This is a genomic window from Robertmurraya mesotrionivorans (assembly GCF_050971805.1).
Lineage (GTDB): Bacteria > Bacillota > Bacilli > Bacillales > Cytobacillaceae > Robertmurraya_A.
In genome coordinates this window covers 173,014-228,521 of the sequence record NZ_JBPCCH010000006.1, presented here as the reverse complement: position 1 = coordinate 228,521, position 55,508 = coordinate 173,014, and the positions used below count along the sequence as shown (strand labels likewise).

The window sequence follows — 55,508 nt, the reverse complement described above, 5'->3', positions numbered from 1 at the left end:
TTAAATTTCGCAGCCGCTTGATCAATGGACGCTCCTAAGTCTATGTAATTTAGTACGTCCATTTTAAACTCAACTGAATAATTTGTATATGTTTCTTTAAAAGCAGCTAACCCATGTTCATTAACCCTAGCGATCCATCTGTGTAATACTGATTTACTGACATTGTACCTCTGAGCGATATCTCTAATGGACTCCGCGCCCTCGAGGTAAGCATTTACAGCACCCATAATTTTTTCTAATGAGCTTTTTTTCATAATAAAAACTACACCTCCAATTGTTAGTATTTTTGTCTAACAATTGGGGTGCAGTTCAAACCTGTCCCTTAGTCTCTTTCTCGCTCCTGATCGCCAAAGCTTAACGGCTGATAGTGAGACGTTTTCAATTGTGGCAATTTCTTTAACTGTAAAGCCGTGAATGACGGTGTACATCAGCCATTTTTTCTCTTTTTCTGTTAATCCCTCACAATCAAGGTCTTCCCCTTCGAAAGGGAGTTGACATGATAAGTCAGGGATTAAAGCCCAGCTTTCATCATCTATGGGAACATAATGATCCTCGTGTTTGTTTCTCTTCGTCATCTCCGTCTGGAGGTTACCTTTTATATAGGAATAAGCATATGAGGAAAAGGCCCCTCGTTCTGGATCGTACCGTTCAGCTGCTTGCCAAAGAGCAATTAACCCTGTTTGAAAGAATTCTTCCCTGTTTTTATAGATCCCTAGTGTTAGAATAATTTTGTGAATCATAGGCTCATATTGTTGTGCAATTTCATTGAAATGTTCCACTTGCTTTCCCTTTCAGGAAGCGCGCTACCAATTGTATTCCCGGGTAACCTCACAATACCTGTTAGGGAGTTAATCGTTCCAATTGTGAAAAGTGGAGTTGCTTAGTAAAAAGATTGATGAAATATCTGATTTCTGAGGGGAAATTAAGATAAATGGATTAAATGAGACTGGAATCTAAAAAACAATGAAACATGGGGATAGGTCCTTGGTCCCTCTATTCTGGGACAAGGATCCCTGTCCCTAAAAAAGTCTTGTCAAGTGGTTAATTTATCCAATAATAGTCTTGTAACCATAAATCGTACGATAATGGCAAAACCATTGAAAGATGGTGATGCAAAACTACAGGGGCTAAGATCATGGTAAATGATTATGCTTGCCAGTTTCCGAATACGGACTCTTACGATTTATAGTAAATCTAAAGGAGAGTTTTATGGGATTAAAAAGTTGGATAATAAAGATAAAAATGAATTGGCACACTGCAAGACTATATTATTATTTGTGTTTAGCAGACTGCTGTTTGGAAACGGATATCCAGGGGAATCTAGAGGAGAAGATCATGTATCATAGAGACAAATTAAATGTTTAAGGATATAGCAACAAAGTAAAGGGTGTTTAATTTCTCGAAATTTTCATTTGGTTTAATATTTGATTCAAAATTTTTAGAAAAAGGTGGGATAAAGGCTAGGTTCTTTTATCCCACTTACATTTTTAACTTATTTTAAGATCAATGTCTGAGGTATCAACATTGTCTCCAAACCAATCTTTTAGTTTTTCTTTTTCTTTGCTTTTAATATTTTAATTAATATACATTGCTACTTGGAAAAGAGCAATCCCAAGAGCACTAAGGTCATCGGTATAACCAAGTCCAACGACTACATCCGAAGGGTTATAGGGAAAGGTTCCATGTTCCGAGATAAGTATGCTTGTTCAAGTTAACTCTGTTAAGCGTCAATTTTTACACTAATGAGGATAAATGTCATATTAAGTCTGATAATGAAGAAAAGATATTAAAGGGGTTTATAGAAATTTAGCTAAAATATATGTAAGAAAGATTATCAATATTGAGGTGAGTTGTATGAGGTGGGTAATTCAACATGGAATATACATGTTTACTGTGTCAATAGCAATTTTCATTTGGTGCTTAAATTATTACCCTGGTGATCACTTCACCTTAGCAATCTCGTGGATTATCACTTATTGTATATGGATAGGGCAATGTATGGTCTATATAGTACTAGGCATTCTTGATTTTAATGTATAAGAAGAATAGTAAAGTTTACTGTTCTTCTTAACTCAATCTCAAAAATTACGAATCCAATTGTGTAATGGATTGCATCTACTTTCTCCTAAAAATCCCCTCAATTGGCTTTTTCTAAAATTCTCCCTATCCATTAGAACAATAAAATACAAATAATTTTGCACATAATGATACTTGTTTTTAGAGAAAAGAATTCCGTTTCTTGAAGCTTCGATTCTTATTTTAGTACCTTTTTTGGTGATTTTGATGATAAACGGAAAATCCACAGTGGACTTATCATATGATAACAAGATGAAAACTTGAATTTTAACAATTGCACTATATAAAATTTGATTTGATAATTCCTCTAACTTCCTCAAATTTACATATCCTCAATCTCTTGAAATATCAATAATATAAAATATTCTTAAGAAAAAAGTAAAAATTAGCGAATAATGTAAAAAAAAAGATGATTTAATAGTCTTTTACTATAAAATTCTATTTAACATTTGATAAATATTTGATATAATTTCTAGGGTCAGAGATGGTAAGTAAGTCCCATTTCTAAAAAGATGATTTAAATTAACTTCTAATCACTTCAAATAATATAAGCGAGGTTGAAAAATGAAGGCTATGTCAATAGAGCAAAAGACACATGAAGGTGAAATTAAAATTGGAAAATTTCAAGAGAATTTTTCTTATAATATATCAAAACGTTTAATTGATTTTTTATTCTCCTCTTTTGGTATTTTACTATTTTTACCTTTATTTCTTTTAATAGGTCTATTAATCAAATTAGAAGACCCAAAAGGTCCTGTTCTTTTTAAGCAGGTAAGAGTTGGGAAAAATGGTGAAGAGTTTTATATGTATAAGTTTAGAAGCATGGTTACTGATGCAGAAAAACAATTAGAGAATTTACTGAAGTATAATGAAGTAAATGGTTTGATGTTTAAAATGAAAGATGATCCACGTGTGACTAAAGTAGGGAAGTTTTTGCGTAAAACAAGTCTTGATGAATTTCCACAACTTTTTAACGTATTAAAAGGACAAATGAGTTTAGTAGGTCCAAGGCCAGCGTTACCAAGGGAAGTTAAAGAATATAATAGTTATCATAAACAAAGATTACTAGTGGTTCCTGGATGTACAGGACTATGGCAAGTAACAGCGAGAAATACTGTTGGGTTTGAGGAAATGGTAAACCTTGATATTGAGTATATTCAAAAACGGACTGTTTTCTATGATCTAAAGCTTATTTTTAGTACATTTAATGTTCTCTTAAGTAAGACTGGATATTAATAGTAGTTAAATAATAACGGGCACTTTTTTAGCAAGTTTGAAAAAGTGCCCTTATTTATTTTACAATTTTGTTTAAACTAAATATAACACCAAGAAAGAGTGGTATAGTTGATGAAAAACATATTTATTATCGGTAGCAAAGGTATCCCTTCTAGGTATGGAGGATTTGAAACATTTGTTGAAAAACTTACTGAATATAAAAAATCAAAAAACATACAGTATCATGTTGCGTGTTTATCTGAAAGTAAGGAGAAGGAAACTATACATAATGATGCTAGATGTTTTAATGTTAATACTTCTATCTCTGGTCCGGCTAAAGCAATTGAATATGATGTGCGATCTTTAAATGAAGTATATAGTTACATAGTAGCCAATAAGGTTGAAAACCCGATTGTATATATATTAGCGTGTAGAATTGGTCCCTTTATGCAATATTTTAAGCGGAAATTTGATAAAATAAACGTTCCTGTTTATGTAAATCCAGATGGTCACGAATGGAAAAGAGCGAAGTGGAGCTTACCAGTACGTAAATATTGGAAGTTGTCAGAAAGACTAATGATAAAAAGTACCGACATGGCTATTTGTGATTCTAAAGCGATAGAGGACTATATCCAGAAAGAATATAGTAGCTATCATCCTAAGACAGCTTTTATTGCCTATGGTGCCGATGTTAAAATCCCACCAAAAGAGAGTATCTTAAAGCTTAATGAGTGGCTGAAAAAGTGGGGACTTGAAAAACAGGATTACTATTTAATTGTAGGGCGTTTCGTACCAGAAAATAATTATGACTTAATGATAAGAGAATTTGTGAAGTCAAATACAACGAAAAAATTAGTCATTGTAACAAACCTTGAAAAGAATAAATTCTATGAGGAACTCAAAGAAAAGACAAACTTTGATAAAGATGAGAGAGTTAAATTTGTAGGTACAATTTACGATGAAGAACTTCTTTTTCAAGTACGTACCAATGCTTTTGCATATTTGCATGGACATGAAGTTGGAGGGACGAATCCTTCTCTATTGGAGGCATTATCTACTACCTCTTTAAATTTATTATTAGATGTTCAATTTAATAAAGAAGTGGGCGTTGACGCATCTTTATATTTTAGTAAGAAACCAAATAACCTTGTTAATCTTATAAATAAACTTGATGGCTATACAACCCAGATGATTGAAGAAATGGGAATAAAGGCTAAGCAACGGATAAAAGAGGCTTACACTTGGGATATTATTGTAAATAGTTATGAGAAACTGTTCGAAGGGAAACATGAAAAATGAAAATCATGCATTATACGTTAGGCCTTCCTCCTTTTCGAAGTGGTGGACTTACTAGATATGCAAAAGATTTAATGGAAGAACAAGCAAAGAATCATGAAGTGCTTCATTTGTTTCCAGGGAAGGTTGACCTTATTAATAAAAAGGTCAGAATTAAAAAGTCTAGCAAATATAATAATGGTATAAAGCATTTTGAGTTAGTTAACTCACATCCCCTTCCATTATTTAGAGGGGTTAAGGAGCCGGAGCACTTTATTGGACAGGGGCCATTACATGTTTTTGTCGATTTTCTATCTGGTATTAGGCCAGATGTTCTTCATGTTCATACGTTAATGGGTATACACCAAGAGTTCTTAATTGCTGCTAAGGAACAGGGGATAAGGATTGTATTCACAACACATGATTACTATGGGATTTGTCCCACTATAAACCTATACAAAGACAAAGAGAACCTGAACTGCAATGATTTTGAGAATGGAAAGGGTTGTCAGACTTGTTCCTCTAACTCTTTAAGTACTAAAGCATTGTTAATAACTCAAACCTCCTTTTATCCAGCTCTTAAAAAGGTAAAGAAATATTTACCTATTAATGGAATGAAACAATCAAATAAAGACAATGAGCATGAAGTTGAAGTTTCTGGAGAAGGAGACAGTTACAAATATGTTACATTAAGAGAGTATTATCTAGAAATGTTAGGATTGGTAGATTACTTTCATTTCAATAGTAGTCAAACTGAAGAGGTATATCGCACCTATTTACCTTATATTGCCGGTGAAGTTTTAAGTATAACTCATAAAGATATTAAAAAGGTTAAAACAAAAAAGGTAAAAGGGAAGAAAATTCGTTTAGGTTATTTAGGTCCTATGAAGGAATATAAAGGGTTTATGCTTCTAATGAACTCTTTTTCGAATTTACCAGCAAATAAGTTTGAACTTCATTTATACGGAGATGAAAGTAGTGGGCTTAATCAAAACAATGTGTTCTTACATGGTAAATACTCAGGGGATGAATTAGAGAAAATCTTTACCGAATTGGATGTTGTGATTGTTCCAAGTATATGGAGAGAAACTTTTGGTTTTGTTACTCTTGAAGCTTTGAGTTATGGGACACCCGTAATTGTATCAGAAAATGTGGGTAGTAAAGATTTAGTGTCTGAAAAATTCGGATGGAAATTTAGTGTAAGTGAAAGAGATGAACTATCAGATATATTATTGACACTGGATGTAGATGATCTTTATCAAAAACATTTGAATATAAATAATGAATTTAAGATACCTACCATAAAGTTACATTCAGATTTGTTAATCGGAAAATTTTATGGGAATAGCAAAGTAGAAAAAAGTTAATAAGGAGAACCATATGATAGACATTATCGTACCAGTATATAATGGTTATGAAGAAACAAAAGAGTGTATTGATTCTCTCTTACAATGCCAAAATAATATTCCTCATGGATTTATTATTATTAACGATAAAAGTCCAAATCCTAAGATAACAGAATTACTGAATCAAATTGAGGACGACCGTGTGAGGGTTATTACTAATGAACATAACCTTGGTTTTGTAAAAACAGTAAACAAGGGGATGAGAAGCACCAATAATGATGTAATCCTACTTAATTCGGATACTATCGTTACAAACTACTGGATAGATAAATTATATAATGCTGCTCAATCTGATAAAAAAGTTGGATCTGTAACAGCATTAACTAATAACGGAACGATTGCATCAGTTCCATATTTTAATCAGGATAATAAACTGCCAGACGGCTACACAGTTGAACAATTTTCAAATCTAATTGAAAAAGTATCTGAAAGACTATACCCCACTATACCAACAGCTGTCGGCCATGCTATGTATATTAAAAGGGAAGTAATAGATACGGTAGGTTTTTTTGATGAAGAGACATTCGGTATGGGATATGGAGAGGAAAATGACTTTTCCTGCAGATTAATTAAAAAAGGCTTTAGAAATATTCTCGCTGATGATACCTTTATATACCATTTCGGGAGTACATCCTTCAAAAAAGAAAAAGCAGTTTTGCTTGAAAGAAATAAAAAGAAGCTTTATCGAAAACACTGGTGGTATCCATTTAATGTTAAATTCTTTCTCTACTTTGATCGAAAGGTAAAGCGAGTTTGCGAAAGAATTCAGATAGAAATAAAAGATAGCACAGAAAAATTTGGAGTAGGAGAATAATGAATAAGTTAAATAATATAGACAAGTTCTTTATCATTGCTTTATTAGTTGCTGTATTTTTTCTAAGGTATGTAAAGTTAATGTTTGTACTATGGTACATTCCAGAATTAATCGTGTTGGGATACGTGTGTTATCAGTTGGTTTATAAAAAGAGATTTCTAACAAGATTCAATAATCTAGACAGATACATAAAAATTTGGGCAATATTCTCATTAGGGTTTTTATCATTCATTATTGGGTTAAATATTTATAAATTTGGGATTGGAGTAGTATTTTTTGAAAATATATTAATGACTTTTATGCCTTCTATCATGTTGGTATACTTTATCTATTTAGCTACGTTATATTCTTATGAAATACTGTATGAAGTTGGAGAGAAAATCCTACGTTTTTTGAATATTTATTTTTGGATAAATACCCCTATAATCATTTTGCAATTTTTCACAGGAACATTTATGATGAAAAGATTTCTTTCATGGGGAAATTATGATTTTGACCATATGACAGGTTTAATAGGTCCCTTTGGAACAGGCATATTAAACGTTTTTTGGGTCGTTCTTCTAATAGGAAACCTCTTTTTCTATTTTATGACAAAAAGGAAATCATGGCTTGCATCCTTTATTATTCAAATCCCCGTCATGTTTGTTCTATCCTATTTTAATGAAAATAAGTCAATTATTCCGACAGTTATTCTATTTTTGTTCATTTTTATAGGTTTTTCAATCCTAATCAGAGGCTTTACCATGAAAGTGGCGTTAAGATTCGGTTTGATAATCTCTATAGGATTAATAGGATGTATAATCCTGTACTTTACAGTAGGTAGTTTTAATGAGTTGGTCGATAAAATGGCTCTGTTGGCTTACCAGTTATATTATGGGATTGCGGATCCACACAATGAAAGAGCTTATTTGAATTATCTAGCATTTAATAATTATGATGCTAGACATTTAGGAGCTGGAATCAATACTGTTGAATTTAATAATCAAGACATTCATCCAAATTTGGGGATAAACAGTATGTCTCTATTATTAATTCACGGAGGAAAATGGTACTTATTAGCTGTAATCAATTTTTACACGACTTTGGCAGTATTAGCAGTTAAGAAAAACTTTGATAGAAATACAGTAATTGTTTACTTTGTTTTCTTAATTATTTTTTCGTTTTTAACTATAATCACACAACCATTTAGAGAACATTATATAGTTGCTATCCTTGCTTTCCTGTCCTTATTTGTATTTCTCTTTTATAAACATCAAATGAAAGAAAATAAGCAAATAAATACTGGAGTTCATTAATGTGTTGCCAAAGGGGTGAAAGAGCATGCCGAAAGTATCAGTAATTATTCCGAGCTATAACTCTGAACGTACTATAGTAAGAACGGTTTCATCATGTTTAAATCAAACATACTCTGATTTAGAAGTTATAGTTATAGATGATGGATCAACAGATAGTACGGGTGAAATTCTTAAACAGATAAAAGATGAAAGATTAAAGTATTTTTACTTTGAGAATAGTGGTAGGTCTGAGGCAAGGAATAAAGGTATTCATCGTGCAAAAGGGGATTACATTCAGTTCTTAGATTCAGACGATACCCTGCATAGTGAGAAGATTGAAAAGGGGTTATCTATTTTAGAGCATGATAATACGTTTGATGCCGTTCAATGTGGAACAGGTTATATAAAGGATAATCAACTAGTTAATGAGTTTAAGGCTATCCCTAGGGATAATGTGAATAATGTCTTGTTAAGAGAAAATATCTTTCCCATCCACTCTGTACTTTTTAGAAAGGAGTGTGCATCAAGTTTTCCAAAAGGTTTGTCTTATTGCGAGGACTGGTACTTTTGGATAAAAACTCTATGGAATAAGAAGATATTTTTTCAAGAGGAGTATATAGGTGCGAATGTTTATATTCATAGTGAAAATACAATGACCAATTATCAACAAATGTTATTAGGTGAATTGTATATCCTTCTACGAATTAAACATGAAATTAACCGTACTTCTTTAGCAAGAGATTTTAAAATCATCAAACAATATATTTATTATTCAATTGTATACAATGTGGGTATGGATATATTGGAAGACTATATAAAATCCGACTTTACATTGTTACTTTATTTAAGAAAAATAAATAACTTATCATTTATTAGAAATACATTATTAAGAATAATAAATATGAAGCAGAAGTTAAAGGAAAACAAAAGTCTTTACTAAAGGACTTTTATAGTGGAAGGTGTGAAAAGTTTGAGAGTAGCTATAGATGCCTATTTTAATAATAATCTTGGTGATGACCTCTTTCTAGATTTATTATTGAATAGGTATAAGAATGTTCAGTTTGATTTTTTGGTTAAGGACCCTGAATCCTGTCAGGCTTTTAAGGATCATCCACAAGTTCGTTTCATAAGCAGGAAAACAGTACTTCTAAATCTTGTGAGCTATGATGCATATATCTTAATTGGAGGTTCATTGTTTCAGGAGCCAGAAGATTGGAAAAGACAGTGGAAGATATTTCATATAACAGTGTCTGCTTTTAAATTATTTGGGAAAAAAACCTTTGTTTTAGGTTGTAATGTAGGGCCGATTAAGACCGAAAACTATCTTAATACTTATATACGCACGTTTCGTAAATTAACTCATATGACGGTAAGAGATGAATATTCATACAACCTGTTAAAAGATAAAGGAATAAAGCTATCTCTGCATCCGGATATTGTGCTAAGTAAACCTGTCGAACAAAATATAAATAAAAGTGAAAATATCATAGGAATTTCAGTAATAGACTGGCCAGGGACTAATAACCAACATAGTTATGTGGATACTAATGTAAAATTGATAAAGACATTAGTGGAAAATAATAAAATAGTTAGAATGTTTTCTTTTCAAGACACTAACAAAATTAGTGATTTAAAAGTAATAAATCAGATTTTACAAGGATTGGATGAAGAAATTAAATCTAATGTTGAGGTTGTTAACTATCAAGGTGATATAGACAGGTTTTTATCCCTATTTGCACAATGCTGTGCAATGGTAACAACTCGATTTCATTCGCTAATTCTTGCCATGAAGTACCAACAAAATATTATTCCAGTTATCTATAGTAAAAAGACAGTTCAGACTTTAGAATATTTAGGTCTAGATCTTAAGTATTATCAGTTAGAAGATTTGTATGTTGAAAAAATAGAGGACATAGCAAGAGTGCTTTTAGGGCAAAATCCTGAAGTAATAGAGATTGATAATCTATGTAGAAGTTCCGAAGAACATTTCTCAATACTAGACAGAGCTTTAAGAAAATGAGTGAATACTGATGAAGTTTATTAAATCTTTCTCTTTAATTTTGATCATAACCATCCTCACGCAGTTGTTAATGATGTATAGAAGCATGTTAATGGCAAAAAACTTTGGAGTTGGAGAAGTGATGGATGCATTTAACATTGCTAATATTCTTACTATTAGTAGTGTAAGTGTCATATCAGCAGCTATTACCACTGTACTCATACCTATATTGACAAAAAAAGAAAATCTAATAGAGGAAGCAGAATCTATAAATACATATATAAGTACACTTCTTGTCCTTTGTGTAATTTTTGTAAGTGGATTAATTATTATTGGAGAGCCTTTAATAAAGTTATTTACTTTAAATCATAATCAGTCTGTTCAAGTATTAACACTACAATTAACCATAATATTTGCAATATCACAGATTTTTAAGGTAATAACAGGAATATCCACTGCTTTCTTTCAGATCAGTAATGATTTTATAAGACCAAAGAATGCTGGTCTGTTAGCAATAATAATAAGTATATCTTATTTTTTTATTAGTTCAGAACCAAATATATATGGGATTGCAATTACAATTGGACTCTCATTCTTGGTAGAAATTGCGTACCTACTAATTATGCAAAGGAAAATAGAATTTAAATTTCGATTTACCTTTAAATTAAGTAATCCGACATTTAGGTTGTTAGTTAAAAACACTTTTCCAATAATTTTAAGTTCTGCGGCTTTTCAATTATCAATTGTTTTTGCGAATTTTATTGCGAGTTATTTTGGAGAAGGATATGTTTCTATATACGGGTATTCGAATCAGATTGTTAGTATTATTCATGGTCTAATCATTGTAAATATAATAATGATGTTATACCCAACCATAGCAAAAAAATTCGAAGAAAATATATTAGATGCAAAGAGGTCATTAGTACAATATATAAACCTAACAAATTTATTAGTAATTCCGATTGTATTTGGGTTTCTAGCAGTGGGGGATATTCTTATACAAGTTTTATTTGAACGGGGTAATTTTACATCGGAGAATACTAAGGAAGTTTATATAGTTAGTGCAATACTATTTCTAGCATTTCCTTTTAATACAATGCGGGATTATGTTTATAGAAGTTTTTATTCATTAAAGGATACAAAGACTCCTGCAAGAAACTCTATTATGGTAGTAGGTATTACGTTAATTCTAATAGTAGCATTAACACCCTTATTAAAATTTTATTCAGTAGCCGTCGCGCCGGTACTAACATCAGTAATATCTTTAATATTTTCAAGTATTAAGTTGAAGAAGAAAATAGGTACACTAGATGATAACGGTTCCTTATTAAAAAATAGTATTTTGGTAACTGTTAGCTCTATTATCATGAGTTTAATCCTTCTACTTGTTAAGGTATATCTATTTGATGAATATCAATTATTTCCGTTAATTAAGTTGATTATTCTTGTTGTTATTGGAGTGGCATTATATCTTCCAATGGTTTATTTTACTCAAAAAAAGTTAATACAAGATAGTGTTTTTAATAAATATAAAAGAAAGGAAGGAGAGGTATAATAGCTCTCCTTCCTTTTTCTTTTTTATATACCAAGATGTGCCTTTAATACCTGCTGTATTTCGGCTCTTTTTTCTTCGGACACATTAAAATAATAAACACCGTTTATTTTTCCGCCTTGTCCTTCTAGTTGAATTTGTTCAATGGATTTACTTGCTGATTTATACTTACTTTGGATTGTAACCATTTGAGAGAACGTTAAGCTCGTTTTAACATTGTTACCAAGTGCTTTAAAGATGTCACCGTAATTTGTTAAGGAACTTAAACTTGCACCTTCATTAATTACACCTTGAATGATTTGCCTTTGTCTAGCTTGCCTACCAAAATCCCCTTGGGGATCTTCGTATCTCATACGGGAGTATTTTAGCGCTTCTGCTCCGCTAAGAGTTAGTGTACCTTCTTTAAAATGTGTTCCTTCATAGGTAAAGTCTAGGGTGTTTTGAACAGTAACACCTCCAACAGCATCTACGATGTCTTTAAACCCTTCCATGTTAATTTGTATATAATAATCGATTGGGATATCTAGGAAATTTTCAACTGTTGCAATTGACATTTCAACGCCCCCAAAAGCAAAGGCATGATTAATTTTATCCTGTGTACCTTTTCCAACTATCTCAGTTCTCGTATCACGTGGTATGCTAACCATTTTCACTGTGTTTTGTTGAGGGTTTACGGTGAGTACAATTATCGAGTCAGAACGGCCACTGTCATTCTCTCTTTGGTCTACTCCTAAAAGTAAGACAGAGAATGGCTGAGCTTCTTCTAATGCAACATCTTCCGTTCGTTTATCAGATTTTACTCTATCAATTGGTTCATGCATTGTTTCAACTGCATTAGAGAGGGAATTATAAACGGAAAAGGCGTAAGCACCAACTGTTAGAAATAATACTATAAAAACTGAAATCAGTATTTTAACCCATTTTTTCTTTTTCTTTTTTTCTATCTTTTCAGAACGTAAACTCATATAAAGCCTCCTATGTTCAATAATATATCAAAATCTGAAATACTTCGACAAAAAATTAGCAGTACGATATAATAATATAACAAATAAATACAAAAAACGAGGTTTATTATGAAAGAATTTATACTTTTTCTTGCGAATATAGTAAATTATATCCATGACCTTATTATGGATTTAGCTCAAAATGCAGGGTTAAATTTTACCGATAAAGATCTGCATCTATGGGTCTTTGGGGTTATTGGCTTACTTTCTTTTATATTTGTTCATATAGTTTTTAAGGCCTTAGCTTCATATAGTATTACAGCAATATCTTTTATATATACCTTTACAATTATGTTAGTACTTGTATTTGCGATAGAAATTCAGCAAAAGATTACAGGTAGAGGACAGATGGAATTTGATGATGCAGTTATAAGCTTGTGGGGATTTCTTCTCTTTTTTGCTGCTTTCCTTCTATTTAAAGGAATATTCGTTGGTATTAAAAAGTTCTTTAATAAGAAATAAATAAAGCCGCAATCATAACGATTGTGGCTTTATTTTAATATTTAACGAACTATTTTACTAGTATACTCCCAGAAAACCCAGCCTGTTGAACTGGAATTTGGTAAGTAGACTTGATACCAGCCATTTTGTGTAACTGGAGTATTATTGTTCAAGACAATCTTGAGATAGGAACCATCGTTTACACTAGTTAATATGCTAGAAGTTGTAGAAGCTGAACTTCGGATATTCAATGTTCCACCACCTGAATTTACTTTAAGTAAATTCAGAATCTCAAGATAATTCCCGTATAACCAACCGTTTTGACCGTTAACATTTGCTCTATACCAAAGGAATTTATAATTTCCAGTACTATTTGTGTCAAATCTAACATCAGTGTTAAAGCCTAAAATGGGAACAATAGTATTTTGACTTACTGATCCATTATTAGTAGCTTCTGACACATAAGGTAATGACCTAAATGTTAGAGAAGAAGTAGTAACCTTAGCAATTATTCCGCTTGGGAAATTAATAATGGTATCAACTGGATATGGTTGCCCACTTGGTATTTCTCTACCATATTCCTTTGGAGCAGAAGCTGTTATTGGAAGCTCTTTTGCATTTGAGTAGTATGAGAAATCATACGGTTTAATACTTTGCATTAAGTTCGCAATACCGTTTTTCCAATTTTGGTCGGTTGCATACTTAACATTCATCCCGGTTAACGTTGGTCCATGTTCGGCATAATAGTAACTTCCAGTAGAATCTAAATAATTGGATCTTATTTGATAAGCTACTTTTAGAATACTTTCTGGGCCGTTAGGGAAATAATAACCACAAGTAAATGGACAAACATCATATGCACCGTAACCAAATAGATTGTGCTTATAATTTCTTAAATCAGAACCGCCCCAACCAGTTTCCCAGATTGCATGTGCAACTAGGTATTGAGCATTTACACCGTACTTGTTCTGGGCATCAATAAAACTTTGAGCATAGTCCTTTAAAGGACTATTAGGTGATCTACGATTAAAGAAATCAACAATTTCACTAGCTGTTATGTTAGCTGGCTTTTTTAGATTTGTTATTACATAGGGATTTCCATTCCCTATAAAAATATTTTTGGAAGTTGAGCTAATTGAGCCATTCTGTCCAGTTGCCCTAACGGTAACTGTATGCTCTCCATCAATAAATTGTTTTGTATCAAGGATATATTCATATCCTGAATTTGAAATTTGATATTCAGGGAATGCACTATATACATCAGGACGAGAAATCCCATATTGTGCATTTCCAACCAACTTTCCGTCTACTAAAATCTCAATTTTCGAGATCCCACTGCTATCTAAATACCAACCTTTTATAGTAGTAAGTCCTTTAATAGTGGAACCAGTAGTAGGAGTATCAATATACCCTTTAGGAGGTGGATTTTGAATATCAACTGACATTTGTCGGAAATTAGTTATTGACCCGTTATTTCCAGTTTCTCTGACAGAGATAGTGTGCACTCCATTAGTAAATTGCTTTGTATCCAAGGTGTATTGGAATCCAGAATTAGTATTTTTATATTCAGGATAAGCATTATATACATCTAAACGAGGTAACCCGTATTCTGCAGTTCCTGTAATTTTCCCATCTACTAGAACTTCTATTTTTGATACACCACTAATATCTAATGCCCAACCTTTGATATTAATATTTCCTTTAACGGTAGAACCGTTAATAGGAGACTCGAGGTTACCTTTAGTAGCTGCGTTTTGAATGTTAACAATTAGTTTTTGAAGTTCCTTTGTGGTACCATTTTTCCCTGTTTCTTTAACAGTAAGAGTATGTTGTCCATTGATAAACCTTGTAGTATCTAAAGAATAGGTAAATCCGGAATATGGATTTTGGTATTCAGGGTATGCCTTATGGACATCTGGACGAGCAATTCCATATTGAGCAGTTCCAACTACTTTGCCGTCAAGGAATACTTCGACTTTAGAAACACCACTGCTATCTAAAACCCAACCTTTAACATTAATTGCTCCTTTAATAGTAGAACCATTAGAGGGAGATTCAAGGTTACCTTTAGTCGAAGGGTTCTGGATATTAACCGTTAGTTTCTGAAGTTCCTTTGTGGTACCATTTTTCCCTGTTTCTTTAACAGTAAGAGTATGTTGTCCATTGATAAACCTTGTAGTATCTAAAGAATAGGTAAATCCGGAATATGGATTTTGGTATTCAGGGTATGCCTTATGGACATCAGGACGAGCAACTCCATATTGAGCAGTTCCAACTGCTTTGCCGTCAAGAAATACTTCAACTTTAGAAACACCACTACTGTCTAAAACCCAACCTTTAACGTTGATTGCCCCTTTTATAGTAGAACCATTAGAAGGAGACTCGAGGTTACCTCTTGTCAAAGGGTTCTGGATATTAACCGTTAGTTTCTGGAGTTCTTTTGTGGCTCCGTTATTCCCGGTTTCTCTAACAGTTAATGTATGAGAACCGTTAGTATATCTAGTTGTGTCTAGTGAATATATAAATCCTGAATTTGGATTTTCATATTCTGGGAACACTCTTAGAACATCCGGACGTGCTACACCATACTGAGCATTTCCTATTATTTTGCCATCAAGTAAAACTTCAACTTTAGAAACACCACTGCTATCTAAGATCCAACCAGATACGTTGATTTGCCCCTTAATAGAAGCACCGTTTATGGGAGAATCAATACGACCTTGAGTGACAAGTGTTCCGTTAACTTCTAAACTAGTAGAGTTAAAAACTACTAAAGTTAAAAGAGCAAAAATAACATATTTAATTAGTTTTATACCTTTCATATTCCCTCCTCTAAAAATTTACAATTCTCTCACAAGTTAAATAGTATCAAAATTTAATATAGTAAACAATTAATCTCGACAATTTCTACTAAAAATTGTCGAAAAGACTTATTATATGTACTTTTATGTGATGATTGAGAAAATTACATAGAAAAAAGCCCCGAAAAAATGAGATTTCGGAGCTGAAGAATTATTTATTTTCCTTAAGAAGTTTAGTCAAAAAGTCAAGAACTTCAATTCGTAATTCTGGATCCTTTAAAGCGAATTCTACTGTAGTTTGAATAAATCCAATTTTTTCTCCAACATCATAGCGCTTCCCTTGGAAATCATAAGCAAATACTTGTTGGATTTCATTTAATTTCTCAATGGCATCTGTAAGCTGGATTTCTCCACCTGCACCGACGTTGCCTTCTTCGAGTAGTGGGAATATTTCTGGTGTAAGTATGTATCTTCCCATGATTGCCAAATTTGAGGGAGCTGTACCAGCTGGTGGTTTTTCAACCAAATTACCAACTCGATATAACCGATCTTTACTCTCAATAGGATCAATTATACCATATCTAGAAGTGTCTCGATCTTCAACGTGTTGTACACCAATTACTGATGAATGAGTTTGCTCATACTGATTCATTAATTGTTTAACACAGGGTGTTTCTGCCTCAACGATATCATCGCCAAGGAGAACTGCAAAAGGCTCATCACCAATAAATTTTCTAGCACACCATACAGCATGTCCTAAACCTTTTGGTTCCTTTTGACGAATGTAATGGATATCAACCTTAGAAGGAGCTTGTACTTTCTCAAGAAGGTCAAACTTTTCTTTTTCTTGAAGATTTGCCTCTAACTCAGGTGAATAATCAAAATGGTCTTCGATTGCTCTTTTACCTTTTCCGGTTACTATGATGATGTCTTCAATTCCAGATTCAATAGCTTCTTCTATAATATATTGAATGGTAGGCCTATCAACGATAGGAAGCATCTCTTTTGGCATTGCCTTGGTTGCAGGTAGAAACCTAGTTCCTAAACCTGCAGCTGGGATTATAGCCTTACGAATTTTCTTCATCTAATCGTTCCTTTCAGTCTGAAATAATTAGTTTAAGTCTAATAAAGTTATGAGGTATAAGTGTTCTGTTAAAAGTTAACATATTTAACAATAGTACTAATTATAACAAAAAATAGATAGTAAGAAAATCACAGTATCACTTTACTAAGTAAAATTTACTTGTATTACAATAAGTGAATAAATGAATATTGTATTAGATATTTGTAACAACATTATAGTATCTTATAGATGGAATTAATAAGTTATTAGAGGTATACTGAAGATTATGGATTTCGACAGTTGTACTTAATTAGACAAAATTTTGATTGCGTTGAAAACCTAGTGAGTGAATAACTCGAATTATTAGTTAGTATTCTTAAATTTAATAGTAATTAGCCTTGAATTAGTAATTACTAAAAGGACGTGCAAGATTTTGAATGTTACCGTAATAATACCTACTTACAATCGTGCAAACCTATTACCAAAAGCAGTCGAGAGTGTACTGAACCAGACGATACAGCCGCTCGAGATATTAATTGTTGATGATCATTCTACTGATAATACAAAGGAAGTTGTTGAGTCATTTAAGAATGAAAAAATAAAGTATATCGTCAATTCCCGTGAAAAAGGAGCAAATGGTGCTAGAAATACTGGGATTGTACTTGCAAAAGGAGATTACATAGCCTTTCAGGATAGTGATGATATATGGAAACCGAAAAAGCTTGAAAAGCAGGTGCAGTATTGTACAGAACGACCAGAGGTTGATATGGTTTTTTGTAGTTTAAGCATAGAAAATTTAAATAGAATTGTTCCAAAACGGAAAGTGGAATCAAATGAAATTAAGGCACTTCTTGAGAGAGGGAATTTTATAAGTACACAAACAATTTTTATAAAAAAGGAAGTTGCCGAGAAAACCCTCTTTGATGAAAGTTTAATGCGATTTCAGGATTGGGATTTTTGCATTAGGGTTTCTAGAAATTATTTGATTCATCATCTAAATGAAGTGCTTGCTATTGCTGATGTTCAAAATGATAGTATCAGTAAGAAAATCAATCAGATAGAAGCTTTAAAACAGTTCTTTAATAAGTATCCAGAGTTAAAAGAATCAAATATGATAACTAAATCATTTGTAAATCGGATTTTATCTGCTAATGAGTCTAACAGTAAAATGCGATCAAAAGTTTATTCTTTTAAGGCATTTTCATATGAATTTTTTGATAAGGTCTTTAACAGGAGGAATCGCTTGTGAAAATAGGTGTTGTTGGCACAGGTTATGTTGGATTAGTACAAGGAGTCATCCTTGCTGAGTTTGGTCTTGATGTCATCTGTATGGATGTAATCGAAGAGAAAATTGAAATGCTAAAAAAAGGAATTGTCCCTATTTACGAACCTGGATTAAAAGAGCTAATGGATAAAAATGTGGTTTCAGGAAGGCTTGAGTTTACCACTGATATGAAGTATACAGTTGAAAACACAGACGTTATGTTTATTGCTGTTGGTACACCTCCAAAGGACGACGGTAGTGCGGATTTGAAATATGTATTACAAGTTGCAGAAAATATCGGTAATTACTTGAACGGTTATAAAGTAGTTGTAAATAAATCAACCGTTCCAGTAGGTACGGGGCAACTGGTTCGTGAAACGGTACAAAAGGTATTAAATGAAAGAAATGTAGAGTTTTCCTTTGATGTTGTATCAAACCCTGAGTTCTTAAGAGAAGGGAAAGCAGTTGGAGATTGCTTAAAACCAGATCGCGTTGTAATTGGCTGCGATAGTGAGCGTGCAATGGAAGTAATGAAGAAGGTTTACGATGTCCTATATATTAATGAAACTCCATTTGTCTTTACGGATGTTGCAACTGCAGAGATGATTAAATATGCTTCTAATGCCTTTTTGGCAGTGAAAATTTCATTTATTAATGAAATGGCGTTATTGTCGGAAAAGGTTGGAGCAAATGTTCAGGAAATCGCACGTGCCATGGGGATGGATGGTAGAATTTCTCCAAAGTTCCTTCATGCAGGTCCTGGCTACGGTGGCTCTTGTTTTCCGAAGGATACTAAGGCGATTGTTGATATTGCCAACAAGTATGGGGAAGAGCTAAAGGTTATTCAAGGCGCAATTGAAGCCAATGAGAAGCAAAAGCAGAAAATGGTTGAGAAGATTGTTACTCGTATGGGTGATATCAATGGGAAAACCATTGCCATTCTTGGTCTTTCATTTAAACCGGAAACAGATGATATGAGAGATGCTCCTAGTATCGATATTATTAATGGACTTGTAAAACAAGGTGCAAAGATTCATGCTTACTGTCCTCAAGGGATAAAAGAGGCCAAATGGCGTTTAGAGGATATTAAGGATCATATTACTTATGTCAATAATGAGTATGAAGCGGTCGAAGATGCTGATGCAACTGTATTCGTTACAGAATGGCATCAATTCCGTGGGATGTCTCTTGATAAAATGAAGGACTTGATGAAGGGTGACTACGTATTCGATCTAAGAAATATTCATGTGAAAGACAAGCGAGTAAGAGAAATGTTTAAATACGAGCCGATTGGAAGAAAGTAATATGGTTAAAATTGATATTTTATTACCTATATATAATTCTTACGAGGAAACAAAGAATTGTATTGAGAGTATTCTTCAACATACGGATTCAGAAATGTACAATCTATTCCTTCTAGATGATAAGAGTCCGGATTCTAATATTCAGGAACTGACATCGTTTTATGCTAATAAGTATTCTCATATTAAGGCCATTAGAAATGAAGTGAACTTAGGCTTCCCTGGTAACGTGAATAATGGCTTCCAGGTTAGCGAGAATGATGTGGTAGTAATCAATAGTGATACGTTGGTTACAGAAAATTGGCTGAAAAGCTTATATGAGGCAGCTACTAGTGATGATACCATAGTAGCCGTTAACCCGATGAGTAATTATGGGATTATATCTGGTCTGCCTGTAACGAATAATGAGATAAATGATTTGTTTTCTTATGAAGAACTAGTTGCTGCTTTTGAAAAAAACAAGCAATCAGGGGTTGTTGAATCTCCGCTTCTTATTGGTTTTTGTATGTATATGAAAAGAAGTGCCTTGAATGAAGTTGGCCTTTTTGATGCTGCGACCTTTAAGAGAGGCTACGGTGAGGAATCAGATTGGTGTATGAGAGCTAGACAAAGGGGCTTAAAGCTTGTAGTGGCAAAGGACACATACGTCCATCATATTGGAGGAGTTTCCTTTGGAGAAGAGAAGGAGAAGCTTAGACGTCAATCAAAAGAAATTCTGCTACAACGATACCCAGAGATTGATAAAGAACTTGAATCTTATGTTTTAAAGAATCATTTTAAGGATATTAGAAAAGGTATGCTTCGAGAGCTTTCCTACTTTAGTAAGCCGGCTAGCTTCAAAAATAAGCTAAAAATGATCAAGCACTATATAAACAATACGTTGTAACTTTTGAGTAGGAACGTTAAAAGAGGGCTTAAATACTGAATGAGTAAATTAATTACAAATTATGTTTTTACAGTTTTATATCAAGTATTGTTGATGCTAACCCCGTTTATCACAACTCCTTATGTTTCTCGAGTATTGAGAGCAGAAGGGGTTGGGGTTGATGCTTATGTTGTATCCATTGTTCAGCTTTTTATCGTATTTATTGTCCTTAGCTTACCTATGTATGGAAGTAGACAAATAGCTGTTCAAAACGATCAAAAAGGGTTATCAAAAGAATTTTGGTCTATTTTTTCATTCCAGATCGTTATTGCTATTGTAAATATTGTAGTATTCCTTTTCTTTATAGGAACCGTTTCTGAATATAAACAGCTATATTATATTCATCTTCTGACTCTTGCTGCTTACAGTATTGATATATCCTGGTATTTCATTGGTAAGGAAGAGATGAAGAAGATCGCTATACGAAATATGCTCGTTAAAGTCAGTGGGATTATTTTAATCTTTACGGTAATCAAGGATATGAATGATTTGCCTCTTTATGTTGCCATTAATGGTGGGACCTTGTTGATTGGGCAGATTATTATGTGGAGGCCACTTTTAAAAGAGTTGTCGTTTGTCAAAGTAACCTTTCAGGATATAAAATCCCATGTGACACCGGTCCTTTCACTTTTTTTACCACAATTTATGATTCAGGTATACGTACTGGTGAATCGTATTGTTTTAGGAAATATATCTGGAGAAGTAGAGGTTGGTTTTTATAACCAAGCCAATAAAGTTGTCAAAATTGCGATTGGTGTGATTGCATCTCTTGGTACTGTCCTACTTCCTAGAATGGCTTCCGAATTTTCTAAGGGTAATATGGAAGAGATAAGGAAATATACGAACTACACTATGCAATTTGTACTTATGGTGACACTCCCAATGACTCTTGGCCTAATGGCGATTGCTCCGAATTTTGTCGTTTGGTTTTTAGGTGATGAGTTTTTGGATGTATCAACCGTACTAATACTTATGAGCCCGGTTATATTCTTTGTAGGGCTTGCAAATGTGTTTGGGATTCAAATATTGGTGGCAACCAATCAGCAAAAGAAGTATTCCATTGCTATAACAGTAGGTGCAATACTAAGTTTAGTCATTAACTTCTTCTTTGTTTCGTCATTAGCAAGCCTTGCAACTACGATTGCTTTGTTAGTTGCAGAGGGTGTGGGAGCCATCATACAAATGTATTTTGCAAGGAAGTACTTTATTTTTAAAGACTTTCTCAAACTATTTATAAAATATTTATTGTTAAGTACTTTAGTCTATCTTTCAGCAAGTTTGGTTGGCTACTATGTAACTTTAGCTCCGGTTCTACTTACGCTTTTGCAGGTTGCAGTTGGAGGTCTGCTCTATTTCTTAGGGTTGGTATTAATTAAAGATAGCATGGTCTTTAAGTTTGTAGAAGCAATAAAAGGGAAAGTATTACGAGGGAGAGCTTAATAGAAAAAAGGTTCAGAGTTCCTGAACCTTTTTTTGTTAATATATATTTGAAGCCTCAACCGTGTCAGTTGGTAAACCTAAGTGAGTGCGCATTTCATCCGATAATGTTTGTCTTGTCTCATCGTCAACGCTGTAATAGTAAACATCGTTAATTGTTTCGTTTTCACCAGGAATTTCAACCTTTTCGATCTTTTCAGCTGCTTCTTTATATTGTTTTTGTATGGCGAGAATTTCATCTAATGTTAAATTTGTTTTCACATTTTTCTCTAATGCGGATAAGATATCATCGTAACTCGTTAATGTTTTTAGTGATAGTCCTTTGTCGATGACTTTTGAGATTACTTCTTTTTGTCGTTCTTGTCTACCAAAATCACCAAGAGGATCTTGCTTTCTCATTCTAGCATATTGTAGTGCTTCTTCCCCATCTAAGTGATGTTGACCTTCAGTGAGAAAAACACCATCTAATTCAAACTCATACTCGTTATATACATCGATTCCCCCGACTGCGTCCACGATGTCCTTAAAACCTTCCATATTAATCTCAACATAATAGTCTATTGGAACATTTAAGAAATGCTCAATGGAATTGATTGTCATCTCAATACCGCCAAATGCATAGGCATGGTTCATTTTACTTACTGTATTTTCTTCAGGATCATCTGGGTCAATAAGCTCAGCTCTTGTATCACGAGGAATACTGACGATTTTGGAGGACTTTAGGTCTGGGTTAATTGTCATCACTAACATAGAATCCGTACGCCCATTGTCCCCTTCACGTTCATCAACACCAACCAAAAGAATAGAAAGAGGATCTTTGTCTTTAAATAAGACCTCTTCTGATCGTTTTTCCGATACTTTTCTTTCTAGAGGGTTATTCATATTATCAACGGCATTTACTACATTTGAATACACATTATAAAGATAGAATCCACCGCCAATAATAAAAAGGGTCATTGTTAGTAATATAATACGAAGCCATCTAGGTCTTCTTTGTTTTTTTCTTTTATTTGACAATCTTGAATTCATTAGAAAATTCCTTTCTAATTTTACGTCGTTTTTTGGCTCTTTTTGTAGTAACCATAAATTAAATTATAACTTTTACCTGATATAGCTGGCAACTGAAAAAAATTAACTATATATTGTTCTCTTTAAAAATAGTTGATGTTATAATATTTTTTTGTAGGTTTAGAAAAATTAATTCTTAAATTTATCAATGGAAAGAAGTGTTACATTGATGGTAAATGCAAAAGTAGCCATAAGCATAGTAACTTATAATAGTAAGCATATATTCCAAGTTTTAGATCATGCAAAATCTGAATTTGGAGGAGACAATCAATTTCGATTTGTTATCTTTGATAATAATTCGAATGATGATTATAAAGAACAACTGACTCGTTATTCCGATTTTGCTGATATTATCTTTTATAAGGAAAATAATGGATTTGGTTTTGGTCACAACTATAATTTATTGCACTCTAATGAAGAGTATTTCCTTATTTTTAATCCTGATATCATTCTAAAAAGAGAAGATTTATTAGAAATGATTGATACGATGGATCAAGACCCATCTATCTCTTTATTAGTTCCTAAAGTATTAAATCCAGATGGGTCAGTACAGCATTTGATTAGAGATCGTGTGACTGTCTTTGATTATGCGTTACGATTCATTCCGTTTTCTTTTGTAAAGAAGATGTTTTCTGGAAGATTAGCCTCCTACGAGTGTAGAAACCTTCCGAACGACCGTTTAGTAGATATCCGTATTGGCTCCGGTTGTTTCATGCTTATTAGAGGGTCAGACTTTAAAGAAATTAACGGGTTTGACGATCGCTATTTCATGTACTTCGAGGATTACGATCTATGTCTGGAATTAGGGAAGAGAAATAAAAGAGTGGTTTATACACCTTTTTCAGAGGTCATTCATTATTATGAGAGAGGTGCACATAAGAATAAAAAGCTATTTCAGATCTTCATGGAATCTATGATGAAATTCTTTAATAAGTGGGGCTGGAAATTAATCTAGTCCTTACTCATACATAATGGGAGAGGATTTTTTATGAATCGGTTCGAAAAAATATTACTTACGGTATTCTTTGTCGAGCTCTTTGTCGGGGGTGGGGGAAGACTCATAGATTTTGGGTTCTTATCTATTCGACAAGTGCTGTTTATCTTACTCCTTGTTACTTTTTCTTTAAGAATTATTAGAGAAAAGGCCATTTTCAACAAGGAAGTAAATACATTTATCAAGTTTAATTCTGTGTCTATTGGTGTGTATTTGTTGCTTTTTTGGTTTTTCGTAAGTGCTTTGATAGGATTTCTAAATGGCCATCCTCTATCAATTATTGTTATGGACCTATTTAGAGTCATCTTTTTTGTGGCCTATTTTCCTTTAGCCTATTACATCTCAGAGACAAGATTTACAAAGGAAAAAGTCATCCAAATATTAAAATACAGTGCTCTAGCAGTGGCAATACTTACATTAGTTATAGGTTTATTAGGAAAGACGGTATTTAGTGCCAACTTTGTACCTTTTTATCGCTTTATGAACACGATCATGAATGACGATTTATTTTTCAGACCGAGTAATGGTGTTTTTTATAAGAGTCATTTATACGTGTTAATCGGCTTAATTATTTCGTTAAACGCTGTCTTAAATAAAAAATACTCGAAGCTTGATATAGCCAATATTATTCTCTGCTCAACATCTATCTTCTGGTCTGAAACAAGAGGATTTTTATTAGCGTTTATGTTAAGCGCGCTAGTGATTATTATATTAGATGTTAAGGTGGTTGTTGATCCGATAAAAGGGTTTGTTAATAAAATTCGAACGTTCTACCAGACAAAGCAAATCATTGTTAAATCATTGATCCTTCTTTTTATTGTAGTTTCTCTTCCATTCATGTATAAACATATGACTTTAGAGAGATTTGAAACTGGTGTGTCAAGCGATCCTGCTCAGACTGAACAAGAAGAGATGGAAGGTGATGGAGAAGTAAATGATGTTAGTGTAAATGCTCGTTTAGAGTTTATTGTGGACTCAAAGGAAATCTTACTTGGTAATTTCACATATTTAATAGTAGGAACAGGATATGGTATGGAAATTGCGGGAAGGGTAAATGGGATTGAGATGACCTTCCTTGACGTATTAGTTGAACAGGGAATAATCGGATTAGCTATATGGATCTATTTGAGCTTACATGTGTTCTACAATTATTATGTGGCCTATAAAAAAGGGCATAAATTAAATAGCATTGATATTTCTTTAATGGCAGCCTTTATGGGAGTGTTGATGCTCACCAATATTAATCCATTTTTGAATAACCCAATTGGGATTACGTTTTTCTTAATTATGCTAGTTTTTTCCCTAAATAAAAGGAAAGATGTTGTACGATCTCTATAATAGAGAGGGCAGATTATGAAACTTACCATTGTAGCAGTTCTTTACAAACAAAAAATAGAAGAATCAAAGACCTTTCAGACGTTAAACAAGGCATTTGTTACTCGACCAAATATGTCAGTTGAAACTGAATTAGTGATATATGATAATAGCCCTGATAGTCAAAAGTGTACGGTTGAAGAAAAGCTATGGGGGAAGGTTCAATATATTCACGACCATCGAAATCTTGGGTTAGCAACAGCTTATAATTATGCTTTTCAAGCTGCAAAAGAAAATGGTAGCAAATGGCTCTTGTTGCTTGACCATGATACGGAGCTTACTGAAGACTACGTGGATCAGATAGGTTCCAATTTAGATGTCGATCCTACTATTGCTGCAGTGGTCCCTAGGGTCTTTTCCGAAGAAACGATGATTTCACCTGTGGTAGCTGATGCACTTCGACCGTTAAAGACGGAAAAGTTACAAGCTGGTCTTCAGGAAAAGCCGACTATGGCCATTAATTCTGGATCGCTGATTCGAGTCTCTTTCATAGAGGAGAATGATGGATTTAATAAGAACTTTCCATTAGACTATCTAGACCATTGGTTGTTCCATGAAATCTACGCTAAAGGTTATAAAGTTCTTGTATTAGAAGCTTCCTTAAACCATGAATTATCCGTACTGGATTATAGTAGAGTTTCGCTTGAACGTTACCGAAGCATATTGGATACAGAAATCTACTATTTTAAAAATTATAAAAACGAATTATTACCAGCTTATAAAATTCAACTAATGAAGCGTCTGCTTAAACAAGTAGCGGTAGTGAAGAACAAGAAAATTGCAGCGTATACTTTACGGCGTATTTTTTCAATATAGAAAGGATTTTGATTATGCTTTCGGTTTGCTTAGCAACTTATAACGGAGAAGACTTTGTTGTCCGTCAGCTTCAATCGGTCCTCAAGCAACTCAATGATTCGGATCAGGTCGTAGTTGTAGATGATTGTTCAAAGGATCAAACGGTTTCTTTGATTAAAGAAACATTTGGAGACCGTGTCGAGGTTTTCGTAAATCCTAGCAACTCAGGCCCGGTTAAAAGCTTTGAAAAAGCAATATCCTTGGCAAAAGGCGACATTGTATTTCTATGTGATCAGGATGATATTTGGGAAGCAGGGAAGGTAGAAAGGGTTATGGAAGCTTTCGATGATCAAAAGGCTGATCTCGTCATCCATGATGCCTATGTCGTTGATGGGAATTTAGAAATTATCCATACTTCGTGGAATCAATATAATAAAAATAATGTAAATCAAGGAATAATGGGTAATATAATCAAAAATGCCTTTACAGGAGCCATGATGGCTTTTAGAAGTGAGCTTATACCATTGTTTCTTCCACTGCCAAAAAAGATAGAAATGCATGACCAATGGATTGCACTTACTTCTATGCTTAATAAGAAGAAAATTGTAACTATTTCAGAGCCATTAATGAAATATGTTCGTCATGGTGGAAATGTAACTGGGATGAAAAAGCGATCCTTATCTGAACAGATACAAGGGCGTCTAGTAACTGTTTCAGCAATTTTAAGATATAGACAAAACGATTAAGATTTTTTACAGTGATTGTCTTTTTTTGTTGTTTTCATTATAATTGTTGAGGAAGATTGGCGGAATTTGTCTTTTTGGGACTATTTTATTAAATTGAGGAGTTGTTTTATTTGAAAGGAATCATACTTGCTGGTGGTAGCGGTACTCGCTTATATCCATTAACGAAAGTAGTTTCTAAGCAGTTATTACCTGTCTATGATAAACCAATGATCTATTATCCACTTTCTGTATTAATGTTAGCTGGGATCAAAGATATATTAATCATTTCTACACCTGAAGATACAGCACGCTTTGAACAAATTTTAGGTGATGGATCTGACCTTGGAATGAACTTTACATACAAAATTCAGCCTGACCCAGGTGGACTAGCCCAAGCATTTATTTTAGGAGATGAGTTTATCGGAGACGATAGCGTTGCTCTTGTGCTGGGTGACAATATATTCTATGGACATGGCTTAACGGAGCAATTAAGAAGAGCTGCTTCTCGTGAATCAGGTGCAACGGTGTTTGGTTACTACGTAAATGACCCTGAGAGATTTGGTGTCGTGGAGTTTGATGAAAGTGGAAAAGCTGTTTCTATTGAAGAAAAGCCAGAAACACCAAAATCAAACTATGCTGTAACAGGATTATACTTCTATGATAACCGTGTAGTAGAAATCGCAAAGAACATTCAACCTTCTCCACGTGGAGAGCTAGAAATCACAGACGTGAACAAAGCTTACCTTGAAATGGGTGAACTGAATGTTGAGCTTCTTGGTCGTGGATATGCATGGTTAGATACTGGGACGCACGCATCTCTATTAGAGGCATCACAATTTATTGAAACTGTTGAGAAAAGACAGTCTCTAAAAATTGCTTGTCTGGAGGAGATTGCTTATAAAATGGGTTATATCACAAAAGAGAAGCTACTTGAACTTGCTGAACCATTAAAGAAGAATCAGTATGGACAGTATTTAGTTAAAATCGCTAGCCAAGGTAAGTAATCCATTAAGTGAGGGTAAAAAAATGAATGTTATTGAAACAAAACTATCTGGTGTCAAAATTTTAGAGCCGAAGGTGTTCGGTGACCACCGTGGCTATTTTATGGAGAGCTATAATAAGCATCTTTATGATGAGCTTGGTTTGAAATTTGACTTTATTCAAGACAATCAGTCATTGTCTGCTCCAGTACACACACTTCGCGGTTTACACTTTCAATTAAACCCGAAAGCGCAAACGAAATTGGTTCGCTGTGTGACAGGAGCGATTTATGATGTAGCAGTCGATATTCGTAAAGGATCTCCTACATATGGACAATGGGTAGGAGTGGTGCTTTCTGAGCATAATAAGCGACAACTACTTGTACCGAAGGGCTTTGCACATGGATTCTGTACATTAGTACCAGATTCTACAGTTGCTTATAAAGTGGATGAATATTATTCACCGGAGCATGATGGGGGAATTGCATGGGACGATCCAGCACTAGCTATAGATTGGCCTACTACCAACCCAATTTTGTCTGATAAAGATACAAAGCATCCCACTTTAGCAGAAGCAACACATCTGAACTTTGTGTTTGAGGAATAGGAGGAAGAACAAGATATGAAATTATTAGTAACTGGTGGAGCGGGCTTTATTGGAAGTAATTTTGTCCGTTACATGGTAAACAAGTATCCAGAATATACAATTGTTAACCTTGATTTATTAACATATGCAGGGAACCTAGAAAACTTAAAGGACATTGAAAGTGCTCCTAACTACAAGTTTGTTCGTGGTGATATTGCAGATCGTGACTTTGTTGACGGTCTTTTTAAAGAAGAAAAGTTTGATTATGTATTAAACTTTGCAGCTGAATCTCACGTTGACAGAAGTATTACAGATCCAGGGATTTTCGTACAAACTAATATTCAAGGGACTTTAGCTTTGTTAGATGCTGCTAAGACATATAAAGTAACAAAGTATCTTCAAGTTTCAACTGATGAAGTGTACGGAACATTAGGAGAAACAGGTTACTTTACAGAGGAAACACCGCTTGCAGCTAACAGCCCATACAGTGCTAGTAAAGCGGGAGCTGACTTACTAGTTCGTGCGTACAATGAAACATTCGGATTACCAGTGAACATCACACGTTGTTCAAATAACTATGGTCCATTCCATTTCCCTGAGAAGTTAATCCCGCTAATGATCATTAATGCTTTAAACGATAAGGAGCTTCCAATCTACGGAGATGGACTAAACATTCGTGACTGGCTACACGTAGAAGATCACTGCCAAGCGATTGACCTTGTTCTTCACAAAGGTCGTGATGGAGAAGTGTACAATGTTGGTGGAAACAATGAACGTACAAATATTGAAATTGTAAAAACAATTCTTAAGCATTTAGGTAAGCCAGAGTCATTAATGAAGTTCGTTAAAGATCGTCCTGGTCACGACCGTCGTTATGCGATCGATGCAACGAAGCTTCGTACGGAGCTAGGTTGGTCACCGAAGTATAACTTTGATACTGGTATTGAACAAACAATCAAGTGGTACCTAGAAAACCAAGAGTGGTGGGAAAACATTATCTCTGGTGACTATCAAGACTACTTCAAAGCACAGTACTCTGATCGCCTAGAGGTTGAATAATGTTAGTTTTAGTTACTGGTGTAAATGGACAACTTGGGTATGATGTAGTAAAGGAGCTCTCAGCAAAGGGTCATGAAGCTGTAGGTGTTGATCGAGCACAATTAGATATAACAGATGAAGTTTCTGTTACGTCTTATGTCCAAAACCTCAAGCCTGAAGCGATTATCCATTGTGCTGCTTACACAAATGTTGATGCTGCTGAAACCGACCAAGATGGTGCCTATAAGGTAAATGGTCTAGGTACAAAATACCTTGCTGAAGCAGCCAAAAATGTTGACGCAAATATGGTGTACGTAAGTACGGATTATGTGTTTGATGGTGCTGGAACTGAACCTTATGAAGTAGACCATCCAACAAGTCCGATTGGTGTTTATGGTGAGACAAAGCTTGCAGGAGAAAAACTCCTTCAAGAAACTTTGGATAAGCACTTTATAGTCAGAACTGCATGGGTATATGGAATCAACGGAAACAACTTTGTAAAAACGATGCTAAAGCTAGCACAGGAGCGTAAAGAGTTAGGAGTTGTATATGATCAGGTCGGCTCTCCTACTTATACGGTTGATTTAGCTAAGTTTTTGGTAGAGTTAGTAGTTTCGGAGATGTATGGGATATACCATGCTTCTAACGAGGGTGTATGCTCTTGGCATGAGTTTGCCGTTGAGATCTTTAAGCAAGCTGGATTGAATATAAAAGTGAATCCTTTGACTTCTGAGGAATTTCCTCGTCCAGCAGCCAGACCAAAATATTCAGTTTTAAGTAAAAAGAAAATAGTCGAGAATGGCTTTACTCCAATGCGTGATTGGAAGATAGCTTTAAAAGATTATCTGAAAGAATTGTCATAAATGGAAGCTTGTAGAGTATATTTGGCTCTACAGGCTTTTTTTATATGAAAACTGAAAATTTTAACTTTATTCCTTTTAGAAACTTTTTCTACATCAGTTCGTCAAATTAGGTGGAGATTAAAAATATTACGTTTTTATTAAATATATAAAGGGTAATAAAATATCATTTCATTTAGAAAGACCTGTATGATATAATTCACAAGGAATTAGTTTTTCCAATAATTACTCTGAATATTAGACAATAAAGAAAAAAAATCTACATTTTTTTTCACTAAATAGATAATGATATAAATATGGAGGGGCATACTGTGTATTTGACTCTAATTATTTGTTTCTTTGCAGCAATACTTCTCACACCGGTTGTCAAAAAGCTTGCCTTCATCATTGGAGCAACAGATCAACCTAATCAAAGAAAAGTTCATCAAAAAATCATGCCTCGCCTAGGTGGTTTGGCTATTTATATTAGTTTTCTCATTGGGGTATTTATCCTTCAGCCAAATGATTTTTACCTTATTTCAGTCTTGAACCTTGATGGTAGTATTCACTTACCAATTCTTATTGGAAGTTTGATTATCATTTTGACAGGTGCTTTTGATGATGTGAAGGAAATTTCACCACGAATAAAGTTACTTGGCCAAATTGCTGCAGCATTAGTAGTAGTGGTCGTAGGAGATTTGAGAGTAGAATTCATCAACTTACCTTTTGGTGGACAGTTGGACTTTGGTTATTTTAGTATCCCAATTACTATGTTATGGATCATAGGAATTACTAATGCGATCAACTTAATTGATGGTTTGGACGGACTTGCAGCAGGAGTTTCAACCATCGCGCTATTTACTATTGCTGGAATGGCCTATACAATGGGGAACCCATACGTAATGATCATGGCTCTAATTTTAGCAGTATCTACACTTGGATTTTTGCTTTATAATTTCCATCCTGCAAAGATTTTTATGGGAGATACGGGAGCTTTATTTTTAGGGTATATGATTGCTGTTCTATCTCTGTTAGGCTTTAAAGGAGTTACATTTGTATCTTTAATTATCCCGGTCATTATTTTAGGAGTACCAATTTCGGATACGCTTTTTGCTATTGTTAGACGATTAGTCAACAAACAGCCTTTGTCAGCACCAGATAAATCACATTTACATCACTGTTTATTAAGGCTAGGTTATTCACACAGACAAACCGTTGTTTTAATTTACGCGATGAGTGGTATCTTTGGTTTAGCAGCTTTTATCTTCTCTCAAGCAACTCTATGGGGTTCAACGGTTATTATTTTAACCATTCTCATTGCAGTTGAACTATTTGTTGAAAAGATTGGCTTAGTTGGCGAAGATTATCGACCGCTGTTAAATTTTATTAAGGGGCTTAAACCGTTAAACGTTAAAGATAAAGCCTAATATAGAAAAGACCTCTTCGGATTAATTCCAAGAGGTCTTTCTTTTTACTATTATATGAGTGTTTCTTGATATAGGGTTTCTCCAGTAGAAATTTTCCCCTGTCCATTAGTCATTTCTACCATCCACTCGTTGAATTGACCTACTTGTGCCTCTTCTACAAACACTTCAAATTCAACTGCATCCAGGTAATGTATTTCTTTGATTTCATATATGGACGCACGAAGTTCATTTTCCAGCTTACCAAGCCAAGTGTAGTCAACTTTAACGTGGACGACTTGCATGAGCTTACGCTCGACAATTCCAGTTGCATTCAAGCCCTCTGACGTTGCTTTTCCGTATGCACGGATGAGCCCGCCAGCTCCTAACTTAATTCCACCAAAGTAGCGGGTAATTACAACGACCGTATCCTTTAGCTTTCTTTTCTTTAATACCTCAAGAATCGGGACACCAGCTGTACCAGATGGCTCACCATCGTCATTTGCTTTTTGAATGAGATCATGTTCACCGATTAAATAGGCTGAGCAATTATGTGTCGCGCTCCAATGTTGCTTCTTTATTTTTTGAATGAAGTCTATCGCATCTTCCTCAGTCTCCGCTCTAGCTATATGTGCAATAAAACGAGACCTTTCTATTACGATTTCATGTTCGGCATAACCCTTTACAGTTAAATATGTGGAGAGCATTGTTTCTCCTTTCTAGGTCATTTTTTAAAAATTTTATTCTTAAGATTCATTATATGTCCAGGTAGCTTCTTGGACAAATATTAGCAATTCTGAAGCTGACATTAACCATATACGCCACTTATTGAAATATAATGGAAATAATTGAGACATTTTTATCCAAGTAAGCGTCAAAGGGTTGAACTTATTATAAGGAGTAGAGGTTATGAAAACAAATAGTGCTAGGTCCGATTTTGTAGGGTCGGAGTTAAATCATTTTGAAGAAATCATTCAAACTTACGAAAAAGCGGTTGTTCAATTTGCCTTTACTTATGTAAAAGATTGGACTGTTGCTGAGGATATTTCTCAAGAGGTGTTTTTAAAAGTATATAAAAACCTTTATAACTTTGAACGGCGTTCCCAATTAAAAACATGGATATTTAGTATTACTGCTAATCAATGTAAGGACTACCTACGGTCAGCTCGTCGTGTTAATAGATGGATCCTCGAGCTTATGAATGGATCCCATGAACAACCTCATGATTCGCCGGAAACCATCTTTCTCCAAAATGAAAAAAATAGTAGCCTTGGCGAGGAACTTCTGAGATTACCTATAAAATACAGGGAGGTCTTAGTTTTGTATTATTATGAGGATTTAGCAACAAAGGAAATTAGTGAGTTATTAAATGTGAAGGACTCAACTATACGAACTAGACTTGAACGGGGACGCAATCTTCTTAAGGAATTAATAAAGGAGTGAATAAATTTATGGAAAGAAATCATGAGCAACAAAAAATAAAGGACGCACTGAATAATGACATATTTTCAAAGCATAATTTCAAGTCAAAAAAGGATTTAATAATACAAAAAGCTTTGAATAGTGAAAGACAGAAAGTGAGATCTGTTTATTTTCATCACGTACTAACTGCAATCGCAATACTTTTATTTTCTGTTATAAGTATCTCATTTGTTTATAATCATTGGAAAAATCAAGATTCTGGCTTGGCTTCAAACGAAGATGAACAGGAGGTACCTTACGAGGTCGAAGAGGAAGCACCAACCCCAACTGAGAGTATGGATGATATGCTGAAGGGTAGAACAGGGCAAGAGTGGCGCAAATTCTTTCTAAACTTGTATTCAAAATCATTACCCATCCTGGAGTTTGAAAGATTAAATTTACAATATACACTTCAATCAAATGAAGATACACAGCAAATTGAAGTGAGAATTGATAAGGGGAATGGTTTCAAATTAAATAATACAATTAACTTACAAACGAAAGAGGTACAAGAAATAACGGATATCTATCTAAATGGCCAGGAGTATAGCAAGATCTTTCATAGCAAAAAGCAATATGAAACATTGATAACTAGTTCGATCGATGAATTAGTAGAGGAAGAACGGCTGTTGAACCATATCCCTATCTTATTTGACACAGTTTACACTTTGTTTGAATCGGAAGACATAAAATGGGCTGTTCAAGAACTCAATGAAAGTGAAAAGTGGGTAGTGCTTGAAGGGCTAAATTCACAAAAAGCTGAATGGCCTATTACAGATAGAAGTATTTTGAAGATAAACTATGAAAATGGTGTTATTCTCGAAAGAACAGACTACAGTCAGCAAAATGTTGTTTCAAAGATGATCGTAAGTGAGATAGAAGTGGATGGACAGATAAGTAAGCAAGATTTTCACTTTGATATTCCGGAAGGCTACCATGATAGGAATAAGCAAGAATTAGAAAGAGTAAACTTTGAACAAGAGTGGTTTGATCTTGCAAGAGGGAATGTTATTGGGGAATTTACGAACGTTGAAAATATTGTGTATTCAGGAGAAAAAGACTACTTAAATTTTGTCATAATCATGAAGCCGGGTTCCAATGATTCAGATGGAAAAATTGCAGGAGACTCATTTTTCAAACAGATCACTGAAATAGCTAATTCATCACAAGCGCTTCAGGCGAAAAGTCTAAGCATTTGGGATGAAGGTCAATATGATTTTTCTATAAGAGTCGATATCCCTAACAAAGCTTCACTATATAGTGTAGGTGAACCTTCTTCGATTAGTTGGACAACAAATCCACAGTAATTTTTACAATTTTATTCAAAAGATCTGCCAATAGTGCAGGTCTTTTTACATTATTTAGAAAGATTGAGAAATGGTTTTTATATTGTAAACAAACTTTAATCTATGTAATTTTTTCACATGTTATAATGATGAAGTGAAAAAATATCACAACACCTACTATATCAACATAATATTTTTAGTGGTTAGGAGTTAAAATAGTAACGAGTTTTTTGAATGGAATATAGGATAAATTGCTTATTCGGTCGAATGAATATCGTTCTTTCTAACGATTTTCTTATGTTTCGACAGTTTTTTCACCATCAATAGATAGTATATTTATCTAAATCAAGCTAAAATAATATCAAAGCCGAAAGGGAAAATGGGACCCTTGGAGGAATTATTATGTTAAAGAAAAAATTTGATATAAAGTCGCTTGATTTTATACTTGAGAAAATGATAGAGACGGTAGGAACGAGTAAGGACGAGATTTTCCGTATAGGAGAGCAGTGTCGCAAGGATTATGAATCGCTTGCTGATGAACTAAAAGATGTAAAGCGAATGGTCATTGAAGTGATTGATGATGGAGACAAGCTTGAAACTCAATCAAGGTTTGCTCGGAAAAGATTGTCGGAAGTAAGCATGCACTTCAAGGACTATACGGAGGCTGAGGTTCGTGATGCTTACGAAAAAGCTCATCAGCTCCAAATAGAACTGACAATGAAGCGGCAAATGGAGAAGCAGCTTCGTGATCGCCGTGATGATATTGAACGCCGATTACATGGTCTGACTGAAACGATTGATCGAGCAGAGCATCTAGTTTCACAAATTTCCGTCGTCATGAACTATCTCATGAGTGATCTCAAGCAAGTGGGAGAAGTATTAGAGGACGCAAAGCAGAAGCAGGAATTTGGCTTGCGTATTATAGAAGCGCAGGAAGAAGAAAGAAAAAGAGTGTCTCGAGAAATCCATGATGGGCCTGCTCAAATGATGGCAAATGTGATGATGCGCTCGGATTTAATTGAACGCGTTTTCCGTGAGCATGGGGAACAAGCAGGCATGGGTGAGATTAAAAACTTAAAAAAAATGGTGCGAAATGCGTTGTATGAGGTGCGTAGAATTATCTATGACCTTCGTCCAATGGCACTTGATGACCTGGGCTTAGTGCCTACCCTCAAAAAATACCTGCAAACGATCGAAGAGTATCATAGTGATATAAAAATTAATTTTGTTAGTATGGGGAATGAAAAAAGGTTACCAGCCAAGTTTGAGGTTGCATTATTCCGATTGGTACAAGAATCAGTCCAAAATGCCATCAAACACGCAGAAGCACATGAAATAAAAGTAAAACTCGAACTGACAAGAAATAGTATTTCAGTAGTAGTAAAAGATGACGGCAAAGGCTTTGATATGAATATGGACAAGCCAGAGTCGTTTGGAATATTAGGAATGAAAGAGAGAGTGGAGCTATTACAAGGGCAACTTTCGATCGACTCCAAAATTGGTCGAGGAACGATTGTCATTATACAAGTTCCATTAGAGAGTTAATTTATTGAATAGGCTTAGGGAGGCTGAGAGTAATGACTACAAAGATTGCGATTATTGATGACCACCAACTATTTAGAGAAGGTGTCAAAAGAATATTAGATTTTGAAAAAACGTTTGAAGTAGTTGCTGAAGGGGAAGATGGCAACCAAGCTGTTACCATTGTTGAGGAATTTCAACCAGATGTTATTATCATGGATATTAACATGCCAAATGTTAATGGCGTGGAAGCAACTCGCCAACTGATTGAAAATTTTCCTGAATCAAAAGTGATCATCCTTTCGATTCATGATGACGAAAACTACGTAACACATGCGCTCCAAACAGGTGCAAGTGGCTATCTGTTAAAGGAAATGGATGCAGATGCGTTGGTAGAAGCGGTAAAGGTAGTGGCCGATGGAGGGTCATATTTACATCCGAAAGTGACACATAATCTAGTAAGAGAATACCGTCGATTAGCTGGTGAAGGCGGTGGAGGTTATGTGGGGGCTACCGAAATTCGTCGTCCACTACACTTATTAACTCGTCGTGAATGTGAAGTTCTTCAATTGTTAACGGATGGAAAGAGTAACCGTGGAATTGGTGAAGCTTTATTTATTAGTGAAAAAACGGTTAAGAACCATGTGAGTAATATTCTTCAAAAAATGAACGTAAACGATCGTACTCAAGCAGTAGTTGAAGCCATTAAAAAGGGCTGGGTTGAGGTTCGATAAAATATAGTAGGTAGGAGAGGCATCTGTCGAGATCTATGGACAGGTGCTTCTTTTTAATTTGGAAGTGTTCCCAATTTTGACAAAGTAGTGAAAATTATTTTATTTATAGGTGTTTTTGCTTATAATACTACTCATATTAGTATAAATGGAGGTGTTTTCCATTAATACATCTTTGGGTATATTATCAGATGAGGATTTAGTCAAAGTTTATAGCAAGGCATTAAATTACAAACTAGATAATAGATTTGTCGAACTAATTTTGGAAGAATTGTATCGTAGGGGCTTAAAGGATGCGAGTTAAGATTTCCCTTATGAGCGTGTAGGTAATGCAATTTGTATAGTTTTCATATAAAATAGGCTTGAAACATATAGTAGAGAAAAACAAAGGTGGTTACTTTTATATGAAAACGGCAGTTGTAACGGATAGTACTGCGTACATCCCGAAAGACCTGCGTGACAAGCTTAATATTCATATGATTCCTTTAAGCGTGATATTTGGTACGGAGACATATCAAGAAGAAGTAGAGATTACCGCCTCTCAGTTTTTTGAAGAGGTGAAGAATCGAGAGCTTCCAACCACGTCACAGCCACCCGTTGGTGAGTTTGTTCAGCTCTTCGAACAACTATCAAAAGACTATGATGCAGTAATAAGCATCCACCTATCAAGCGGGATCAGCGGCACATTTCAAGGGGCAGTATCAGCTGGAGAAATGGTAGAGAATATTGACGTATTTGCCTTTGACTCGGAAATTAGCTGCATGGTTCAAGGGTTTTACGTATTAGAGGCGGCGCAAATGGCCAAAGAAGGTAAGGGGCCAGAGGATATCATGGCAAGACTCGAAGAAATGAAGAAAACGATGTACGCATACTTTATGGTGGATGATTTATCTCATCTTCAACGTGGTGGAAGACTATCAAGTGCACAAGCATTAATCGGAAGCTTGTTGCAGGTGAAGCCACTTCTTCATTTTGAGGATAAGAAGATTGTTCCGTTTGAAAAGATTCGTACGCGGAAAAAAGCGATGCGTCGCATGGTTGATTTGTTAGCTGAAGCATCTGCTGGTGAGGAATATCGTGCAGTTATTATTCATGCCAATCGAGAGAAGGAAGCAATGGAATGGAAGAAAGAGCTTGAAGCTGAACTTCCAAACGTAGAATTTATAATTAGTTATTTTGGACCGGTAATCGGTACGCATTTAGGCGAAGGTTCTATGGGTCTTGGCTGGGTAAAAAAATAATTTTTTGGTTACTGAACTTATATCTTTTATTATTTGGCACCATTTCAGCGATTGCTGGAATGGTGTTTGTAGTTTTCTGGCGTTTTTTGAAAATTTGATTATGAGGTGATAATTTGAATTTAGATTCTCTTCGGCATGTTCTCGCTGGAAAACAGCTTCTTCGTGAAGAGATCCCTTTTGAGTTAGTTGATTCTCCCTTTATTGTTAAAAGACCTGGAATTGAGTTTGATAAGAAAGGTCGGGCACACTGTAATCGATGTGATAATAGTGATATGGAGTTACTCGCTCAGTTTCCGTGTGCACGGTGTGGGAAGAAATGTGTGTATTGTCGTGCTTGTATCATGATGGGGCGTGTGAGTGAGTGTACGCCTTTGTATGGATGGAGTGGGGAGATGCCGGAGATAGATGCTGCTCCGCTTCATTGGCATGGTTCGTTGTCTGATGGTCAGCAGGTTGCTTCTGATCGTGTAGTGGCAGCTGTTACCGGTGATGAAGAGTTGCTTGTTTGGGCGGTGTGTGGTGCTGGTAAGACAGAGCTTCTTTTTAAAGGAATAGAAGTGGCTTTTGCTAATGGCAAGCGAGTGTGTATTGCTACCCCACGTACAGATGTTGTGTTAGAACTAACTCCAAGATTACAATCCGTGTTTCCCTCTATACAAGTTGCCTCTTTATACGGTGGTTCAGATGACCGCCATCAGTTCTCCCCTTTAACGATTACAACTACCCACCAGTTATTACGATTTTATCAAGCGTTTGATGTGATGATTGTTGATGAAGTGGATGCTTTTCCATATTTTGTGGATCCGATGCTTCAGTTTGCTGTGAAGAATGCTCGAAAGGTTGATTCGAGTTTGATTTATTTGACGGCTACTCCTAGCCAGAAGTGGCAGAGGGAATGTCGGGGCGGGAAGAGAAACTTTGTTACGATTCCTGCTCGTTTTCATAGGCATGCGTTGCCTGTTCCTGAGTTTGTTTGGTGTGGCAACTGGGAGAAGGTGGTCAAGAAAGGTCGGTTACCTTCGAGATTGCAAAAGTGGATTGAACAGCGGTTGTTAGTGGGTACACCAATGCTAGTATTTGTTCCAACTGTTGCATGGGTGGCTAAGATATTGCCATTGTTACAAGTGATTGATGACAGGATTGAGTCAGTCCATGCGAAGGATCCTGATAGAAAAGAGAAGGTACTTAGTATGAGAAAGAAGGAGATTCCGTTACTCGTAACGACAACCATTCTTGAAAGGGGAGTAACGTTTCCAGGTCTGGAAGTTGCTATTCTTGGTTCTGAAGACCGGATCTTTACAGAGTCAGCACTTGTTCAAATTGCGGGAAGGGTCGGACGAAGTGCAATGGAACCATCTGGGGATGTGACCTATTTTCATAAGGGAAAGACAGAGTCAATGTTACAAGCTAAAAAACAAATTGTTGCAATGAATAAAGAAGCTAAAGCGAAGGGACTGATTGACGGATGAGGTGTCTTTACTGTGCAGAAAGGATTATTCCGGCAATCAGTTGGAGGGATTTACTTGCTAGGGAAGAAGAGGCTTTGTTATGTGAGCAATGCACAGAGAAATTGGTACCTGTAGAGGGAGAAATTTGTGCTCGCTGTAGTAGACCTTTTGAAGGCTTAGCAGACGAATTTCAAAAAGGTGAGTTTTGTTACGACTGTGTTCGTTGGGAGGAAGACACCGAGTGGAATGGAATACTTGAACGAAATATATCACTTTATATCTATAATGAATTTCTAAAAGAGGTAATTAGCCGTTATAAGTTCCGAGGGGATTATGTACTTTCAAAGTTTTTTGGAAATGAGCTAAAAAAGGTGTTAAAAAACCTCGAGTATGAACTTCTAATGCCTATCCCACTAAGTGAAGTTCGTCTATATGAACGTGGGTTTAATCAAGCTGAGGCACTAATTGTTGAAGCTGGACTTGATCATGTGAATGCTTTGAATCGTACTCATTCGGAAAAGCAATCTAAGAAGACACGTAAAGAACGAGTCGGAATTGACAACGTGTTTATATTCAGTAATATGGACCATGTTTTGGGGAAGAAAGTGGTGCTAGTGGATGATGTTTATACGACAGGCTCAACAATTATGCATGCAGCAAGGGTGTTAAAGGAACAGGGAGCTGACTCCATTTTATCCATTACGATTGCAAGATGAAAGTTTTATGAACAATATATAAAAAATCCGCAATTGCCCAGTTTGCCTTATATATAGAAAAGGGAAAAGGTATAACAATTAAAAAACGGGGTGAGTGTAATGGTGAAAATATTTATTGACCCAGGTCATGGTGGAACGGATTCTGGAGCAGTAGGAAATGGTATTCAAGAAAAAAATATCACGCTTCAAATCGCTCAAAGGGTCAGATATATTTTAGAAAGAGAATATGCGAATGTTACAGTAAGGATGAGTAGAACAGGGGATCAAACGGTTTCCCTCAATCAGCGAACCAATTCGGCTAATGCATGGGGAGCAGATTTCTTTCTTTCTATTCATATTAATTCTGGGGGGGGGGCAGGATATGAGGATTTTATTCACAGTAATTTATCTTCAGCCTCTCGAACTGCCCAAATTCAAAGAGCAATCCATTTAGAAGTGATTACAAAAAATGATTTAGATGATCGAGGGTCTAAAAAAGCTGATTTTCATGTACTTAGAGAAAGTAACATGGATGCGATTCTTACGGAAAATGGTTTTATTGATAATCCACAAGATGCAGCAAAAATGAAGGACCCTAGTTGGATTGAGAGTGTTGCCAGGGGGCATGCACAAGGGATAGCAAATGCTTTTAGTATCCAAAAGATTCAAAGCGCCCAAAGCGCCCAAAGCGCCCAAAGCGCCCAAAGCACCCAAAGCACCCAAAGCACCCAAAGCACCCAAAGTATACAAAATAATACACAGAAAGAGGAATACAAGGTTGTTATTCCTAATACTGCATACTGGCAAGCCCGAAACCTCGTTAGAGAATTTGAGGGAAGAGGCTATAGGGCGCAAGGAGTAGCACTTAAATCATATGGACCTAATGAGCAACCAGCCGAAAATGATCCGTATTCGTTTGTATTGTTTACTGATTATGAAAATGCGAGGAATCTTGTCATTGAATTGAAAAACAGAGGATATAACCGAACTTATGGAACTAGGATAAAGTCATAAATCCTTAAAGGAAGGTTGCCTTTCCTAAAATTTTTCCAACTCGGGTTACCTTCCGAACTCCTATAGTTTATATACTGATTAATGAACATTCGACAAATAATTATCTTTACAAACCCTCAAGAAAATTCAATCAAACGTTTGATTGAATTCCCCCTACATTAACAGCCCGATGGCCTATACCCACTTCAATCAAACGACTGATTGAATACATTTACTTCCAAATAATTTTCATACCCTTCCACAATTCGACAAGCTATAATGAGTCTATCGACATATTTTTAAAAGGGGATATAGTAATGGCTCAAATAGAAACATGCCCGAGTTGTGGGGATATATATGTAAAAAATCAATTTCGAGATGTTTGTCAAAAGTGCTGGAAGGAAGAAGAACAAGCCTATGACCAAGTATCTCAATTTATGAGAAGACGCGAAAATAGAGCGGCAACCATATTACAGGTTGTAGAGGCTGTAGGGATTGAAGAAGAGCTTTTATTAAAGTTCATCCGTACTGGTCGTCTGAAGGTTACACAATTCCCTAATCTTGGATATCCATGTGATAAATGCGGGACTATTATACGTGCGGGGAAATTATGTGAGCCTTGTGCACTAGAAATAAAAAAGGACCTAGAGCAACATGAACAAGATGAAGCTTTTAAAGAAGAATTGCGTAAACAAGAAAAACAAGCCACATACTTTACAACAAATAAGACAAAAAGATAATAGGAATAAATACCTATATATTTTAGTTATTTTGATACATTTTTGATAAAAGTGTTAAATAAAGCTCCTATCTGTCCGATAATACTAGTAGAAGTTGGAACGGACTTTGAAGGAGATGGATATACATGAAAATCAACAACCTAGGACCAACAGGAATTAATCCATATAAAAAAGCAATCAACAAACTTGATAAAGTCAATAACACAACAACTGCTAAAGCAGATAAAGTTGAGATTTCTTCTGCTGCAAAAGAAATGCAGCAAAATTCTCAAGTAGATTCTGCACGTCAAAAGAAAGTTGAAGAGTTAAAGCAAAGTGTTCAAAACGGAACATACAAGCCAAACGCAACTGCAACTGCTTCTAGCATCATTAACTACTTCAAAATATAAACAAAGAGAGGAGAGGCTTGGATGTCCGCTGATCAATTAGTAACAGTCATGGAAAGACTTCTCGATTTGCATAAAAGCTTACTCGAAAAAGCCTATCAAAAGACGACGGTTATTGAAAAAGGGGACATTGATGCCCTTAACACTCTCATTAAAGAAGAGCAAAAGCTAATACCAACCATAAATAAATTCGAACAAGTAAGACAGCAGGTTGTGAGAAATTTTCTCACACCTTTTCATGTCGAGGAAGAGAACTTTACGATTTCTACTTGTTTAACTTATATAGATGATTCAGATAAGGACAAGCTTGCTGAATTGCGTGATGAACTTTTAGAAGTTGCACAGAAACTGCAAAAGCAAAATGAGTTGAACTCTCAGCTAGTAAAGCAATCACTCCAATTTGTCCAAATGTCATTAGATATGTTTTATCCAAAAACACCTGAATTCAATTATGGACCACCTAAACAGTCTGGACTGTCCACATCGAATTCCCTTTTTAATCGAAAAGCCTAAAAAATGGAGGCACACACATGCGATCAACATTTATGGGATTAGAGACTGCCCGCAGAGGGATGTTTACACAACAAAGTGCTCTTCATACTACAGGGCATAATATTGCAAATGCAAGCACACCTGGCTATACAAGGCAACGTGTGAATTTTACACAAACAGAACCATATCCAAACGTAGGGCTTAACAAACCACAATTCCCTGGTCAATTGGGTACAGGTGTGGCTACTGGGTCGGTTCAAAGAATTAGAGAAAGCTTTCTAGATGTTCAATATCGTTCGGAAAATAATAAGTTAGGGTATTGGGAAGCACGTGCAGAGTCATACACAAAGATGGAAGAAGTAATGAATGAGCCTTCTGATAGTGGATTATCAAAAACGATGGATATGTTTTGGCAGTCTCTTCAGGATCTAGCGGTAAATCCTTCAAACCCAGGGGCTCGGTCCGTTGTTAGACAGAGAGCAGTAGCTGTAGCTGAAACTTTCAATTATCTTTCAACTTCATTAAACGGCATTCGTGCAGATTTAAAAAATGAGGTTATGGTTACAGAAAAAGAGATTAACTCATTAGCAGAACAAATTAACAACATTAATAATCAAATTGCAGCTGTTGAGCCTCATGGATTATTACCTAACGATCTATATGATGAGAGAGATAGACTGGTTGATCAGCTATCAACTCTAGTAAATATAAAAGTCGACTATACTACGAATGGTGGGAATTCTTCTCCAATTGCTGAAGGTAGGGTTAATATTACTGTTGTAAATGACCAAGGGAATTCTATTGGTCAATTAGTTAATAGTACAGGTTATAATAAACTAACAGTTAGCTTTAATGGAGAAGATGATTCAGTAAAAACGATCCAACTTGGTAACGCGCAAATGGATTTTCAACAGTATGGATCAATTGGTAAGCTTAAAGCAGTAGTAGAGTCTTATGGATATGAAAAAGCACCAGGGGAAGTTTCGGGTGTATATCCTGATATGGTATCTGAGTTAGATAACATGGCTTATATGTTTGCCTATCAGTTTAATCTTCAGCATCAAGATGGATCTACTCCAAATCAAATTAACGGAGACTCTACAGATGCTACACCAGATTTCTTCTCGGATAGTAAGAATGGAACGATTGATCTTGCGAATAAGAAGGGCATGGCTTCTCGTATTCAAGTATCAGAAGAAATCATGACTAGTTTAGATAATATTGCAACGGCTAGTAAGGATAATCCAACTTTAGGTGATGCAACTAACATAAAAGCACTAGCTGATATCATTAACCAACCGTTTAAATACGGTAATGATACAGAATCAAACTTTCGAAACTACTATGAGGTATTAGTAGGGGGAATGGCTGTTAACTCTCAAGAGGCAGCTAGACTTACAGCTAATAGTGGGACATTAAAACAAGCTGTTGAAGAGCGAAGAATGTCCGTAAGTTCAGTTTCTTTGGACGAAGAAATGACAAATATGATTCAATTCCAGCATGCATATAATGCGTCTGCTAGAATGATAACTTTGCAAGATGAAATGCTCGATAAAATCATAAACGGTATGGGAACTGTTGGAAGGTAGGTGGATGAATCATGCGTGTAACACAAGGTATGTTAGCGTCAAACTCTCTTAAAAACTTAAGCAATAGCTATAAACAAATGGGGAAATACCAGGATCAACTTTCTACTGGAAAGAAGATTACGAAACCTTCAGACGATCCAGTAGTTGCAATGAAGGGTATGTTCTATCGTTCAAATCTCTCTGAAGTTGAACAATATAAGAGAAACCTTTCGGAAGCTTATCTTTGGATGGAAAACTCGGAAGCGGGTGTTGAACATGTTAATGAAGCGTTACAGCGTGTTCGTGAACTTGCTGTTCAAGGTTCTAACGGAACTCTTTCAGAAACGGATAAACAGGCAGTAGCGGAAGAGATAGATCAAATTAAAAAGGACATTATGTCTGTGGCTAATACCCAAATCGCAGGACGTTATATTTTTAATGGAACAAACACTTCTAAAGCTCCAGTTGTGGATGGAGGGACAGGTGCTCCACAAGCAACATTCAATAACAAGGAGTATTCAATTGAAGTTTCAAGAGGAGTATCCTTGCAAGCAAATATTAATCCAGAGAATGTCTTCGGGCAGAAGTTGTTTGATACTTTACAAGCGGTTCAAGAAACACTCAACGGAACTGGTACTGGGGACCTTAATGCTTTGTTAAGTGATATTGATACACAGATGGACTTGCTTTCTTCTGAGCGATCTGAACTCGGAGCGAGGTATAATCGTCTAGAAATGATTGAAGGACGTATTGATCAACAAGAGGTTATGGCTAATCGAATTCTATCTGACAATGAAGATGCTGATATTGAAAGAGTAATTACTGACTTAACAACACAAGAAAGTGTACATCGTGCAGCACTAAGTGTTGGGGCAAGAATTATCCAACCAACACTCATGGACTTTTTAAGATAATTGGTCAGAGTACGACCACAATCTAGAGCTGACCTGCTATATGTAGGGGCTCTTTTTTTATAGGGGGAAAGGGTATGAATATCCCGAAAATACGTATACAAACCACACCAGCAGTTACTGAGATGAATACGAGGCAAGGCCAGCTATCGATTGAACAGCCTTCTGGTGAATTACAAATTGAACAACCTAAGGCAGATATGAATATTAGCCGAGTTCCGGGAAAACTAACCATAGACCAAACACAAGCTAGAGAAGATGTGGACTTAAAATCATTGAAAAGAAGAATGGAAGATGCTGCTCAACAAGGTAGACAAGACATGCTGAACGGTATTGCCCGCCGAATACAAGAAGGGGCAGAGTTGATGAAAATCGAGAATGGATTTAAAGCAATTCAAACCATTGCCAAACGGAAGACAGATGGAACACAAAAGGAATTTGGACTTGGATTTATTCCTAGAGCCGGTTCTGTTAAAATAACTTACGATCCAGGAAGTGTCGATGTACAGATAACTGCAAATAAACCTAAAGTTAATTACACAATGAAAAAGCCAGTGATTGATTTTCAACCTGGTAAAGTACAAATTGATATGAAGCAATACCCATCAGTTGATATAAACTTTGAGTCTTAATAAAAATAAAAGGATGGATTGAATGGAATTTCAAACAAAGTACCAGGGAGTAGTAGAATTACAATTGGAAGATATTATTCATTTTAATAGTGGCATACCAGGATTTCCAGAGGAAGGAGAATTCATCATCTTACCATTAGAAGAAGGGACCTTCTATATTCTTCAGTCAGTGAAGACACCAAGTCTAGCCTTTGTCATGGTCAACCCATTTACTTATTTTCCTGATTATGATTTTACAGTAGAAGATCAGACTGTAGAGGCTCTTAAGATTGCTTCTCCAGACGATGTAATAGTTTATAGCATATTGACAGTACAAGACCCTTTTGAAAAAACAACTGCAAACCTACAGGCACCTATTATTATTAATTCAAAAAATAAGATGGGTAAACAAATTGTATTGAATCATGACGGTTATACCACTCGGCATAACATTATGGAGAAGAGGTGAAGGGATGCTTGTACTCACGAGAAAAGCAGGAGAATCAATTGTAATTGGTGAAGATATTGAAATTACAATCATCTCAACAAAGAATGATCAGATTAAAATAGGAATCAACGCACCAAAAACTATGGATATATTTAGAAAAGAACTCCTTGTGCAAATTACTAATGAAAATGTTCAAGCTTCTTCTATACAGGGTGATTTATTAAGTCTTATAAAAAAGAAATAAATCGTTAAAACTCCTGCAAGAGTAGGGGTTTTTATTTTTATAAAAAAAATAAAAAAGTTTTAAAAAACTATTAAACTTTTATACTAACCTCCGATAATAATAGTGTAAGGGAGAGAAAGAGAAAGGGCGGCCGACCTCGACGCTATCTCTTCCTACAAAACACTATAAAAAGAGTTCACAAGGATGTGAACTATACACTCAAGGAGGAAAAGTGAAATGAGAATTAATCACAATATCGCAGCACTTAACACATACAACAAGTTAAACTCTGCTTCTGGTGCTCAATCTAAATCAATGGAGAAATTATCTTCTGGTCTTCGTATCAACCGTGCAGGTGACGACGCAGCAGGTCTAGCAATCTCTGAAAAAATGCGTGCTCAAGTACGTGGATTAGACCAAGCTCAACGTAACGCTCAAGATGGTATCTCTTTAATCCAAACAGCTGAAGGTGCATTAAACGAAACTCACGACATCCTTCAACGTATGCGTGAACTTGCTGACCAATCTGCTAACGGAACTAACACTACTGAAGACCGTAAAGCAATCCAAGATGAAGTTAAGCAATTAAAAGAAGAAATCGATCGTATCGGTAACACAACTGAGTTCAATACTCAAAAGTTATTGAATGGTAACTTGAAGTCAGCAGCTGGAGCTTCAGTTGGACAGAATACAACAACTGGTGCTATTGTTGGTAAATTAGAAGCTGGAAAAGTAAGTGGAACACTAGCAAATGCTGCTGCAGGTGGCGGAGACTTTGTACAAGAGACTATCAAAGTTGATGGAACAGATATTAAAGTTAACTGGCAGGATCTTACTACTGAAGAAAAAGCAGTATTAAAGAATGCAACTACAGACGCAAATTCTAAAAATGCAGCTGCAGAATTAATTGTTAAGAAAATTAATGAGGCAATTGATGCTTCCGGCACTGGGGTAGCTCACGTATCGGGATACAGCGATGGAACTAATCTAGTTATTGAAAGTGGCTCAAAGGGAACTGATTCAAACGTAACTGCTGGTACAGCTGGAGTGTTATTTGCAATGACAACTACTGGTGGTACATCTACAGCAGGTACTAATAATTACAATGGAAAAGCTGTAGCAGGTGGAGCAGCTGACCTATTTGTGAATGGTACTCTACTTCAAGTTACTCTTCCAGCTGTAGCTAACAATGATACAATGTCTAGTACTGCAACTGCTTTACAAACTGCTATTAACAATGCTATTACTGCTTACAATGGTGATACTGGCAAGACATCTGGTCAAGAAGGTTTCTTAGAAGCTATTACAGTTAAAGCTACTGATGATGGAAGATTCAGCATTACAAGTGAAAGTGGAACTGTAGAATTGAAAGATAGAACTGGATCAACTATGGTATCAGATTTAGGTTTATCTGCTGCACAAACAGATGCATCAGCAAATGGTGGAATGACTTTCCAAATTGGAGCTAACAAAGGTCAAACTATCACTTTTGGTGTTAATGATATGCGTTCTGCTGCATTAGGTGTGTCAGGACTTGATGTTTCAACTGCTGCAGGTGCACAAAAAGGTCTTGAGTCCTTAGATAAAGCTATCAAATCTGTTTCATCAGAACGTGCTAAGCTTGGTGCTGTACAAAACCGCTTAGAGCACACTATCAACAACTTAGGTGCTTCTTCTGAAAACCTAACTGCTGCGGAATCTCGTATCCGTGACGTTGATTATGCTTTAGCTGCTTAATGGCAGTGACAAGCACAGTCGTCCTAGCTGGTAACGGCTAGAGATCATTATCGGGTGAATTGCTGGAAACCCCTTAGAGCTTTTCTTACCACAACGGAGTTGGAAACAACAAACGTGAGGGTGTGAAAAAAGAAAAGATTGGGCAATCAGCAGCCAAGCTCCTTTCTCGAAAGAGTGGAGAAGGTTCAACGACTAGGATAGACCATCTAAGGCGAAAGCTATGATGATGAAATCCATAGGTGAAACAATGGTCATCAGCATTGTGAATCCGAAGTGCCCGACCCCTACTAGATTGCTAGAGGGTGAAGATATAGTCTGGTCATTTATGAAAGTAAATGTTCGCACGATGGCGAAAGAAATGATGAACCAAACTAAGAATTCTATTCTTTCTCAAGCTGCTCAAGCTATGCTTGCTCAAGCTAACCAACAACCACAAGGTGTTCTTCAATTACTTCGTTAATTTTAGACATTTTAAAAGAGTCCTGGTTTACCAGGGCTCTTTTTTATACAAAAAAACTAATATGAGGTTGAGGTGATTTTACTTGAACAAAGATGAAAAAGAACAAAGGATTTTTTTAGAGGAAACGATTCAAATGACGAAAGAACATATTCAAATCTTGGACAAAATGGAGGTTCTAATGTCAGAAATGAGAGAAATCGCACAGTACATTCTTAGCAATGAGTTAAAAAAGATAGAAGTAAGAAGATTAAACAATCAATTTAATGAATTAAAAGAAGAGGTAGTAATGTTAGAAAAGAAACTACTAGTGATTGGTCATTAGTATGATTTAGTTCCTCCCTCCTTGAGAATTATGAAGATTAATATTTATAATGTCACTTATTCACAAGCCTGTTTTCTTTTGAATATTCAATAGTTTCAATTGTTCTTCTGGATCAAGAACTATTTGGTATCCTTTTACGGTATCAGATTGAATGGTTTTATTCAGAAAGTATCGATAGGTGGAATTGAACCAATCATTTAAAAATTGTTTATTATCGATCCTATTTATATTAGCTGTAATCTGTTTTGTTGGAAATTTAACTTCATATTGAGTCGGTAAATAGATAGTAGTTCTTTTAGATGAGGGAATAAATAGAGTTTTCTCATGGGTCCAGTTTTTCCTTTTCATTGAGTAATGATATGAGAACGAACCATATGTAAGAAAATAAAAATTTGAGGCTGATCATAGAGACATAGTCGATTTTGTCCATCAATGGCAAAATTCAATTGAAACTTCTTATTTAGTAAATCAATGAGCATTCTATTTTCTTTAGTGGAAAAACTATCTGTCGATAAAATGATCTTTTTAGGCTTATTGTCCTTTATTGTTAAGTGACCATCATCCTGATACCACCAACTGAGGGTTGCTGGGGTAAGTAGATATTCTAATGAATCAAACGGGATGATTTTCTTCCTATCTTGGTACCATTTGTCCTTTAATATTGTGAATAAAGGATGAGTCTTAGATTGCACATACACTGATTCTGAGTAGCCATTTACTAGCCTAGGGTCAATAACCTTTTTATTTTTTGGAGGATTCAGTGGTAAATAAGGTTTTAATGTTTCATAGCAATGTCTACACCAAAGTTGATCTGAATATGTGTGTTGAAAGCGGAATCTTGGTTGTTTCCTTTCTTCAATCGTTAAGTTACCATCACCTAGTAATTTTCCATAAAGATAAGATAGTATATTCCCGGGAGTATTCTTTGTTAGGTCTACCATCATTTTATATCTCCCTTCAATATAAGAACATGCGTTCTATACGATTATATCCTGAAAACTCCAACTTGTAAATTCCTCATCTTTCTTTCTGATAAAAACTAAAACAACTTCCTTATCGTCCGATATAATAGAAAAGAATGCTTTCAGGGGGAAAGGTATATGATAGACCGCATTCAATCGACAGGTGTATTTTCTTCACAAAATAGACCCTCTACCGTAGACAATAATGGTACTGAGGTTATACCTACTAATAAACAAGAACAAGAATCTGAGATAATCCCAAAGGGTACTCAAAGTAAGGAGCAAGTAGAGGAAGTTGTAAAAGGTTTGAACGATTTCCTTAGTCCTACACAAACTTCTTTAAAGTTTGAACTCCATGAAAAATTGAATGAATACTATGTAACATTAGTTGATGATAAAACACAGCAAGTAGTCAGAGAGATACCATCTAAGAAAATGCTAGACTTTTACGCTGCAATGACAGAATTTATTGGAATTATGGTAGATAAAAAGATTTAAATGAGGTGGTAGTATGAGTATCCGAATTGGCGGATTGGCAAGTGGTATGGATACCGATACAATGGTTGCTGATTTAATGAAAGCTCAACGTATTCCATTGGACAAACTGAAGCAAAAAAAACAGGTTCTGGAATGGCAGAGAGATGATTATCGTTCAATGAACACGCTTCTCTTAAATTTCAGATCCACATTAACAAACATGGCTCTTTCGACTACTTATCGTTCAAGGGCAACCACTTCTACAGATGAGTCAAAGATAAGTGCAACGGCATCAAGTGCTGCTTCTTTAACTTCTTATACTATTAACAAAGTCGATAAACTAGCTACAGCGGCTACAAAAGTAAATACTGGTGCAATTTCAGCTTCAGCCACTTCTAAAGTCGATATGAATAAGTCATTATCTGAATTAGGTAGCCAGTTGGGGACTTCTATTACATGGGACATAGAGAAGGGAGTTGCTGAATCCCAAACCATCACAACCTCTGCTGCAGGAACAAGCTTTGATTTAGTATTAGGCAACGGGGTAACTGTAAAGAATACTAAGTTAGATTCCTTAAACGTAAAAGTGAATGGTGTATCCTATCAAGTAGTTACGGGATTCTCAGGAGATACAAGCAAAAAGGAAGTTACTATAGGAAGTGATGGTAAACTAACCTTTAATCAGGAAATTGCTAAGGATAGTTCGATCAAGGTAGATTATATTGCTTCAAATAGATTACAGGAAGTTCAAATTTCATCTGATACGGACAATATCACGCTATCAAGTGATGCTAATCATTTAAGTAGTACGCCAACCTCTATTAAAGTTACGACTGGGGAAACTAGTGTTACCTACGATATTGTTGGGAATACGATAAATGATTCAGGTGGTAACGCTATAGGTACAATAGATAGAACTACAGGTAAAGTGACTATAACTGATTCTACGAAAACGTTTAATAGCGGCGACAAAGTCGAACTTAGTTATGTACAAGACTATAGTACCTTCTCTGTTGAAACACGTGGGCCAAATAATGAAATAAGGAAAGAAAATTTTAATATTTCTGGAACTGAATCATTGAATTCTGTAATTACAAAGGTAAATTCAGCAAATGTAGGGGTTACAATGTTCTACGATGTTAATTCTGATAGAATGACGTTGACTAGAAAAGAAACAGGTAATTTTAATACTGCAGGTGATGAGATTATTACATCTGGTCAGCTCATTAATGATGTTTTAAAATTTGGTACAGCCACAGAAACAGGTGGTACAAATGCTAAGTTCACTATTAATGGACTTGACACGGAGAGAACGTCTAACACATTTGAAGTAAGTGGAGTAACCTTTACATTAAAAAAGGAATTCACTGATTCTGCGGCTAGTATTAGTATCAATAATAATTCAACACAAATCTTTGATAATATTAAGGGTTTTGTGACTAAATACAATGAGCTAATTGAAAAAATTCAAGCAGAATTAAAAGAAGATCGATATAAATCCTATACACCTTTAACTGATACACAGAGAGAAAGTTTAACAGATAAGCAACAGGAACAGTGGGAAGAAAAGGCAAAAAGTGGGATGTTGAGAAGAGATCCAACTTTGTCTTCACTATTAACTAAAATGCGTTCAAATTTTTCATCTCCTATTTCAAATACTGGAATTAACCCTTTATATAAGCAGTTAGCTAGCATAGGAATAACAACTACTGCAAACTATCTCGAGGGTGGAAAACTAGAAATCGACGAGGCTAAATTAAAGAAAGCTATTGAAGCAGATCCTACATCAATTGAAAAACTTTTCAATGCAACAGGGACTACGGACGGAGAAAAAGGGATCATTCATCGATTGACAACTACGGTGAATGATACAATGAGTAAATTAAGAACAAAAGCAGGGAATTCATTTTCAACAAATAACCAGTTTGAAATTGGAAAGCTTATGAATGACGTAGATAAAAAGATCGAAAGGTTTGAAGATCGCTTAACAAAAGTTGAGGACCGTTATTGGGCCCAATTTACAGCAATGGAAAAAGCGATTCAACGATCAAACGAGCAGATGGCACAGTTAATGAATTTTAGTGGCAGCTCGTACTAATAAAGGAGTGCTAGAAAATGGCAGTAAATAATCCTTATCAAGCATATCAGCAAAACTCGTTAAATACAGCCTCACCTGGTGATTTAACTCTGATGCTCTACAATGGTTGCTTAAAATTTATTAATCAGGCTAAGGTCGCTATGCAATCTAAAAATATTGAAGAGAAAAATACAAATTTGATTAAAGCTCAAAAAATTATCCAAGAGTTTATGGTAACACTAAATATGGATATTCCGGTGTCGAAAGACTTAATGGCTATGTATGATTATCTAAATCGTCGTTTAATGGAAGCTAATTTAAAAAACGATGTAGCTATTCTTGATGAAGTTTATGGTTTTGTAACAGAATACCGTGATACATGGAAACAAGTCATCCAACTAAATCGTCAAAAGCAATTCGCTCAAGGTGGCCAAGCCTAGTGAATGGTTTGCAGCTGTTTTTTGATCTCACTGTTCAATTGATTAAGCTTTATCAAACTGATGGGGACCGTGATGAGCGAATACAAGAAACAGAGAGACTGTTAGCACTTCGTGATGAGGCAATGAAAAACTCTACTCCTCCTTCCACAGATGTAGAGCGAGAACTGTTACAAAAGTGCAAGCAGCTTAACGATCATTTAAATGGATTAATGAACCAAGAAAAGCTGAACATCCAAAAGGATATGAAAGACCTGAAAACGAAAAAAGAATCGACAAATAAATATGCCAATCCATATGAGAATTATAATCCAGACGGAATGTTTTACGATCGCAAGAAATAGAGACTAGGGTAATAGCTAGTCTCTTTTTGTTTCTATGCTTATGTCTGTTAACTCTATATTTATTTGAGTGGGTTTCACTTCTTAGATTCAGTTAGGAATTAAAGGGTTTTAAAATTACAGACTGTTTATTACTGTTAAAAGAAACTTATTCTTCAGGAAGAACGTATAAGAATTCAGTTGAAGCTAATTGAGGTGATTATATGTATTGGAAACTTAGGATTCCTCTATTTTTATTTGTTTTAGGGACAGTTTCTGGTCTTGCTCAAAAGTATCCAATAAATACTTCATATTTTATCAGAAGTACTCTCTTTATTGGCTTAATAGGAATTATCTTTACTATTTTTGAAAAAACAAAGTTAAATAAAAAGAAAGTTCATTTTATAATTGGTATTGGTTTAATTATCTTAGGTTTTCTGATTGATTTTCTAATGGTTTAAAGCATTAAATAAATAAAATTCAATAACGTATCCTTTGCTAAAATGTATTAAACCAATTAAGGTCACCAATTCGACACAATTTTTAAACCTTTTTCAAGTTTTAGCAGGAGTTTCCGAGGGTAAAATAGAAGTATAAATACATAGTCTTAATTACCATATTAAGACGGTGGTTATTTTTAAGGAATGCTTGGAAAAAGTGGCGTAGGACAAGCTGAACTAAGCATAACAGTAAGGTAACCAAATTTGTATAATGTGAAGGAGGAGTTCACTTATGAATTACAACGTTCGTGGTGAAAACATTGAGGTAACTCCAGCAATTAGAGAGTACGTGGAAAAGAAGATTGCCAAGTTAGAAAGATACTTTACTGAGACTCCTAATGCAAATGTTCATGTGAATTTGAAGTTGTATAATGACAAGCGATCCAAAGTAGAGGTAACGATTCCGATGGCGAATTTGGTGCTTCGTGCAGAGGAAGTTCATGATGATATGTATGCGGCGATTGATCTGATTACTGATAAGTTAGAGCGTCAAATCCGTAAGCATAAAACAAAAGTGAACCGAAAATTCCGTGAAAAAGGGAACCTAAATGAATTATTTGCTTCTCCAGTCGAAAATCAAGGTGGCGGTGTAGCAGTAGAAGAGGATGAGAGCGATTTAGAGCTTGTTCGTCAAAAGAGCTTTGACTTAAAGCCGATGGACAGCGAAGAAGCGATCCTTCAAATGAACCTACTAGGTCACAGCTTCTACGTGTTTACTAATGCTGAAACAAACCGTACAAATGTTGTTTACAAGCGTAAAGATGGCCGTTATGGCTTGATTGAAGCTCAATAATAATGAAAATGCCTACTCGTTTAGATCGAGTAGGCATTTTTTATGGTCATGATATTATTTTGTTGCAACTTTCATCGAGTTTCTTGCAAGTTTGACTCAGTTTCCTTGCAACTTCGAACGGTTTTGTTGTTACTTTTCGGATTCGACATACATTTCGGGAGAATCCGACAAAAATCATCTACAACCGAAACTTCGCCAATTCCTTCTTCATCTCCACCGTCAGTTCCTGCAACTGCTCCATCTTCTCATTCACCTGCTCAAACGCCTGAAGCTGAGCATCCGTAGAAGCACTAATCTCTTCTGTCCCGGCAGCCGTTTCCTCTGTAACGGCCGAAATATTCTCAATCGCACTAATAACATAAGCACTCATGCTGCTAGAGGTTTTCATCCCTTCAACCAACGCATCTAACTGTTCGTTGATTGCCATAACATTCATAGAAATCACTTCAAATGAAGATTCTGTTTCCTTCATAGAAGATTGCTGTTGATTGGATAAATCATACCCAAGCTCCGTTGCTTCCACAATTGTAGCAATGCCTTTTTTCATATGACTAACCATCGTTGTGATATGTTCGGTTGCCTTGGTGGAGTCGTCTGCAAGTTTACGAACTTCGTCTGCTACAACAGCGAATCCTTTTCCAGCATCTCCTGCACGTGCTGCTTCGATCGCTGCATTTAAGGCCAACAGATTCGTTTGATCAGCGATTTCTCTTACCGAACGTGCTGCATCCTCAATTTGTCCAGCAAACTGTGTGAAGCCTTCAACTGATGTTTTAATATGATCCGTCGATTGTGATAACTGTGAGGCTAGTTCAACTTGTTTTTCTAACGACACTCGACCGGTTTGAACTGAATCCAACGCAGCAGAACCTGCCTCTGAGGATTGCTCTGTTTTATCCTGAACTCGAGAAAATTCTTCGTTCATTGCACCCATAGAGCTGGCGGTCGATTGAATGTCTTCTGAAACCGATTGGCTACCGCGTGCGAGCTCTTCCGTTGAAACCGCCACCTGGTTGCTG

At 35.4% G+C, this 55,508-nt stretch carries 56 protein-coding genes, 1 pseudogene and 1 riboswitch (1 of these 58 running past the window's edge); of the genes and pseudogenes, 48 read left to right on the top strand and 9 right to left on the bottom strand.

Going from position 1 to position 55,508, the window contains the following annotated elements; all coding sequences use genetic code 11:
* Both ACRX5O_RS12720 and ACRX5O_RS12715 read right to left on the bottom strand, forming a co-directional pair.
* Positions 1 to 254: helix-turn-helix domain-containing protein (locus ACRX5O_RS12720; protein ID WP_433906301.1), on the bottom strand; the 254-nt coding region annotated here is incomplete at its 3' end.
* A gap of 36 nt (positions 255 to 290) precedes the next feature.
* A complete protein-coding gene (locus ACRX5O_RS12715; RefSeq protein WP_433906300.1) occupies positions 291 to 779 on the bottom strand; it encodes a sigma factor in 489 nt (162 codons plus the stop codon).
* Between the two features lie 298 nt (positions 780 to 1,077).
* A riboswitch (cyclic di-GMP riboswitch) is annotated at positions 1,078 to 1,167 on the top strand.
* 1,473 nt (positions 1,168 to 2,640) lie between these two features.
* On the opposite strand from ACRX5O_RS12715, the gene ACRX5O_RS12710 reads away from it, so the two are divergent.
* From ACRX5O_RS12710 to murJ, 8 genes are all read left to right on the top strand, one after another.
* Positions 2,641 to 3,312, top strand: coding sequence for a sugar transferase (locus ACRX5O_RS12710; RefSeq protein ID WP_433906299.1), 672 nt, complete (start codon positions 2,641 to 2,643; stop codon positions 3,310 to 3,312).
* 111 nt (positions 3,313 to 3,423) lie between these two features.
* On the top strand, positions 3,424 to 4,590 hold the full coding sequence (gene cps2T / locus ACRX5O_RS12705) for a beta 1-4 rhamnosyltransferase Cps2T (protein ID WP_433906305.1): 1,167 nt from the start codon (positions 3,424 to 3,426) through the stop codon (positions 4,588 to 4,590).
* Positions 4,587 to 5,933, top strand: coding sequence for a glycosyltransferase (locus tag ACRX5O_RS12700; protein ID WP_433906298.1), 1,347 nt, complete (start codon positions 4,587 to 4,589; stop codon positions 5,931 to 5,933). The genes cps2T and ACRX5O_RS12700 overlap by 4 nt, the downstream gene beginning before the upstream one ends.
* Before the next feature lie 13 nt (positions 5,934 to 5,946).
* The gene (locus ACRX5O_RS12695) at positions 5,947 to 6,786 is read left to right on the top strand and encodes a glycosyltransferase family 2 protein (protein ID WP_433906297.1); all 840 of its coding nucleotides are present in this window, start codon (positions 5,947 to 5,949) and stop codon (positions 6,784 to 6,786) included.
* Positions 6,786 to 8,081 (top strand): hypothetical protein, encoded by a 1,296-nt coding sequence (locus ACRX5O_RS12690; protein WP_433906296.1) that lies wholly within the window; start codon positions 6,786 to 6,788, stop codon positions 8,079 to 8,081. Before ACRX5O_RS12695 ends, ACRX5O_RS12690 begins: the two co-directional genes overlap by 1 nt.
* A gap of 25 nt (positions 8,082 to 8,106) precedes the next feature.
* Positions 8,107 to 9,000 carry a glycosyltransferase family 2 protein gene (locus ACRX5O_RS12685; RefSeq protein WP_433906295.1) on the top strand — a complete coding sequence of 298 codons (894 nt, stop codon included), beginning with the start codon at positions 8,107 to 8,109 and terminating at the stop codon, positions 8,998 to 9,000.
* Positions 9,001 to 9,030: 30 nt separating this feature from the next.
* Positions 9,031 to 10,080: a polysaccharide pyruvyl transferase family protein gene (locus ACRX5O_RS12680; RefSeq protein WP_433906294.1), complete on the top strand. Its 1,050-nt coding sequence runs from the start codon at positions 9,031 to 9,033 to the stop codon at positions 10,078 to 10,080.
* 91 nt (positions 10,081 to 10,171) lie between these two features.
* Positions 10,172 to 11,614 (top strand): murein biosynthesis integral membrane protein MurJ, encoded by a 1,443-nt coding sequence (murJ, locus tag ACRX5O_RS12675; protein WP_433906293.1) that lies wholly within the window; start codon positions 10,172 to 10,174, stop codon positions 11,612 to 11,614.
* 23 nt (positions 11,615 to 11,637) lie between these two features.
* On the opposite strand, the gene tagU is transcribed toward murJ, so the two are convergent.
* Positions 11,638 to 12,576, bottom strand: coding sequence for a polyisoprenyl-teichoic acid--peptidoglycan teichoic acid transferase TagU (gene tagU / locus ACRX5O_RS12670; RefSeq protein WP_433906292.1), 939 nt, complete (start codon positions 12,574 to 12,576; stop codon positions 11,638 to 11,640).
* A gap of 108 nt (positions 12,577 to 12,684) precedes the next feature.
* Here tagU and ACRX5O_RS12665 point away from each other — a divergent pair, with 108 nt between their 5' ends.
* Positions 12,685 to 13,077: a hypothetical protein gene (locus ACRX5O_RS12665; protein WP_433906291.1), complete on the top strand. Its 393-nt coding sequence runs from the start codon at positions 12,685 to 12,687 to the stop codon at positions 13,075 to 13,077.
* A gap of 41 nt (positions 13,078 to 13,118) precedes the next feature.
* Here ACRX5O_RS12665 and ACRX5O_RS12660 read toward each other — a convergent pair whose 3' ends face one another.
* Both ACRX5O_RS12660 and galU read right to left on the bottom strand, forming a co-directional pair.
* Positions 13,119 to 15,878, bottom strand: coding sequence for an Ig-like domain-containing protein (locus ACRX5O_RS12660; RefSeq protein WP_433906290.1), 2,760 nt, complete (start codon positions 15,876 to 15,878; stop codon positions 13,119 to 13,121).
* A 190-nt stretch (positions 15,879 to 16,068) separates the two neighbouring features.
* Complete coding sequence (galU, locus tag ACRX5O_RS12655; RefSeq protein ID WP_433906289.1) at positions 16,069 to 16,941, bottom strand: UTP--glucose-1-phosphate uridylyltransferase GalU; 873 nt, start codon at positions 16,939 to 16,941, stop codon at positions 16,069 to 16,071.
* A gap of 412 nt (positions 16,942 to 17,353) precedes the next feature.
* Here galU and ACRX5O_RS12650 point away from each other — a divergent pair, with 412 nt between their 5' ends.
* Genes ACRX5O_RS12650 through ACRX5O_RS12635 form a run of 4 tightly spaced genes read left to right on the top strand, consistent with a single transcriptional unit; the run spans position 17,354 to position 21,850 of the window.
* Entirely contained in the window at positions 17,354 to 18,169 is an 816-nt protein-coding gene (locus ACRX5O_RS12650; RefSeq protein WP_433906288.1) for a glycosyltransferase family 2 protein, read from the top strand.
* Complete coding sequence (locus tag ACRX5O_RS12645; protein ID WP_433906287.1) at positions 18,166 to 19,488, top strand: UDP-glucose dehydrogenase family protein; 1,323 nt, start codon at positions 18,166 to 18,168, stop codon at positions 19,486 to 19,488. The genes ACRX5O_RS12650 and ACRX5O_RS12645 overlap by 4 nt, the downstream gene beginning before the upstream one ends.
* A gap of 1 nt (position 19,489) precedes the next feature.
* A complete protein-coding gene (locus ACRX5O_RS12640) occupies positions 19,490 to 20,371 on the top strand; it encodes a glycosyltransferase family 2 protein (RefSeq protein ID WP_433906286.1) in 882 nt (293 codons plus the stop codon).
* A 39-nt stretch (positions 20,372 to 20,410) separates the two neighbouring features.
* On the top strand, positions 20,411 to 21,850 hold the full coding sequence (locus ACRX5O_RS12635) for an oligosaccharide flippase family protein (RefSeq protein ID WP_433906285.1): 1,440 nt from the start codon (positions 20,411 to 20,413) through the stop codon (positions 21,848 to 21,850).
* Between the two features lie 36 nt (positions 21,851 to 21,886).
* On the opposite strand, the gene ACRX5O_RS12630 is transcribed toward ACRX5O_RS12635, so the two are convergent.
* Entirely contained in the window at positions 21,887 to 22,876 is a 990-nt protein-coding gene (locus ACRX5O_RS12630) for an LCP family glycopolymer transferase (protein WP_433906284.1), read from the bottom strand.
* Between the two features lie 208 nt (positions 22,877 to 23,084).
* Between ACRX5O_RS12630 and ACRX5O_RS12625 the strand changes: the two genes are divergently transcribed.
* From ACRX5O_RS12625 to ACRX5O_RS12585, 9 genes are all read left to right on the top strand, one after another.
* Entirely contained in the window at positions 23,085 to 23,870 is a 786-nt protein-coding gene (locus ACRX5O_RS12625; RefSeq protein WP_433906304.1) for a glycosyltransferase family 2 protein, read from the top strand.
* Positions 23,871 to 23,903: 33 nt separating this feature from the next.
* Positions 23,904 to 25,247 (top strand): hypothetical protein, encoded by a 1,344-nt coding sequence (locus ACRX5O_RS12620; RefSeq protein ID WP_433906283.1) that lies wholly within the window; start codon positions 23,904 to 23,906, stop codon positions 25,245 to 25,247.
* Positions 25,248 to 25,262: 15 nt separating this feature from the next.
* Entirely contained in the window at positions 25,263 to 26,099 is an 837-nt protein-coding gene (locus tag ACRX5O_RS12615) for a glycosyltransferase (RefSeq protein WP_433906282.1), read from the top strand.
* 14 nt (positions 26,100 to 26,113) lie between these two features.
* The gene (locus ACRX5O_RS12610; RefSeq protein WP_433906281.1) at positions 26,114 to 26,824 is read left to right on the top strand and encodes a glycosyltransferase; all 711 of its coding nucleotides are present in this window, start codon (positions 26,114 to 26,116) and stop codon (positions 26,822 to 26,824) included.
* A gap of 110 nt (positions 26,825 to 26,934) precedes the next feature.
* Positions 26,935 to 27,807, top strand: coding sequence for a glucose-1-phosphate thymidylyltransferase RfbA (gene rfbA / locus ACRX5O_RS12605; RefSeq protein ID WP_251522166.1), 873 nt, complete (start codon positions 26,935 to 26,937; stop codon positions 27,805 to 27,807).
* 22 nt (positions 27,808 to 27,829) lie between these two features.
* Positions 27,830 to 28,390, top strand: coding sequence for a dTDP-4-dehydrorhamnose 3,5-epimerase (gene rfbC / locus ACRX5O_RS12600; protein WP_251522165.1), 561 nt, complete (start codon positions 27,830 to 27,832; stop codon positions 28,388 to 28,390).
* Between the two features lie 15 nt (positions 28,391 to 28,405).
* Complete coding sequence (rfbB, locus tag ACRX5O_RS12595) at positions 28,406 to 29,428, top strand: dTDP-glucose 4,6-dehydratase (protein ID WP_433906280.1); 1,023 nt, start codon at positions 28,406 to 28,408, stop codon at positions 29,426 to 29,428.
* A complete protein-coding gene (gene rfbD, locus ACRX5O_RS12590; RefSeq protein WP_433906279.1) occupies positions 29,428 to 30,270 on the top strand; it encodes a dTDP-4-dehydrorhamnose reductase in 843 nt (280 codons plus the stop codon). The genes rfbB and rfbD overlap by 1 nt, the downstream gene beginning before the upstream one ends.
* 308 nt (positions 30,271 to 30,578) lie before the next feature.
* On the top strand, positions 30,579 to 31,673 hold the full coding sequence (locus tag ACRX5O_RS12585; protein WP_433906278.1) for a glycosyltransferase family 4 protein: 1,095 nt from the start codon (positions 30,579 to 30,581) through the stop codon (positions 31,671 to 31,673).
* A gap of 50 nt (positions 31,674 to 31,723) precedes the next feature.
* Here the strand turns inward: ACRX5O_RS12585 and ACRX5O_RS12580 are convergent, their stop codons facing one another.
* Entirely contained in the window at positions 31,724 to 32,356 is a 633-nt protein-coding gene (locus ACRX5O_RS12580) for a YigZ family protein (RefSeq protein WP_433906277.1), read from the bottom strand.
* Between the two features lie 202 nt (positions 32,357 to 32,558).
* Between ACRX5O_RS12580 and ACRX5O_RS12575 the strand changes: the two genes are divergently transcribed.
* The 20 genes and pseudogenes from ACRX5O_RS12575 (at position 32,559) to ACRX5O_RS12480 (ending at position 48,923) form a co-directional block, all read left to right on the top strand.
* Positions 32,559 to 33,092, top strand: coding sequence for a sigma-70 family RNA polymerase sigma factor (locus ACRX5O_RS12575; RefSeq protein ID WP_433906276.1), 534 nt, complete (start codon positions 32,559 to 32,561; stop codon positions 33,090 to 33,092).
* Positions 33,093 to 33,100: 8 nt separating this feature from the next.
* Positions 33,101 to 34,417, top strand: a complete 1,317-nt coding sequence (locus tag ACRX5O_RS12570; protein WP_433906275.1) for a hypothetical protein — start codon at positions 33,101 to 33,103, stop codon at positions 34,415 to 34,417.
* A 381-nt stretch (positions 34,418 to 34,798) separates the two neighbouring features.
* Positions 34,799 to 35,941, top strand: a complete 1,143-nt coding sequence (locus tag ACRX5O_RS12565) for a sensor histidine kinase (protein ID WP_433906274.1) — start codon at positions 34,799 to 34,801, stop codon at positions 35,939 to 35,941.
* A 32-nt stretch (positions 35,942 to 35,973) separates the two neighbouring features.
* Positions 35,974 to 36,651: a response regulator gene (locus ACRX5O_RS12560; RefSeq protein WP_433906273.1), complete on the top strand. Its 678-nt coding sequence runs from the start codon at positions 35,974 to 35,976 to the stop codon at positions 36,649 to 36,651.
* A gap of 145 nt (positions 36,652 to 36,796) precedes the next feature.
* Positions 36,797 to 36,952 carry a sporulation histidine kinase inhibitor Sda gene (gene sda / locus ACRX5O_RS12555; protein WP_433906272.1) on the top strand — a complete coding sequence of 52 codons (156 nt, stop codon included), beginning with the start codon at positions 36,797 to 36,799 and terminating at the stop codon, positions 36,950 to 36,952.
* Between the two features lie 100 nt (positions 36,953 to 37,052).
* Complete coding sequence (locus ACRX5O_RS12550; protein WP_433906271.1) at positions 37,053 to 37,889, top strand: DegV family protein; 837 nt, start codon at positions 37,053 to 37,055, stop codon at positions 37,887 to 37,889.
* Between the two features lie 113 nt (positions 37,890 to 38,002).
* Positions 38,003 to 39,358 (top strand): ATP-dependent helicase ComFA, encoded by a 1,356-nt coding sequence (locus tag ACRX5O_RS12545; protein ID WP_433906270.1) that lies wholly within the window; start codon positions 38,003 to 38,005, stop codon positions 39,356 to 39,358.
* Positions 39,355 to 40,053 carry a ComFC family protein gene (locus tag ACRX5O_RS12540; RefSeq protein WP_433906269.1) on the top strand — a complete coding sequence of 233 codons (699 nt, stop codon included), beginning with the start codon at positions 39,355 to 39,357 and terminating at the stop codon, positions 40,051 to 40,053. Before ACRX5O_RS12545 ends, ACRX5O_RS12540 begins: the two co-directional genes overlap by 4 nt.
* A 99-nt stretch (positions 40,054 to 40,152) precedes the next feature.
* Entirely contained in the window at positions 40,153 to 41,046 is an 894-nt protein-coding gene (locus ACRX5O_RS12535; RefSeq protein WP_433906268.1) for an N-acetylmuramoyl-L-alanine amidase family protein, read from the top strand.
* A 296-nt stretch (positions 41,047 to 41,342) separates the two neighbouring features.
* Positions 41,343 to 41,765, top strand: coding sequence for a TIGR03826 family flagellar region protein (locus ACRX5O_RS12530; protein WP_433906267.1), 423 nt, complete (start codon positions 41,343 to 41,345; stop codon positions 41,763 to 41,765).
* Between the two features lie 125 nt (positions 41,766 to 41,890).
* The gene (gene flgM, locus ACRX5O_RS12525) at positions 41,891 to 42,154 is read left to right on the top strand and encodes a flagellar biosynthesis anti-sigma factor FlgM (RefSeq protein WP_433906266.1); all 264 of its coding nucleotides are present in this window, start codon (positions 41,891 to 41,893) and stop codon (positions 42,152 to 42,154) included.
* Between the two features lie 21 nt (positions 42,155 to 42,175).
* Positions 42,176 to 42,664 carry a flagellar protein FlgN gene (locus ACRX5O_RS12520; protein WP_433906265.1) on the top strand — a complete coding sequence of 163 codons (489 nt, stop codon included), beginning with the start codon at positions 42,176 to 42,178 and terminating at the stop codon, positions 42,662 to 42,664.
* Between the two features lie 17 nt (positions 42,665 to 42,681).
* Positions 42,682 to 44,232 carry a flagellar hook-associated protein FlgK gene (flgK, locus tag ACRX5O_RS12515; protein WP_433906264.1) on the top strand — a complete coding sequence of 517 codons (1,551 nt, stop codon included), beginning with the start codon at positions 42,682 to 42,684 and terminating at the stop codon, positions 44,230 to 44,232.
* A gap of 11 nt (positions 44,233 to 44,243) precedes the next feature.
* Positions 44,244 to 45,125, top strand: a complete 882-nt coding sequence (gene flgL, locus ACRX5O_RS12510; protein ID WP_433906263.1) for a flagellar hook-associated protein FlgL — start codon at positions 44,244 to 44,246, stop codon at positions 45,123 to 45,125.
* A 74-nt stretch (positions 45,126 to 45,199) separates the two neighbouring features.
* Positions 45,200 to 45,754, top strand: a complete 555-nt coding sequence (locus tag ACRX5O_RS12505; RefSeq protein ID WP_433906262.1) for a DUF6470 family protein — start codon at positions 45,200 to 45,202, stop codon at positions 45,752 to 45,754.
* Between the two features lie 22 nt (positions 45,755 to 45,776).
* Positions 45,777 to 46,202, top strand: a complete 426-nt coding sequence (fliW, locus tag ACRX5O_RS12500) for a flagellar assembly protein FliW (RefSeq protein ID WP_433906261.1) — start codon at positions 45,777 to 45,779, stop codon at positions 46,200 to 46,202.
* A 4-nt stretch (positions 46,203 to 46,206) separates the two neighbouring features.
* On the top strand, positions 46,207 to 46,425 hold the full coding sequence (gene csrA, locus ACRX5O_RS12495; RefSeq protein WP_433906260.1) for a carbon storage regulator CsrA: 219 nt from the start codon (positions 46,207 to 46,209) through the stop codon (positions 46,423 to 46,425).
* 216 nt (positions 46,426 to 46,641) lie between these two features.
* Positions 46,642 to 48,141, top strand: coding sequence for a flagellin N-terminal helical domain-containing protein (locus ACRX5O_RS12490; protein WP_433906259.1), 1,500 nt, complete (start codon positions 46,642 to 46,644; stop codon positions 48,139 to 48,141).
* 343 nt (positions 48,142 to 48,484) lie between these two features.
* Positions 48,485 to 48,601 (top strand): annotated as a pseudogene (locus tag ACRX5O_RS12485) (flagellin); the annotation flags it as partial.
* 82 nt (positions 48,602 to 48,683) lie between these two features.
* Entirely contained in the window at positions 48,684 to 48,923 is a 240-nt protein-coding gene (locus ACRX5O_RS12480) for a hypothetical protein (protein ID WP_433906258.1), read from the top strand.
* A 344-nt stretch (positions 48,924 to 49,267) separates the two neighbouring features.
* Here the strand turns inward: ACRX5O_RS12480 and ACRX5O_RS12475 are convergent, their stop codons facing one another.
* Positions 49,268 to 49,867, bottom strand: coding sequence for a hypothetical protein (locus ACRX5O_RS12475; protein WP_433906257.1), 600 nt, complete (start codon positions 49,865 to 49,867; stop codon positions 49,268 to 49,270).
* 156 nt (positions 49,868 to 50,023) lie between these two features.
* Here ACRX5O_RS12475 and flaG point away from each other — a divergent pair, with 156 nt between their 5' ends.
* The 6 genes from flaG (at position 50,024) to hpf (ending at position 54,489) form a co-directional block, all read left to right on the top strand.
* Positions 50,024 to 50,383 (top strand): flagellar protein FlaG, encoded by a 360-nt coding sequence (gene flaG / locus ACRX5O_RS12470; RefSeq protein ID WP_433906256.1) that lies wholly within the window; start codon positions 50,024 to 50,026, stop codon positions 50,381 to 50,383.
* Positions 50,384 to 50,396: 13 nt separating this feature from the next.
* Positions 50,397 to 52,460: a flagellar filament capping protein FliD gene (gene fliD / locus ACRX5O_RS12465; protein ID WP_433906255.1), complete on the top strand. Its 2,064-nt coding sequence runs from the start codon at positions 50,397 to 50,399 to the stop codon at positions 52,458 to 52,460.
* A gap of 17 nt (positions 52,461 to 52,477) precedes the next feature.
* Positions 52,478 to 52,879: a flagellar export chaperone FliS gene (gene fliS / locus ACRX5O_RS12460; protein WP_433906254.1), complete on the top strand. Its 402-nt coding sequence runs from the start codon at positions 52,478 to 52,480 to the stop codon at positions 52,877 to 52,879.
* Complete coding sequence (fliT, locus tag ACRX5O_RS12455; protein WP_433906253.1) at positions 52,879 to 53,220, top strand: flagellar protein FliT; 342 nt, start codon at positions 52,879 to 52,881, stop codon at positions 53,218 to 53,220. The genes fliS and fliT overlap by 1 nt, the downstream gene beginning before the upstream one ends.
* Before the next feature lie 200 nt (positions 53,221 to 53,420).
* A complete protein-coding gene (locus ACRX5O_RS12450) occupies positions 53,421 to 53,657 on the top strand; it encodes a hypothetical protein (protein ID WP_433906252.1) in 237 nt (78 codons plus the stop codon).
* A gap of 271 nt (positions 53,658 to 53,928) precedes the next feature.
* Positions 53,929 to 54,489, top strand: a complete 561-nt coding sequence (gene hpf / locus ACRX5O_RS12445) for a ribosome hibernation-promoting factor, HPF/YfiA family (RefSeq protein WP_391557880.1) — start codon at positions 53,929 to 53,931, stop codon at positions 54,487 to 54,489.
* 178 nt (positions 54,490 to 54,667) lie between these two features.
* Here the strand turns inward: hpf and ACRX5O_RS12440 are convergent, their stop codons facing one another.
* Positions 54,668 to 55,508, bottom strand: partial view of a methyl-accepting chemotaxis protein gene (locus ACRX5O_RS12440; protein ID WP_433906251.1) — the 3' portion only. It continues 815 nt past the right edge of the window; only the last 841 of its 1,656 coding nucleotides appear in the window; the start codon falls outside the window, past its right edge; it ends in the stop codon at positions 54,668 to 54,670.

What these genes read in the sequence shown, in the direction of transcription:
- sda (WP_433906272.1), top strand. Translation starts at nt 36,797, where the DNA reads ATGGAGGTGTTTTCCATTAATACATCTTTGGGTATATTATCAGATGAG.
- rfbD (WP_433906279.1), top strand. Translation starts at nt 29,428, where the DNA reads ATGTTAGTTTTAGTTACTGGTGTAAATGGACAACTTGGGTATGATGTA.
- cps2T (WP_433906305.1), top strand. Translation starts at nt 3,424, where the DNA reads ATGAAAAACATATTTATTATCGGTAGCAAAGGTATCCCTTCTAGGTAT.
- flgK (WP_433906264.1), top strand. Translation starts at nt 42,682, where the DNA reads ATGCGATCAACATTTATGGGATTAGAGACTGCCCGCAGAGGGATGTTT.
- ACRX5O_RS12560 (WP_433906273.1), top strand. Translation starts at nt 35,974, where the DNA reads ATGACTACAAAGATTGCGATTATTGATGACCACCAACTATTTAGAGAA.
- fliS (WP_433906254.1), top strand. Translation starts at nt 52,478, where the DNA reads ATGGCAGTAAATAATCCTTATCAAGCATATCAGCAAAACTCGTTAAAT.
- flgL (WP_433906263.1), top strand. Translation starts at nt 44,244, where the DNA reads ATGCGTGTAACACAAGGTATGTTAGCGTCAAACTCTCTTAAAAACTTA.
- ACRX5O_RS12625 (WP_433906304.1), top strand. Translation starts at nt 23,085, where the DNA reads ATGGTAAATGCAAAAGTAGCCATAAGCATAGTAACTTATAATAGTAAG.
- ACRX5O_RS12530 (WP_433906267.1), top strand. Translation starts at nt 41,343, where the DNA reads ATGGCTCAAATAGAAACATGCCCGAGTTGTGGGGATATATATGTAAAA.
- flaG (WP_433906256.1), top strand. Translation starts at nt 50,024, where the DNA reads ATGATAGACCGCATTCAATCGACAGGTGTATTTTCTTCACAAAATAGA.
- ACRX5O_RS12660 (WP_433906290.1), bottom strand. Translation starts at nt 15,878, where the DNA reads ATGAAAGGTATAAAACTAATTAAATATGTTATTTTTGCTCTTTTAACT.
- ACRX5O_RS12540 (WP_433906269.1), top strand. Translation starts at nt 39,355, where the DNA reads ATGAGGTGTCTTTACTGTGCAGAAAGGATTATTCCGGCAATCAGTTGG.
- ACRX5O_RS12575 (WP_433906276.1), top strand. Translation starts at nt 32,559, where the DNA reads ATGAAAACAAATAGTGCTAGGTCCGATTTTGTAGGGTCGGAGTTAAAT.
- ACRX5O_RS12640 (WP_433906286.1), top strand. Translation starts at nt 19,490, where the DNA reads ATGGTTAAAATTGATATTTTATTACCTATATATAATTCTTACGAGGAA.
- ACRX5O_RS12710 (WP_433906299.1), top strand. Translation starts at nt 2,641, where the DNA reads ATGAAGGCTATGTCAATAGAGCAAAAGACACATGAAGGTGAAATTAAA.
- rfbB (WP_433906280.1), top strand. Translation starts at nt 28,406, where the DNA reads ATGAAATTATTAGTAACTGGTGGAGCGGGCTTTATTGGAAGTAATTTT.
- galU (WP_433906289.1), bottom strand. Translation starts at nt 16,941, where the DNA reads ATGAAGAAAATTCGTAAGGCTATAATCCCAGCTGCAGGTTTAGGAACT.
- ACRX5O_RS12535 (WP_433906268.1), top strand. Translation starts at nt 40,153, where the DNA reads ATGGTGAAAATATTTATTGACCCAGGTCATGGTGGAACGGATTCTGGA.
- ACRX5O_RS12620 (WP_433906283.1), top strand. Translation starts at nt 23,904, where the DNA reads ATGAATCGGTTCGAAAAAATATTACTTACGGTATTCTTTGTCGAGCTC.
- ACRX5O_RS12610 (WP_433906281.1), top strand. Translation starts at nt 26,114, where the DNA reads ATGCTTTCGGTTTGCTTAGCAACTTATAACGGAGAAGACTTTGTTGTC.
- rfbC (WP_251522165.1), top strand. Translation starts at nt 27,830, where the DNA reads ATGAATGTTATTGAAACAAAACTATCTGGTGTCAAAATTTTAGAGCCG.
- ACRX5O_RS12685 (WP_433906295.1), top strand. Translation starts at nt 8,107, where the DNA reads ATGCCGAAAGTATCAGTAATTATTCCGAGCTATAACTCTGAACGTACT.
- csrA (WP_433906260.1), top strand. Translation starts at nt 46,207, where the DNA reads ATGCTTGTACTCACGAGAAAAGCAGGAGAATCAATTGTAATTGGTGAA.
- hpf (WP_391557880.1), top strand. Translation starts at nt 53,929, where the DNA reads ATGAATTACAACGTTCGTGGTGAAAACATTGAGGTAACTCCAGCAATT.
- murJ (WP_433906293.1), top strand. Translation starts at nt 10,172, where the DNA reads ATGGCAAAAAACTTTGGAGTTGGAGAAGTGATGGATGCATTTAACATT.
- tagU (WP_433906292.1), bottom strand. Translation starts at nt 12,576, where the DNA reads ATGAGTTTACGTTCTGAAAAGATAGAAAAAAAGAAAAAGAAAAAATGG.
- fliW (WP_433906261.1), top strand. Translation starts at nt 45,777, where the DNA reads ATGGAATTTCAAACAAAGTACCAGGGAGTAGTAGAATTACAATTGGAA.
- ACRX5O_RS12665 (WP_433906291.1), top strand. Translation starts at nt 12,685, where the DNA reads ATGAAAGAATTTATACTTTTTCTTGCGAATATAGTAAATTATATCCAT.
- ACRX5O_RS12505 (WP_433906262.1), top strand. Translation starts at nt 45,200, where the DNA reads ATGAATATCCCGAAAATACGTATACAAACCACACCAGCAGTTACTGAG.
- ACRX5O_RS12700 (WP_433906298.1), top strand. Translation starts at nt 4,587, where the DNA reads ATGAAAATCATGCATTATACGTTAGGCCTTCCTCCTTTTCGAAGTGGT.
- ACRX5O_RS12550 (WP_433906271.1), top strand. Translation starts at nt 37,053, where the DNA reads ATGAAAACGGCAGTTGTAACGGATAGTACTGCGTACATCCCGAAAGAC.
- fliD (WP_433906255.1), top strand. Translation starts at nt 50,397, where the DNA reads ATGAGTATCCGAATTGGCGGATTGGCAAGTGGTATGGATACCGATACA.
- ACRX5O_RS12580 (WP_433906277.1), bottom strand. Translation starts at nt 32,356, where the DNA reads ATGCTCTCCACATATTTAACTGTAAAGGGTTATGCCGAACATGAAATC.
- ACRX5O_RS12565 (WP_433906274.1), top strand. Translation starts at nt 34,799, where the DNA reads ATGTTAAAGAAAAAATTTGATATAAAGTCGCTTGATTTTATACTTGAG.
- ACRX5O_RS12450 (WP_433906252.1), top strand. Translation starts at nt 53,421, where the DNA reads ATGTATTGGAAACTTAGGATTCCTCTATTTTTATTTGTTTTAGGGACA.
- ACRX5O_RS12690 (WP_433906296.1), top strand. Translation starts at nt 6,786, where the DNA reads ATGAATAAGTTAAATAATATAGACAAGTTCTTTATCATTGCTTTATTA.
- flgM (WP_433906266.1), top strand. Translation starts at nt 41,891, where the DNA reads ATGAAAATCAACAACCTAGGACCAACAGGAATTAATCCATATAAAAAA.
- ACRX5O_RS12695 (WP_433906297.1), top strand. Translation starts at nt 5,947, where the DNA reads ATGATAGACATTATCGTACCAGTATATAATGGTTATGAAGAAACAAAA.
- ACRX5O_RS12520 (WP_433906265.1), top strand. Translation starts at nt 42,176, where the DNA reads ATGTCCGCTGATCAATTAGTAACAGTCATGGAAAGACTTCTCGATTTG.
- ACRX5O_RS12570 (WP_433906275.1), top strand. Translation starts at nt 33,101, where the DNA reads ATGGAAAGAAATCATGAGCAACAAAAAATAAAGGACGCACTGAATAAT.
- ACRX5O_RS12635 (WP_433906285.1), top strand. Translation starts at nt 20,411, where the DNA reads ATGAGTAAATTAATTACAAATTATGTTTTTACAGTTTTATATCAAGTA.
- ACRX5O_RS12615 (WP_433906282.1), top strand. Translation starts at nt 25,263, where the DNA reads ATGAAACTTACCATTGTAGCAGTTCTTTACAAACAAAAAATAGAAGAA.
- ACRX5O_RS12490 (WP_433906259.1), top strand. Translation starts at nt 46,642, where the DNA reads ATGAGAATTAATCACAATATCGCAGCACTTAACACATACAACAAGTTA.
- ACRX5O_RS12630 (WP_433906284.1), bottom strand. Translation starts at nt 22,876, where the DNA reads ATGAATTCAAGATTGTCAAATAAAAGAAAAAAACAAAGAAGACCTAGA.
- ACRX5O_RS12475 (WP_433906257.1), bottom strand. Translation starts at nt 49,867, where the DNA reads ATGATGGTAGACCTAACAAAGAATACTCCCGGGAATATACTATCTTAT.